This window comes from Nocardia albiluteola (assembly GCF_018860155.1).
GTDB lineage: Bacteria > Actinomycetota > Actinomycetes > Mycobacteriales > Mycobacteriaceae > Nocardia > Nocardia albiluteola.
In genome coordinates, this window is the sequence record NZ_JAHKNI010000008.1 from 1 (window position 1) to 57,671 (window position 57,671).

Genomic DNA, 57,671 nt, shown 5'->3' on the forward strand with positions numbered 1-57,671 from the left:
GTACGAGCCCGGTGGCTTCTGGGTCCAGGCTGCATATCAACTCGAGATCGTCTGAGTGGCTTGGGTTTGCCGTCGGTGAACTGCTTCGACGCTCAGGGCGGATGACGATCCGATTGCCGTGCAACGGCTCTCATCGCATGCAATTCATCCTACTTGACTGTCACAGTGAGATATTCAGCCCTTGCGCTACTCCCAGGTTGCCCCGCATCATCGACCCGTGAATGACCTTGTCGTCAGCCAACACTCACAAAACACCCGCAAGGAGTTCTGATACTGCCGGGCGGTCGAGACACTGAACTGACCTTCGGGTGTTGGTGCCGTGTTCTCGTATTCCCCCATGGTGGTCCTAACGCTAATCAACCCGAACCACCCCACAGCCGAAGGGCCGACGCCGGGTGGGCAATGCGTGGGCCCGCCACGGCCATGCCTGGCGCGACCATAGCGGCCACAACGACGGTGAACAAACGCCGCATGCGTGTCCTTAAACCTGTGAACTCTTGTGACCCACACCGAAGCATCGACCCTCAGCCGGGACTGGCTGATCATCGGCGACTGCGGTCGCATTCGGCTAGCGAACCCGCGGCGTATTCTGTGCTGAGCACCGGTGATGCAGTGCGAAGTGACTGTCGTTATGGATTCTGATTTCTTCAAAACTCAACGTGATCTAGGCATAGATCTGGTCACGGAGTTGCGTGCGGTCGGGTTTGTTGACGTTGCCGAGATCGGGCGGGGTGGTTTCGGTGTTGTGTATCGCTGCACCCAACCAGGGCTGGACCGCGTGGTGGCGGTGAAGGTCCTGACCTGCGAGCTGGAGGAGAATCGAGAGCGTTTCTTTCGTGAGCAGCGGGCGATGGGTCGATTGACCGGGCATCCGAACATCATGGAGGTGCTCGAGGTCGGCGAAACCGCCACCGGCCAACCGTACCTGGTCATGCCGTATCACTGCCAAGGTTCGTTGGACGCACGGATCCGCCGCGATGGCCCGCTGCCGCTGGAGGAGGTGCTGCATGTGGGGGTGAAGCTCGCGGGTGCGCTGGAAACGGCGCATCATGCAGACATCTTCCACCGTGACGTCAAACCGGCCAACATCCTGCTCACCGATTACGGCGAGCCGACGCTGAGCGACTTCGGCATCGCTCATCTGACCGGGGGTTTTCAGACATCCACTGGCACGGTGACCGGCTCCCCGGCGTTCACCGCACCCGAGGTCCTCCGCGGGGAGCCGACCAGCGGGGCGTCGGACGTCTACGGGCTCGGTGCGACGTTGTTTTGTGCGCTGACCGGTCACGCCGCCTTCGAGCGCCGCAGCGGCGAACAAGTCGTGGCCCAGTTTCTGCGCATCAGCGCCCAACCGGTACCCGACCTGCGCGAGCGTGGCATCCCGGAAGACGTCAGTGCCCTCATCGAGGCCGCGATGTGCCTGGACCCCCAGGACCGCCCCACGGCCGCGCTGTTCGGCGAGCAGTTACAGCTGCTCCAGCTCACGCACGGTTTCGCCGTCGACCAGATGGCACTGCACGTCGAACAAGGCAGCAGACTAGCGGTGGCGCCCGCCCAGGTGACCGGCATTCCCGCAGCCAGGGGCGTTGGGCGGCGGGAGGGAACAGGAAACCTGCCGCTGGAGCTGACCAGTTTCGTGGATCGGCGTAGCCAGGTGCTGGAGGCGAAGAACCTGCTGTCGAGGTCGTCTCTGGTGACGCTGACCGGGATCGGTGGGGTCGGCAAGTCACGGCTCGCGCTGCGGATCGCCCACAAACTGCAGCGAGATTATGCCGACGGCGTCTGGCTGATCGAGCTGGGTGAGTTGCGCGATCCGTCGTTGTTGGCCGATGTCGTAGCCGCCGCGTTCGGTGTGCGGCAGGTCGGCCGACCGATGCTCGAGGTCCTGATACAACACCTGTCCACCCGCGAGGTGCTGCTGGTGCTCGACAACTGTGAGCACATGATCGAAGCAGTCGCGAAACTGGTCGAATCGCTGTTGCGTGCGTGCCCGAAGACGCGGATCCTCACCACCAGCCGCGAGTCCCTGGGTCTGGGTGGGGAAGCCGTGCTTCCGGTGCCACCGCTGAGGTTTCCCGATCCGCGTAGCGGGTCGTCGGTGCGGGGTGCGGCTGGTTACGAGTCAGTGGCATTGTTCGCCGAGCGTGCCGCCGCGGCGGTGCCGGGCTTTCACCTGGACGAGGACAATCGCAACAGCGTGGCCAGGATCTGCGCCCGGCTCGATGGGTTGCCCTTGGCGATCGAACTGGCTGCGGCGCGGCTGCGTACCATGCCCCCTGAGCAGATCCTGACACGACTGACAGATCGGTTTGCCGTGCTGACGCGCGGGCGGCGGGATGCGCCGACCCGACAGCAAACGCTGGGCTGGTGCATCGGCTGGAGCTACGACCTGTGCACACCGACCGAACAGCGACTGTGGGGGCGGCTGTCGGTATTCGCAGGAAGCTTCGAACTCGACGCCGCCGAAGATGTCTGCGGCACCGACCTGACCGAGCCGCAATTCCTCGATGCGTTGTCGGCTCTGGTGGACAAGTCGATCCTGATTCGGGAAGAGTCCGGCGCTACGGTGCGCTTCAGGGTGCTCGAAACCGTGCAGGAATACGGGAGTCGGAAAATCATCGAGGCCGGCGAGTACACCGATCTTCGTCGCCACCACCGCGACTGGTACGAACGGCTAGCACTCGACGCGGAAGCCGACTGGGTCAGCCCCCGCCAACTGAATTGGATCATCCGGCTCGAGCGCGAGCTACCTAACTTGCGCAAAGCGCTGGAGTTCAGCATCGCAGACCGCGACGCAGCCGGCCTACGCACCGCTGCTGCGCTATTCAGCTTTTGGTTTTCGAGTGGGCGGCTCACTGAGGGAATCCGCTGGTGCGAGCGTGGACTGGCCAGTACACGCGGCGAAGCGACCGACCGCGCCAAAGCCCTGTTCACTATCAGCGCTTTCGCCGCGCAATTGGCAGACATTGCGGCCGCAACCAGTCGCGCAGCCGAGTTGCGCATCCTCGCCGAGCAGCAGCCAGCCGACCCCAGGATTGGCGCCCTGCTCGCCTACGCAGACGGTACCGCCGCGATCAGCAGTGGCGATCTGGCTCGCGCGGGCGTCCGGTTGAACGATGCCGTCGAAGGATTCAGTGCCCCCAATGACCTTGCATTCCACTTGAGGGCACTGGTACTACTGGGCTGGAGTCGCGTCCTACAGGGGGATATGCCCAGCGGCGTCGCCTGCCTGGAAAAGGTGCTGACTGTTCCGGATGCGCACCGCGACATCGAGATCCGGGCACGGGCACTGCGACCCATGGCGCTGGCGGCCTGGCAACAGGGTCAGCACGAACAGGCTGAGCGACACTTGGATGAGGCTCTTCGATTGGTGCGACCGGTGGTCGATCCGCTCGTCGCTTCGGTGTGTGTGGAGTTACTGGCATGGATGGCCGCCGAGAAGCCTGACGCCCGGCGGGCCGCCGTGCTGTTGGGTGCGGCCTACGGGCTCGGTCACGCGGTCGGTTCCAGCATCATGTTTCCCCATATGGCTGCCTACCATGAGCAGTGCGAGCAATGCGTGCGTGATGTTCTCGGCAGGCGGGGCTATGAGTCCGGCTATCGGGAGGGCGCTGCGATGAGTTTCCAGACAGCGGTCGACTTCGCGCTGCGGGAGCAGCCTCGAGCCATGGCACAGTCAGATCGTGGCTCGGCGAGCCTGACCAAGCGCGAGCGGCAAGTCGCCGACCTCATCGCGGAAGGACTGACCAACAAGGCGATCGCCGCCCGACTGGTGATCTCACAGCGCACAGCAGAAGGACACGTTGAGCACATCCTCACCAAACTGGGATTCACCTCACGAGCACAGATCGCCAGCTGGGCCGCAGAACTCGGTTTTGTAGAGGCCGTTGATCGTTTCGGCGAGCGCATTGTCGAAACTTGATCCCACAGCACCGACACTCGGCTGGATGCCGGCTTCGGCCAGACGCTCGGTAAGGGCGATCGAGGTACATTGAGATCCTCTATCAGTATGGTGGACAACATCTTTCACTTTCCAACTGGCTCGTTCACGAGTCCAGATGGCTTGCTCGATCGCGTCGAGGACCAAGCCCGCGGTCATCGACGTCGAGGTACGCCAGCCAAGGATGCGACGGGCGTAGGCGTCGATGACGAACGCGGCATACGCCCAGCCGGACCACGCTGGGTGTTCCGTCACGAACTCCCGCATCGATCAGCGCCTGGGCCTTCCACCGGAACAGTGTGGCCGGCGAAATGCCTGTCTCCGAGGCGAGCTGGGTGTATCAATCTCGCACATGCCCGGCCCCCGGTAGCCATGGCTGTTGCCAACTCCGATGGCCGCGCAGCAGCGAGTGCGCCGCCTCGGGCCCCCACGAGCCGGGCTCGTAGGGGTGAATCTCGCCGGGGCTGTCGAGTAGCGGCTGCACGATCCGCCACGTTTCTTCGATGCTGTCTTCTCGGGCGAAGAGCCGGCGATCGCCGATCAGCCCACCCTGCAACAGCCGCTCATAGGGCCGGATCGGTTCGCCGAGATCCTGTGCGAGCGAGGAATCCAGGTGTACGTCTCGCCAGCGGGCACCGCCTCGCGTATCGAGTGCGGCCAACTGCAACCGCATCCCCGGATCAGGGTCGATGCGCAGCACGATCTGGTTCGGCTCCACCGCCCCGCGGTTCGGCATGAAGGCCAACGCCGGCGTGCGCCGCAGAAACAGCCGGACCTCGGTCACCTTCTCGGGTAGCGCCTTGCCGGCCCGCAGGAAGATCGGCACCCCGGCCCAGCGCCAGTTCTCGATCTCCATGCGCAGCGCCACGAACGTCTCGGTTCGCGACCCCTTCGACACCCCGGGGATATCGGTGTAACCGCGATACTGACCACGTACGTAATGCGCCGGATCCAGTGCGGGCATCGCACGGAACACCTCGGCCTTCTTATCGTTGATGTCGTCGTCGCCCGGGCCGACCGGCGGCTCCATGGCGACCAGGGCCAGCACCTGAAGTAGGTGGTTCTGCACGACATCACGTAACGCGCCCACAGCGTCATAGAACTTGCCGCGGTCCTCGACCCCGAAGTCCTCGGCCATGGTGATGTGCAGCTCGGAGACGCTTCGGCGATTCCACAGTTCAGCGATCGCCAGGTTGGCGAACCGTAGGTACTCCAGCTCGACGACCGGTTGCTTGCCCAGGAAGTGATCCACTCGCAGGATCTGATCTTCTCGCAGCACCACGTGCAGCTGGGCGTTGAGTTCGCGCGCGGAGGCCAGGTCGTGGCCGAATGGCTTCTCCAGCGCGACGCGCGACCGCTCCAACAGGCCGGCCCGGCCCAGGTTCTCGACAATGGGCGCGAACAGCGACGGCGGCATCTCCAGGTAGAACAGGGGGTTTCGGTCGGTGCCGATGCGTTCGGCCAGCGACGCGTAGAGCGCACTGCCGGTGACGTCACCATGCAGGTAGGACAAACGGCCCGCCAGCCGGTCGAACACGGCGTCGTCGATTGATTCGCCCGACTCGCTGATCGCGTCACGGGCTCGGGCGATCAACGCCTCGAGCGTGATGTCGCGACCGGCCACACCCAGAATCGGGCAGTCCAACGCATTGCGGCGCTCCAGCCGGTACAGCGCGCGAAACGTCATCTTGCGGGCAAGATCGCCGGTAATTCCGAAGATCACCAGTAGATCTGACGGGCTACTATCACGGTTGTTCACTGCCTGACCTCCATAGAAGTCGCCCAACCAGGTCTACTGCTTCTCGGCGTGACCGCCGAATTCGCTGCGCATCCTTAGCCCTCGGGCCTTATGCAACAACAGAATCGACACGTCTATCTCCCTTCTCGGCGCGGTCCGAATCGGCCGTTCAGGTCACCGCGGACGTCTGCGCCTCGATTCGGCCCATCAGCTCGTGTCCTCGATTGCCAGCTCGAAAAACAGCTGCTCAGCCGAGAGTCCCTGGCCAGCCTTGGACCGGATGGCGTCGTCGTAGTAGCCCGATCCGATGGCCTTGTCGTAGATGGAGGGGTTGGAGGTCAGTCCGGTCACGGAGTAGGAGTCGATGTATCTCTGGATGGTGCCGTCGTCGAGCATGCCGCGGGTGATGTTGTCGAGCCAAAGGCTCTGTCCCCGCTCGTGCAGGATCTCGGTGGCTTTCATTTGGTTCTCCTTCCCCAGGTTCCACGTCGGCTCGCGACACGGTCGTCGCGGCTATGCCCGGCGGGCGGCGGCCACGCGATCGCGCGCGACGTCGGCGACCCGGTCCGGGGTGAAACCGAACTTCTCGAGCAGTTGCTTCAGCGGCGCCGACGCCCCGAAGGTGTGCATCCCTATCACCGCGCCGCCGTCACCGACATAACGGTCCCAGCCCAGCGTCGATGCCTGCTCCACCGCGACGCGTGCCTTCACCGATGGCGGGAGTACCTCGTCGCGGTACTGCTGGGACTGGCGGTCGAAAAGCTCCCAGCAGGGCATGCTCACAACCCGTGCCCCGACGCCATCAGCCTGTAGCTCCTGCCGGGCAGCCAGCGCCAAGTGCACCTCCGAGCCGGTCGCAAGCAGGATGACGTCCGGTGTCGCGGTGTCGGCTTCGGCCAACACGTAGCCGCCTTTGGCCACTCCCGTCGCGGGCGCGAAAACGCTCCGGTCCAGTGTGGGCAGCGCCTGGCGGGAGAGGATCAGCGCGGCGGGCTCGTGCCGCAGAGCGGTCACGATGCGCCACGTCTCGACGACCTCGTTCGCATCGGCCGGGCGGAACACCAGCAGGCCTGGTACGGCGCGCAGCGACACCAACTGCTCCACCGGCTGGTGCGTGGGTCCATCCTGTCCGACGCCGATCGAGTCGTGGGTCAGAATGTGCAGGACCGGGATCTCCATCAGCGCCGAGAGCCGAATGGCCCCGCGGGCATAGTCGGAGAAGATCAGAAAACCCGACCAGAACGGGCGCAGCTTAGTGAGCGCCATCCCGCTCGCGACCGCCGCGGCAGCGTGCTCGCGGACCCCGAAGTGCAGATTCCGGCCCTGCTGCCCGGGCTGGAAGTCACCCGCACCGTCGGTGAGCCTGGTCTTGGTGCTTGGCGACAAGTCCGCCGAACCGCCGATCAGCCAGGGCACTGCACGGGCCACAGCGTTCAGCACCCGCCCGGACGACTCACGGGTAGCGATCCCGGTGGCGTCGGGCGGGAACGTGGGCAGCGCCTTCTCCCACCCGTCGGGCAGATCACGCCGCTGGATGCGCTCAACCTCATCGGCCAGACCAGGAAACACCGTCCGGTAGCGCTCGAGCATGGCCTGCCATGCCTCCCGGGCCGCCCTCCCGCGCGCGCCGATTCCCGAGGAGAAGCAGTCATAGACACCATCTGGGATGTAGAAATCGGCATCCTCGGGCAGCCCGAGGAACCGCTTCGTGGCTCGGACACCCTCGACCCCGAACGGTTTGCCGTGCGCCGCGGGCGAGTCCTCGACCGGCGAGCCGTACCCGATGTGACTGTGCACGACGATCATGGTCGGCCGCTGTTCCTCGGCCTTGAACGTGTGCAATGCCCGTTCGATCGAATCGGTGTCGTTGGCATCGGCAACCGTGGTCACGTTCCAGCCGTAGGCCAGGAAGCGTTCCGCCACGTCCTCGGTGAACGTGATGTCGGTGTGGCCCTCGATCGTGACGCGGTTGGAGTCATAAATCCAACACAGGTTCGTAAGCTGCAGGTGACCAGCCAGGGAAGCGGCCTCAGCGCCGATGCCCTCCATCAGGTCGCCATCCCCGGCCAGGGCGTAGACGTCGAAGTCAAACAACGTCATCTCGTCGCGGTTGTACCGCCCGGCCAACCAGCGCCCGGCGACCGCCATGCCCACCGAGGTCGCCACCCCCTGACCCAACGGCCCGGTGGTCGTCTCCACACCGCTCGTCAAGTGGTACTCGGGATGGCCCGGGCAGTGGGAGCCGAGCTGCCGGAAAGTCTTCAGATCCTCGAGAGTGACCGCGGCCCGGCCGAGCACCTCGTAGTCGGGGTCCACCGCCTTGACACCGCTGAGGTGCAGCAACGACCACAACAGGGCCGAGGCATGACCCTCCGACAACACGAACCGGTCCCGGTTCGGCCAGATCGGATCGCCGGGGTCGAAACGCAGGAAGCGCTGCCACAGCGTGTAGGCGACCGGGGCGATGCCCATCGGCGTCCCCGGGTGGCCCGAGTTCGCGCGCTGGATCTCGTCCATGCACAACGCCCGGATTGTATTGATCGCGACGGTGTCCGCGTCGTATGTCGTCGTGGTGTTCACTTCAGCTCCGTTACCGCAATGTGGGGATGGGTTTGGATGAATACACCGTCTGCCCCTCGGCAGCGCCAACTACAGCAATTTAGTTGCGCGCGCACGGACTCCGCCGTCCAATTTTCGACCGCATCATGGTACGACTGCTGTAGCTTGCACCTTCACCAGCTCAGCTGCAATGCGGCCGGAGCGCCCGCACTGCCTTGATACGCCTACCGTCATATCGAGGCTGCGCCAGCCGGGCCGACCCATGCGATCATTATCCGCCACCAGCACGGACACAACAAGATGGCCACCGCCGTTCTCATGCAACACTTCCCTCGCTAAAATCCGGGTATCGCCTTCCGCATCCGTTTCGGACGCGTGGCAAAGATTCGTCGCACGAACCGCGTTCAAGTGGGTATCGAAGAACTCGCTGATCGGTAACGGGGTGGAATTGAATTTATCGTTTTCCAGGCTCATTATGACAAGAACATGCGAGTGATCTCACCACACCAATTCTTTACCTGTCCGATTGGGCGGGCAGCCATCGGCGGTCACCACCTGCCCGTCACCGCAGATCCCGGCCACATCCAGCTTCGCGAAGGCGTTGACCACCTCAGCGGAAGCTTTGTGGATCTTTCCATCATCGGCGGAGTGTGAACCGCACCCGTTATCGGGCATCTGGAGGGGGCTGTCCCGGCTGGCCAACGTGCAGGAGGTCCGTGATGGCAACACTGCTCTCGATCAACGTAGGCATGCCTGGAGACGTCCCCTGGCAGGGAAAGACCGTCCACACCGGAGCCTGGAAGGCCCCGGTCCAGGGCCCCCGCATGGTCCGGCGGCTGAACGTCGATGGAGACGGCCAAGGCGATCTGGCCGGGCACGGCGGGGAAATTCGAGCCGTCCTGGTCTACCAGTTGCAGTCCTATCGATACTGGCGAAAGCACCTCGGTCGCAACGACCTGACCTTCGGGATCTTCGGGGAAAACTTCACCGTCGACGGCCTGCCCGACGACGAAGTATGCATCGGCGACCGGTACCGCATCGGCGAAGCCGAATTCGAAGTCACCCAGCCACGCGTCACCTGCTACCGGGTCGGCATGCGCCTGGGCGAACCCACCATGGCCTCCCTGATGGTTGCCCACGGCCGGCCCGGCTTCTACCTACGCGTTCTCACCGAGGGACGCGTCGAAGCCGGCAGCGAGATCAGCCTCACCCGCAAAGGCGCCGAAGAACTGAGCGTTGCCGAGATCGACGCGCTGCTCTACCTTCCGGGCCGCGACCCCGCGAAGCTGCGCAAGGCACTGAACATCCCCGCCCTCAGCCCCGGCTGGCAACAGTCCTTCCGCGAACTCGCCGCCGCCCGGCAACCTGAACAAGAACCGGGATGGCCAGCCGAACGCACCAGCACCCAGCAGCCCAGACAAGGGCCGGGGTGGCCGGGCTTCAAAACCATGCGCGTCGCCCGCATCGCCCCCGAGACCTCCACCATTTCGTCGGTTTACCTCGTCGCCACCGACGGCACACTCCTTCCCGAAGCCCGCCCGGGCCAATACCTGTCCATCCGCCTCGCCGTCGGCGATGCTGCCCCCGCGGTGCGCAGCTACTCACTGTCCTGCGCGCCTGCAACCGACACCTACCGCATCAGCGTCAAACGTGAGCCCCACGGGAAAGTCAGCGGCTACATCCATACCACACTCCGTGCCGGGGACCTCGTGGACATCGCGAGCCCCCGCGGAACGTTTGTACTCAAAGAAAGCAGCCGCCCGATCGTCCTGGTCTCCGCGGGGATCGGTGCCACTCCCATGCTCGCCATGCTCTACCAACTCACCGCCGACAAAGCCCCACGTCCTGTCTGGTGGATCTATACCACCCGCGACCGTGCTCACCATGCTTTCGCGGACGAGGCCCACACCCTTCTGGCGCAACTCGCCAGCGCCCACGAGCACATCTACTACACTTCCGAAACCCCACATCCCGACGATTCCCACATCGCCCAGGGCCGCCCGACCGCCCAATCACTCACGGCCATGGGCATCCCCACCGACGCCGACGCCTACCTGTGCGGACCACCGGCTTTCATGAACGATCTGGGCGGCTTTCTGCGCGATCACGGCCTGCGCGCCGAGCAGATCCACACCGAACAGTTCAGCGCCCTGCCCGCCATCAACCCTGGCGTCACACCCACCGCAGCGATCCGGCCGCATGAGCCACCTGGTCCACCGGGTACCGGCCCGCTCATCACCTTCGCCCGCAGCGGCATCACGATCCCGTGGTCGCTCACACACGCGACACTCCTCGATCTCGCCGAAGCCTGCGGCATCCCCACCCGCTGGTCCTGCCGCACCGGTGTCTGCCATACCTGTGTCACCCATCTGGTGTCAGGCGAGGTCACCTACACCACCCCACCTCTCGAACTCCCCGAAGCCGGCACCATCCTCGTTTGCTGTAGCGCACCAACGACCGAACTCGTTCTCGACCTCTAGCCGCGTACCGACTGCAGCCGGCCGCTTCAGCGGCAGGAGTCGGAGACGTGAGTTTGTGAGCCCGGTTCGTCCTGCACCACTCGACGAGCCGGTCGAGCAGAGCGGTGCCGAGACCACGGTGCCGGTGATTAGCCGCAATCATCATGGTCAACTCGACAACCCCGGACGCAACAAATTGAACGGTCGCGGTCGCGACAACGCCGGCACCAGAGACATCGCCGACGAACACCGTCGCGTCCTTCGCTGTCATCAGGTTCTCCAACCCGGCGGCGGTGCGGACTTCGTCAACAGGCGGTTCCGAACCGATCCATCGTTGCTCCTGGGCGACGGCGACGCGGAGCTTGACAGCGGCGTTGATGTCCTCGAGGCGGGCACGGCGGATCGCGACATCGGTGGTGTTCGTGGTGCGGACCGGGATTGGCTGCAGCAGGGTGGTGAGGATGTTCTTGTCCAGCAGCGTGTTCTCGATGCTGCGCAGGATCAGCTCGGTGCCGATGGGGGACAGGTGGATTCCGTCGGCGACCCACGGACCTGACGCGCTGGCGATGCTGTGTTCGCGTAGAAGAGCCGCGGTACCGACGAACGTGCCCCAGCAGTCGACGAACACCGCCCCGGCGTCACGGGCGACGGCTCGGGCAGCGAGGTGGACCCGCCCCTGCCATGGTTGTGGATCGTGACCGGGACATCGGGGCGCAGCGCGGCCAGCCTGACTTCCAGGCGTTGCAGGAACCCGCCGTGCGCGTGACCGTCCACGGCGACCGTGGCGCCGACCTCGGGCAGGTTAGCCGGATCGGTCAGTCGGGAGGCGGTGGCGATCGGATGTTCGGTGTGGCTGGCGCCCCAACTCCGGACCACGATCGGGGTACCTGGTGCGGGGTGTAGCCGCGGCCGTGCACTGGTGTCGCCGGTCATGTAGGTGGTGTTGTGGCGGTGGGGGATGGGGAGTCGCCGGTGATGTCCGTGTGAATGGCCTCGACGATGTCGGTGATGCCGAGAGTGGCGTCCAGGCGAATATTGCCTCGACCTGTGCAAACGTATCGATCCTGGTCGCCTACCGGGCCGCCAGCCCCGGCCGGCGATGCCGGGCCCGCAACTGGAACCCGAACCAGGACACCACGATCGCGATCATCACCAAAGCCCGCACCAACTCCAGATCACTGCGCGGGTAAAGCACTCCGGTGATGTAGTAGTCGATGAATCCGCTCGGCGGCAGCCCGGCCTCCCCGGCCCGTAGCCGCGCCCAGTTCTCCAGATGCGTGAGCGGACAGGACAATCCGAAGATTATCGTGCTGAACCCCCACCCGAACGCCGCCAGATGCGTCCAGATCGTCCATCGCCACCGCCACGCGATGAAGCCGCCCGCCACCACGTAGGCGACGAAGAGAAAATGAACCCCTGCGGTGATATCCGCCAGCAGTCGGTACATCATTCCTCCAGGGTAGGCGTCGATCTTGCCCACCCCGGCCAGGCGTGATCGTTTCGATGCGATCCGAGGCTCACGCACCCGGCCTCGGCGGCAGTGCGGCCGAGAGAGTACCGGTTTGGAAGATACCGGTATGAAAATATGCGAATTGTGGCATGTTGGTCTGTTGCGGCTCCAGCCGACAAGACGGAGCCGCGCGGGCTACCAGTTCGAGGACTCGTAGTCCTTGAGGAAGCAGCCGTGCAGGTCCTCGCCGTTCTCGCCGCGCACGATCGGGTCGTAGACGCGCGCCGCGCCGTCGACGAGGTCGAGGGGAGCGTGGAAGCCCTCCTCGGCCAGGCGGAGCTTGGTGTAGTGGGGCCGCTCGTCGGTGATCCAGCCGGTGTCGACGGCCGTCATCAGGATGCGGTCGGCCTCGAACATTTCCGCGGCGCTGGTGCGGGTCAGCATGTTCAGCGCGGCCTTGGCCATGTTGGTGTGGGGATGGCCGGGCCCCTTGTACCCGCGGGCGAAGACGCCCTCCATCGCCGAGACGTTCACGACGTACTTGCGGCGGGCGGGGGCGGCGGCCATGGCGGGCCGCAGACGGGAGATGAGAATGAACGGGGCCACCGAGTTGCACAGCTGCACCTCGAGCAGTTCGGTGGCGTCGACCTCGGCGACGGTCTGCACCCAGCTGTTGGTGTGCGCGAGATCGGGCACGAGGCCGCCCGCGTCGATGGCCAGCCCCTGCGAAATGCGTTCGGGCGTGGCCGATCCCGCGACGAGCGCCAGCTCGGTGACCTCGGCCGCGGAGAGCGCGGGGGCGAGGGAGGCGGTCAGCGCGGTGGGGTGCGCCTGCATTGTCTTGCCGAAGGTGACGGTGTCGGGCAGCTCGCCCACGGGCAGCGGACCGGATTCGGCCTCCACCAGCGCCCCGTAGGCGCCGGCTGAGCGGCGCACCGTCTGCGCCGCGTTGTTGATCAGGATGTCCAGCGGGCCCTGCGCCGCGACGTCCCCGGTGAGCGCGACGACCTGGGCGGGATCGCGCAGGTCGATGCCGACGATGCGGAGCCGGTGAATCCAGTCGGCGCTGTCCGGCTGTGCGGTGAAGCGCCGGATGGCGTCGTTGGGGAAGCGGGTGGTGATCGTGGTGTGCGCGCCGTCGCGCAGCAGCCGCAGGGCGATGTACATGCCGATCTTGGCGCGCCCGCCGGTGAGCAGGGCGCGGCGGCCACGCAGGTCGGTGCGGGCGTCGCGCTTGGCGTGGCTGCGGGCGGCGCAGTCGGGGCACAGCTGGTGGTAGAAGGCGTCGACGCGGGTGTAGCGCTGCTTGCAGATGTAGCAGGGGCGGGCCTTGAGCAGGGTTCCGGCGCTGGCCCCGGAGGCGTTGGAGGACAACGGAATTCCGGCGGTCTCGTCGTCGATGCGGCTGGGCGAGCCGGTAGCGGTGGCGTGGACGACCGCGCGATCGTTCTCGGCGACGGCCTCGCGCGCGGCGATGCGGCGGCGGCGCTTGAGCATCTTGAACATGTGGCCGACCGCCCGCTGCACGCGCACCGAGTCGGGATCCTCCTTGTCCAGCTCGCCGACCTGGTCCAGGACCTTCAGGCAGATCGCCAGATCGTCGGGATCGATGCCGGGAGCCGCGGTGCCGGGGGTGTCGACGCTGGGCGAAGCGGTGGCGGTATCGGTCGTCGTCTCGTGCTCGGCCATCGTGATGCGGGGACGTTCCTTCGTGCGTGCGGATTATGGGCGCACACATTGTCGCATCAGTGCGGATGTGCCCCCGCACACGGCGGAGGCGGACCCCGCGCGCGAGGTTGTTGACATTGCGCCAATAGTGCGACACGCTGGTGCGCAGGATCGGCCCACGCCGGTCCGGCACGAGCGGAAGCGGATGCTGAGCGGCTGCCCGTCGGTCCCGCACGAGTCGTCCGAGGATGCGATGGCAGTGCGCCCCGGGGATGCGGCCGTGGTCCGCTCGCGCCCGATGAGCACAGCACGAGAGGTGAGCCCGATGGCGCGCGCGGCATGGAGCGACGACGAAGTGGAGGCCGTGCGGGAGCTGGCGAGGGACTTCTTCGCCAAGGAGGTCGTGCCGCACGAGGAGAAGTTCGTCGCGCAGGGCCATCCCGACCGCGAGCTCTACAATCGTGCGGGTGGGCTCGGCCTGATGTGCGCGGCCATCCCGGCCGAATATGGCGGTGGCGGAGGCACTTTCGCGCACGAGGCGGCGATCATCGAGGAGCAGGCGTTCATGGGGGACGGTGCGCTGGGCATGCCCGTGCACTCCTCGATCATCGCGCCCTACATCGCCCACTTCGGCACCGAGGAGCTCAAGCGGCGGGTGCTGCCGCGCGCGGCGAGCGGGGAGATGGTGCTGGCGATCGGCATGACCGAACCCGGCACCGGCTCGGACCTGCAGGCCATCAAGACCCGCGCGGTGCGCGACGGCGACGAATACGTCATCACCGGCTCGAAGATCTTCATCTCCAACGGCTGGCTGTGCGACGGCATCATCCTCGCGGTCAAGACGGACCCGACCAAGGGCGCCGCGGGGGTCTCGCTGATCTTCGCGGAGGTCGGCGACGACACCCCCGGGTTCACGCGGGGCCGGATCCTGTCCAAGATCGGCGGGAAGGGCCAGGACACCGCGGAACTGTTCTTCGACGGGCTGCGGGTGCCGGTGTCGAATCTGCTGGGCGAGGCCGAGGGCCAGGGCTTCTATCAGATGATGCAGCTGCTGGCCCAGGAGCGGCTGGTGACCGCGATCATGGCGGTGGCGATGATGGAGAAGGCCGTCGAGCTGACCGTGGAATACACCAAGGGCCGCGAGGCGTTCGGCAGGCCGCTGTTCGCGATGCAGAACACGAAATTCGAGCTGGCCGAGTGCACGACGATCGCGCGGGTGAGCCGCACCTTCCTGGACGATGCGATCGGCAAGCATCTGTGCGGCGAACTCGACATTCCCACCGCCGCGATGGCGAAATACTGGCTGACCGAGCAGTTGGGTATTGTGGTGGACCGTTGTCTGCAACTGTTCGGTGGCTATGGATATATGACGGAGTACCCGATTTCCCAGCTCTACACGGGCGCCCGGATCCTGCGTATCCTGGCCGGTTCGAACGAGGTGATGAAGGATCTCATTGCCCGGTCACTCTGATTCCCGGCTCCTGAGCGTGGCCGAGGCCGATACCGCCGTCTCGATGGGCGGGCCCTCCGTGGTGGCGCGAGCGCCCGGCGCCGACGCTGGCGGCGCGGTGCGGCGGCGCCTGGATCCCGACGAACGCCGCGCGCAGATTCTGGCCTGCGCGATCGACATGTTCGGCGAGCGCCCGTATGCGGCGGTCTCGACGGCCGAGCTCGCGCAGCGGGCCGGCGTGGCGCGCGGCCTGATCAACCACTACTTCGGTAACAAGCGCGACCTGTATCTGGCCGTGGTGCGCCGGATGGTCACCCTGCCGCGGCCCGGAAAGATGGTGATGCCGACCGGCACGGCCCGCGAGCGCGTGGACGCGACCGTGGCCTGGCTTCTGGACGTCATCGGCGAGCACGGCAGCACCTGGGTCAAGGTGATCGGCCACGAGGGCATCGGGGACGATCCGGAGGTGCAGCGCCTGCTCGACGAGGCCGACGATGCGGCGGCCGAGCGGCTGCTGGACATGGTGGGCCTGCGTGAGTCCCGGCATTGCGCCGAGCTGCTCGCGTTCGTGCGTTCCTACGGCGGGATGGTGAAAGTCGCTGGGCGCGAATGGATCGTCCGCGGCACCCTCACCCGGGAGCAGGTCCACGCGCTGTTGTCGGACATGCTGTACACCCTGGTCGCAACCTCGTTCCCGAAGATGGACGAGGCGGACTGACGCGTCGAACGCAAAAGATCGTTGAAATCGGCTCTGCGCCAGTGGATTCCCGCCGACAGGATATCGGAGCCCGTGGATGCCGATTCGGGGGCGCCGAGGCGGCGGCCGAGCCGGACCGCCTCGGCGGGGCGGCTTACTCCTTGCGGGCCTTGCTGGGCTGCACGCGCGGTGGCTCGTCGGGCATCTTCGGGTAGACCGGGGGCCAGGGGGCGTCCATGAGGCCCTCGGCGAGGTCGCGAGCCGACATGTCCAGCAGTGGTGTGAGGTCCTGTGGGGTGCGATCGGCCCAGGGATCACCGAGCTCGGCGACGCGGGCGGGGACCGTGCTGAGCGTGAGTTCCTCCGGGACAATGGAATCGAGCTCGCTCCAGGCCAGCGGCGTGGAGACCTGGCCGCCGACCTTGGGGCGCACGCACCAGGCGCCGAATACCGTGCGGTGCGGGGCATTCTGGTTGTAGTCGACGAAGACGCGGGACCCGCGCTCCTCCTTCCACCAGGACGCGGTGATCTCCTCGGGGTGGCGGCGCTCGAGGGCGCGGGCCAGCGCCACCGCGGCCGCGCGCACCTGGTAGCCGTCCCATTTCGGCTCGAGCAGTGCGTACAGGTGCAGCCCGCGCGAGCCGGATGTCTTGACGCGCACGTCGATTCCGAGCTCGGCGCACAGCTCCCGCGTGTGCACCGCGGCGCGGCGCAGGTCGTCGAAGCCGATGCCGGGGGAGGGGTCCAGATCCACCCGCAGCTCGTCGGTCACCCCGGTGGGTGGCAGCACCGCGCCCGCGGCATCGTGCACGGGCGGGGCGGTGCTGACCTCGGCGGCGCCGGCATGGGTGGGCCAGACGTGAAAACCCAAGCAGCCCAGGTTGACCGCCCACAGGATGTGCGCCATATCGGCGGCGACCAGGGCGTCGCTGGTGGTGCCGTTGGGGGTGGACACCACGGTGGTCTGCAGCCAGTCGGGTACCGATTTCGGCACCCGCTTCTGGAACCAGGACTTGCCGCCCGCCCCCTCGGGGTAGCGCTCGAGCAGGACGGGGCGGTCGCGAGTGGTGCGCAGCAGCGGCTCGGCCACGGCGAGGTAGTAGTCGACCAGGTCCTTCTTGGTCTCGCCGTGCTTGCTGAAGTAGACCTTGTCCGGATTGGAGATCGGCACCACGTGGCCGTCGATCTCGACTTCGATTGTGGCGTTCACGATTCCACCTCGCTGGCGCTCGGCTCCATCGTGCGCGCCGCGCGCTGGCTCTTTGGTTCACTCTGCTTCGCTGCGTTCACTTTTTCGCCGCCCGCGCGAAGATGCCGGCGAGTTCGGCGGGTGCGACCTCGTCGAGCTGGGCATAGGTGCATGACTGCGGCGTGCGGTCGTCCCGGAAGCGCACCAGGCGCCCGCCGTGCCGCAGTCGGCCGGCCATGACGTGCTCGTACCGGACCTCGGCCACCAGTTCGGGGCGCAGTGCCTCCCAGGACAGATCCTTGGTGCCGGTCCAGCGGCTGACCCCGCCGGGCATCTTTCCCTCGGCCTTGGCCTGGGCGGCGGCATCGGCCCACATCCTCCAGGGGTGGCCGGTGAGCGCGTCCTTGCGCAGCGACTCGAGCTCGGTGACCAGGGAGGCGCGGCGGGCGGCGGTGAAGCTGCTGGCCACGCCGACGTGATGCAGGGTGCCCTCCTCGTCGTACAGGCCCAGCAGCAACGATCCGACGCCCTGGCCGTCCTTGTGCCAGCGGAATCCGGCGACCACGCAGTCGGCGGTGCGCTCGTGCTTGACCTTGACCATCACCCGCTTGTCCTGCAGGTACGCCAGATCGCCCGCCTTGACCATCACCCCGTCGAATCCGGCGCCCTCGAATCGGGTGAACCAATCCTGGGCTACCTCCGGGTCGGTGGTGATGGGCGTCAGATGCGCGTGTGGGATGGAATTGTCGATGATGGTCTCGAGGATCCGGCGGCGCTCGGTGAATGGTTTGCCGGTCAGATCCTCGTCACCGACGGCGAGCAGATCGAAGGCCACGAAACTGGCCGGAGTCTCCACCGCGAGTTTGTTCACCCGGGACGCGGCCGGGTGCAGCCGATTCTGCAGGGTGTCGAAATCCAGGCCGTTCTCGGTGACCACGACGACCTCGCCGTCCACGACGCACCGCTGCGGGAGTACCCGTTTCAGCAATGTCACCAATTCCGGGAAATATCGGGTCAGAGGGCGATCGTTACGGGAGCCGAGCTCGATCTCGTCGCCATCGCGGAACACAATGCAGCGGAATCCGTCCCATTTGGGTTCGTAGAACAACTCCGGATCGTGTGGCAATGCGGAAGCAGATTTGGCCAGCATCGGTTTGACGGGTGGCATGACCGGTAAGTCCACGCGATCCTCCTCGAGTTCCGACTTCTCGATCGGTAGACGGGACGGGCGAAGTCAATTCATCGCCCGGACCCGTCGTTCGTGAAGATCGTATGTGGTGGCACCGACAGAGTCGGGCAACCAGCTAGTTCTCCAGCCACCCGTGCTGCTCGGCGAAGGCTGCCAGGCGCTCGCGGATGGTGATGATCTCCCCGGCGGTCAGCGCCGGGCTCGCATCCAGCAGCAGCTCGGTGATGAGCCGCTTGTGCTCGGCGGGGGTGAGCGCGCCGGAAGTGCGTTCGCGATTGCGGTGGCGGGGCGCGGCGGGCGGCTGACCGCCCACCAGGGTCAGATTGACCGCCTTGGGCCCGCGGTCACCCTCGGTCACCTCGAATTCGAATACCCGCCCCTGACGTAGTTCGTCCTCGTCGAGCCCGATGTCGTTCACATGAACGAACACATCGGGGCCGCCGTCTTCCGGGCGGATGAAACCGAACCCTCGCGAACTGTCGAAGGACACCAATTTCCCTATCGACACCTACACCCGCTCCTCGTTGCCGTCACTGTGCCGTCACTCTAACCGTCGTGATGCTTGTTGTCGGGGGATTCACCACTGCTGGAGAGCGCCTTCTGTAGCGAATTGAACACGGTCAGGCCCTGGCCGACCATGCCGTTGATCAGCTCGCCGACGCCGTCCGGTCCGTTCAGCACCGTGAGATTGGCATTGGACAGGCCCGTCGCGGCCTGTTTCACGATTTCCGGGAGCTGCTCGATGAGCAACTGGTCCAGCGCGATGCGATTGTTGGACGCGGCGGCCTCGGCTTGAATGCGGGTGCGGTCGGCCTCGGCCTGCGCGAGTACCCGCACGCGCTCGGCCTCGGCCTGGGCGGGCTTGACGACCTCGGTCTGCAGCTGTTGTTCGCGCAGGTTGGCCTCCTTGCGGGCGCGCTCGGCCTGCGCGGTGAGCACCTCCTGCAGCGCGATCGCCTCCGCGAGCGGCCCGGCCTGGGCGGCCTCGGCCTTTGCCCTGTCGATATCGCGCTGGTATTCGGCCTGCAGCACGGAGGTCTGGCGCTGGTATTCGGCCTGCTTGCGGCGCGAGGCCTGTTCGGCCTCGGCGGCGGCCTGCGCGGCGGCGGCCTGGGCGATTTGCGCGTCGCGCTGCACCGCGGCATTGTGCGGGGCCGCCAGGGCCGCGATGTAGCCCAGGTTGCCGTCGTCGATGGACTGGATCTGCAGCGAGTCGACCCACAGGCCGATATTGCTCATCTCGACCTTGGAGGCGACCAGCACCTCGTCGGCGAGCTTCTGGCGCTCGCGGATGATCTCCTCCACGGTCATCGAGCCGATGATCGAGCGCAGGTGCCCGGAGAAGATGCGCCCGGTGAGCACCGACATCTCACGCTCCTGTTCGGACAGGAAGCGTTGCGCGGCATTGACGATGGACCCGGTGTCGTTGGCGACCTTGAACGCGATCACCGCGCGCACGTCTAGCTGGATGGCCTGCTTGCTGACGCAGCGCTCCTGGATCTCGGCCTCGTACATGGCCAGCGACAGGTAGCGGACCTTGCGGAAGAACGGCATGACCCAGGCGCCGTGCCCGGTGATCACCTTGAACGGCGCACCGTCTCTGCCCTTCCCGCCGCTGACCAGCATCGCCTCGTCCGGATCGGGCACGTGGTACCCCAGCACTGTTCTCTCCCTTGGCTATGTGATTATTTCTCCGGGCCCGAGGTCGAGCGGAATCCACGGAACGACATCGACGATGCGGCCCGGATGCGCCTCGACGACCAGGACGGTGGCGCCCCGGTCGATGGGCTCGGTAGACCGCGCGATGTAGCTCTCTGTCCCCCCTCGGATCGCGACCAGGACCTCCCCGAGCGTGCCTGCGCCCCGGATCGGCGATGTGAGCGTACCGGTCAAACCCTGCACCGGGTCGGTCATCGCATCGAACTCCTTGGCAGGCAACGGTCTACCGGGTTCACCGGTAAATTGAGCCTACCGCCGCCCGGTCTCGGCGTAGCACCGAATCGTAGCCTTGCGCGTCGGGTTTGTCGCGCCCATATGTTTCGGGTCCCGCAATTCCGGCAACCCCTCACAGTTGGGGAAAATTGCCCCTGGTGATTCCGGCGTGGCCGTGCAACGCTTAAGCGGTGAACCCACCTCCGGATATGCGGGCCGCGGAGCCGGTCCCGGCGTCCGACAAAATCGATATCGCCGTGTTGAAGGTCGCCGGCGTGGTGGTGCTCGGCGCCATCATGTCGATCCTGGACATCACCGTCGTCACCATTGCCATTCCGACGTTCCAGAGCACCTTCCACACCGCCTACACCAGCGCCGCCTGGTCGATGACCGGCTACACGCTGGCGCTGGCCACCGTGATCCCGTTGACCGGCTGGGCCGCGGACCGCTTCGGCACCAAACGCCTCTACATGATGGCGCTGAGCTTCTTCGTGATCGGCTCGGTGCTGTGCTCGACGGCATGGAACATCGAGTCGCTCATCGGATTTCGCGTAATCCAGGGCCTGGGCGGCGGCATGCTGATGCCGCTGGGCATGACGATCATGACCAAGGCGGCCGGGCCCGAGCGCATCGGCCGGGTGATGGCCGTGCTGGGCGTGCCCATGCTGCTGGGGCCGATCCTCGGGCCGATCGTGGGCGGCTGGCTGATCGGGGTGCACTGGTTCGGGATGGCCGGCTGGCACTGGATCTTCCTGATCAACCTGCCGATCGGCATCGTCGCGCTGATCCTGGCGTACGTGGTGTTCGCCGCGGACCGGCCCGAACCCACCCAGTCCTTCGACTTCGTCGGCATGCTGCTGGCCTCGCCCGGCCTGGCGCTGTTCCTGTACGGGGTGTCCTCGATTCCGCAGAAGCACACCGTCTTCGCGGCCGGGGTGCTGATTCCCGCGCTGATCGGGCTGGCGCTGCTGGTGGCGTTCGTGCCGCATGCGCTGCGTGCGGAGCATCCGCTGATCGATCTGCATCTGTTCCGCAACCGGGCGCTGACCTTCGCGGTACTGACGATGGTGTTCTTCGCCGTGGCCTTCTTCGGGTCCGGGCTGCTGCTGCCCAGTTATCTGCAGCAGGTGCGCGGGCTGTCCGCGCTGCATTCCGGATTGATGCTCGCCCCACAGGGTTTGGGCGCGATGCTGACGATTCCGATCGCGGGCCGGCTGGTCGACAAGATCGGTCCCGGCAAGATCGTGATGACGGGCATCGTGGTCATCGCGATCGGCACCGCGTTCCTGACCCAGCTGCACGCGGACACCTCGTATGTGGCGCTGATCGCCGCGCTGTTCGTCATGGGCCTGGGCATGGGTTGCACGATGATGCCGGTGATGTCCGCGGCGATTCAGACGCTGACCCAGGCGCAGGTGGCGCGGGGCTCGACGCTGATGAACATCGTCAACCAGACCGCCGGTTCCATCGGCACCGCGACGATGTCGGTGATCCTGACGAACCTGTTGAACGGGAAGCCCTTTGCCCAGCCCGCGATCGCCTCGCACTTCAATCCGGAGATCGCGGCCAAGCTCCCGCCCGCCGCGATCCACGAGGGCCTGCGGCAGGCCGCCTGGGCGTTCTCACACACCTACATCGTGGCGGTGGTACTCATCGTGATCACCCTGATCCCGGCGTTCTTCCTGCCGCGGGTCAAGGCGCCGGCGTCCACGGAGCAGGTCGATGCCCCGATAGTCATGGGGCACTGAGTATTTCGGGGTGAACCGGGCCGGCATGTTCGCGACGAACATGCCGGCCCGGTTCGTTTCGGGGCCCATGACGGCGGCAAGGAGGCCATCACGCGCCCCGGTGGGTCACTCCGGCGCTGCTGCGGCGTCGGCGGGGGCGCCGGCCGGTACGGGCTTGCGGGCGCGCAGCAGGAGCAGGCCCAGCAGCGCGGCCGCGAGGCTGAACCCGGCGCTGATCCACGCGCCGGAGTGCATCGCGGCGGCGAAGGCCGTCTTCGCCGGGCCCTCGAAGCCCAATTGGAATGCCGCGCCGATGGATTCGCGCGCGGCATGCGGTGCGCTCGCGGGCATGTGCGAGGTGAACATGCTCGCCAGCACGCTGCCCAGCACCGCGATGCTGACCGCGTTGCCGACCTGCAGGATGGTGTCGTTCATGGCCGAGCCGACACCGGCGTGCTCGAGCGGGACCGCACTCAGGATCGAGGCGTAAGCCGCCGGGCCGGCCAGACCGCCGCCGACGCCCATGATCATCATGCTGGCCAGCACCCACGCATAGCTGTCGGCATTGGCCAGCACCACGAAGGCGCCGCCCATGACGAGCAGTCCCGCGACGATGAGCGTCTTGTTGCTCAGCTTCTTGCCCAGGGTGGCGCCCAGGCCGTTGAACACCGCGGCGGCCACCGCATAGGGCAGCAGCGCCCAGCCCGCCTTCATCGGCCCGTAACCCAGCACGAACTGCACGTACTGGGTCAGCATCAGCAGCACCGCACCCATTCCGAAGACCATCAGCAGCAGCGTGAGACATGTGCCGGAGAAGTCGCGGCTGGTGAACACCTTCAGCGGCAGCATCGGGTGCGCGGAGCGATGCTCCCAGTAGGCGAACCCCGCCCCCGCCACGACGGCCAGCGCGATCACCGGAATGTTCCATTCGCGCTGAATGATCACGTACACCGTCGAGGACAGCGCGACGATCGAGAGCACGACGCCGACCAGGTCGATCGGGCGCTGTTGGCCGTACGTCTCGGGCATGAGCGTCACCGCGGCGATGATCGCGATGACGGCGACCGGGATGTTCAGCACGAACACCGAACCCCACCAGAAGTGCTGCAGCAGAAACCCGCCCAGCGTCGGGCCCAGCACGATGCCGACCATTGAGACCGTCGACCACGCGGCCATGGCCTTGCGGCGCTCCTGCTCGTCGAAGGTGGTCATCAGGATGGACAGTGTCGAGGGCATCAGCAGTGATCCGCCGACGCCCATCGCGATCCGCGCCGCGATCAGCTGCCAGGGCGCGGTGGCGAAGACCGCCAGCAGCGAGGCCGCACCGAACAGGGCCAGGCCCGTGATCAGCATGCGGCGCCGGCCGAAGCGGTCCGAGAGGCTGCCCGCCGTCAGCAGCAGCCCGGCGAAGACCAGGACGTAGGCGTCGAGGATCCACTGCACGTCCGACGGCGTGGCGTGCAGTTCGCGGATCAGCGGCGGGATGGCGATATTCAGGACGGTGCCGTCGACCATCAGCACCAGCAGGGACAGGCAGAGTGCGACCAGCACCCACCAGCGCCGCGGGTCGCGCTGCGGCGACTCGGTCGGCTCTGTGCTTACCCACCCCGCCGACTCCGCAAGCTCCGTCGGCTCTCCATCCCCGGGAAGGACGTCATTCGATTTCACTCGCACAGCGTACGATAAACTCGAACGGTGTACCAGTGAATTAAGGTGGACCAGTGACCAAGCCTTTTACCTCGGTATGGACCCGTGAACCGCGGCAACCGAAGAGTTCCGGCTTACGTCGCGAGCAGATCGTCGCGGCCGCGCTCGAACTGCTCGACGCCGAGGGACTGGACGCGCTGAGCATGCGCAAGCTCGGCGCGAAACTGGGGGCGGGGGCCACGAGCCTGTACTGGTACGTGGCGAACAAGGACGAACTGCTGGAACTGACCATGGACCAGATCTGGGCCCTGGTCGAGGTCCCCGATCCGGACCGGGCGTCCTGGCGCGAGGCATTCACCACCTTCGCCTACAGCTTCCGCGCCACCCTGCTCGAGCATCCCTGGGCGGCGCAGCTGGTGGGCCAGCTGCCCAATGTCGGCCCGAATTCCTTCGCCCTGACCGAACGCCTGCGCCGCGCCTCGACCGAGGCCGGGTTCACCGGCATCGACATCTACCTGGCCACCAGCACTGTGATGAGTTTCATTCTGGGCCAGGTGCTTCCGGTGCTCAGCTACCAGAAGTCCAGGCACGGAAGGGAATACAGCGCCGAGAGCCTGATGGCCGCGGTCGTCGAACTCGCGGCCGACTACCCGCAGCTACGCGCCGATTATGCCGAGATGCCCTCGGACCCGGAGGTCGCCCGCGCCATCGCGTTCGACTTCGGCCTGCTGAGCGTCCTGGACGGGCTGGAGGCGCGCCTGATCGCGGCGAGGACCGATGCGACCGCGGCGCAGGGGCACCGGACGCAGGGATAGCGTCCGCCGGCCGGTCAGCCCCGGCCGAGCTGGATCGCCTTGACCAGCAGCAGGATCGCCCCGACGATCAGATAGGCGCGCAGCGCGAGCATGCCCAGTTTCGTTCCGGCCGACCAGGTCACGGGCTCGAGCAGGGTCAGCGGCGGCATGCGCCAATGATCCTTCTCGGCCGGGTCGATGACGGGCACGGGCTTGGCGGGCGCGGGGGAGCGGCGTTGCATCCAGCGCAGCACGACCGCGGCGAGCAAAGCCAGCACCACCAGCACGACGGCCAGATAACCCGCGGTCGCGGTCACGTTCAGATGCGGGAACAGCGTGGTGGCCATCAGGATTCCCGACAACAGCAGCAGCACCCCGACGATGAACACCGCGACGACATTGAGCCAGGCCTTGTTCACCCACGGCCCGAGCACCTGCGGGTCGTTGCACAGCAGCAGCAGGAACACGCTCGCGCTGGGCAGCAGCAGACCGGCCAGGGCCTGTACGGCGGTGGTGATCAGACCCAGTGGCGCGCCGGGGATCAGCACGATCACCGCGGCGAGCACGACCATCGCGATGTAGGAGACATAGAACTGCTTCGCGTCGCGGAATCCGCGGTGCAGCGAATGCTTGATGCCGAACACGTCGCCGAAGGCGTAGCTGGTCGCCAGGGTCACCGCGGCCGCGCCGATGATCGAGGCATCCAGCAGCACGATCGCGAAGAACGAGCCCAGCGTGGAGTCGATGCGGCCCAGCAGATGCGCGATATCGCCCGCGTCGATGAACTTGCCGACCGCGTTGTTCGTGCGCGCGGCGTAGTCGGCCGTTATCATCAGTGCCGCCGCCCCGATCACCACGACGAACGCGCCCAGCGTGGTGTCGGCGCGCTCGTAGCCGATGAACCGCGGCGTGATGCGCTTGTCGACGATATTGGACTGCTGGAAGAACAGCTGCCACGGCGCCACGGTGGTGCCGACGATCGCGATGATCAGCAGCACCCCATCCGAGCTGAATCCGCCCTGCACCCCGGGCACGACGAAATCCCGTGCGGCATGGACCCAATGGGGGTGCGACATCAGCAGCATCGGGATCTGCAGCAGGGTGATCGCGATGAAGACGAACATCGCCCGCTCCCAGCGGCGGAAGCTGCCGGAGGCCATGATGACCACCAGCGCGATCGCCGCGATCGGCACGACGATGTACTTCGACACCCCGAAATACTCCGAGGCCAGCGAGATTCCGATGAATTCGGTGACGATGGTCAGGAAGTTCAAGACGAACAGATCACCGACGGAGAACCAGCCCCAGCCGCGGCCGAACCGCTCGTTGATCAGCCGGGCGTGGCCGATGCCGGTCACCGCGCCCAGGCGCACCACCATCTCCTGGTTCACGATAAGCACCGGGATCAGCAACAGCAGCACCCACAGCAGGCTGTAGCCGTAGTTCTGCCCGGCCTGGGCGTAGGTGGCCATGCCGCCCGCGTCGTTGTCGCCGACCATGACGATCAGACCCGGGCCGACGATCGCCAGCAGGGTCAGGGCCCGGGTGCGCAGGGTGCGTGGATGCTCGGTGTCGGTGACACTGATCTTGCCGAACGCGCCCTCGATGTCGCCCAGGTGCGCGGAGTCGAGCACGGCCGTGCGGCGGGCCGCGGGGGCGGCGGGCGCTATGGGCGCTTGCGCCGGATGCGGCGGTGGCGGCGTGTCCGAACGCGGCGGTGCGAGCGCGTCCGGTGCATCCGAGGCCGCCGCGGGTGCTGGCGATCCAGCGGGCGCGGTCGCCGGACCGGGCGCAGTGGTGTCGGATTCGCTTGACGTGGAACGTGTTTCGCCGGTACCGCTCATTACTGCCCCGTGCCCTCGAGTGCCGCGGCGTCGGTGCCCCGGGTCGATCCGGACATTGTCTCGGCCTCCCGGACGGGGCGGGGCGCGGGTTCGCGCCGGCGCCAGTCCTCGGGAATGGTGGCCTCGAGAATGTCGTCGACGGTGACGACACCCAGCACCCGATCGCCGTCGTCGACGACCGGAATGGTGTAGAGGTTGAAATCGGCCATCAGCAGCGCGATATCGGTCATGTCGGCATCGGGCGCGACCCGCACCGGATCGGAGTCCATCAGCTCGCTCACCGGCGTGCCCGGATCGGACTGCAGCAGCCCGATGATCGAGACGACCCCGGCCAGCCGCCCGGCCTCGAGCACATGCACCTTCAGCAGTGCCTCGGATTGCAGGCCCTTCGCCGCACCCACCACCGAAAGCGCCTGCGCCGCAGTGGTATCCGGGGCACACGAGGCGAAGTCCACGTTCATCAGCCCGCCCGCGCTCTCGGGATTGAAGCCCAGCAGCGTGATCACCTTGGTGCGCTGGCCCGCGGGCATCAGGTCCAGCACCTTGCGACGGCGCGACTGGCGCAGATCGGCGACCGCGTCCGCGGCGTCGTCGGCGCGCATGCGGCCCAGCAGCGCAGCGACCTCGGTATCGGACATGTCATCGAGCAGGCGGCTGGCCTCGTCGGGATCCAGCTCCTCGAACACGTCGGCCTCGAGCTCCGGGTCGCCGTGCACCGTATCGAGGAGCTCGCCGCGTTCACGCTTGTCCGCATCCTCGAGCAGGTCGGCGATCTGAGCCGGCTTCAGCGCTCGTACCCGGCCGCTGACCCGGCGCGTCGTCATCGACTGGCTGTGCCCGATGAGCGGTTCGAACGCCTTCCAGTCCCGCGCGGCGTGCCCGTCACCGGCCTTGATGAGCCCGAAAAACCGTGCGGGACGGCGGGTGTCCAGGCGCGCGAGCACCCAGCCGTGGCCGGTGTCGTCCAGTTCGACGTCGTAGGCGCGGACCAGCTCGGCCGCGGCCACATCGATCAGCCGGTGCCCGAGGATGTCCGCGCGCAGCAGCACCTCGCCCTCGCGGCGCTCGAACCCGCGCAGGTCGACCTTGTTGCGGGACAGCACGAGCCGGTCCGCACCGAACTCGTGGATGTGGTCGGAGGAGACGAACACCTCGCGCCCGCCCATCCCGACGACCGCGCCGGTGACGGGGGGATAGGCGTCTCCGCCGGGCAGTCGCACGATCAGGTCGTCGACGCGGCCGATGTCGTCACCGGATTTGGAGATCACCGGCGACTTGAGCAGCTCCGAGAGCTGGATGGTGCGTTGTTGCGGGGATGCGGGCTCGGTCATAGGACGGTTCTCCTGATCGGTGTCCCCGGATGCCGGTGATCAACCGGGGATGGTGAGTCGGCGGAGCTTGCGGAGCCGGCGGGGTGGGTGGGCATGTAACCATGCCCTGTGGCCAGCACTGTTGTACGACAGATTAACCAATGACGGGTGGCCGCAGTCCGAACAGCGGACTCAATCCCAGCCGTCGCGGACCGCGGCGAACTCGTCCGCGGCGCGGTCGGCGGTGATCTCGTCGTCGTCGGCGTCGTAGTCGTACAACTCCGCGTAGCGGCCCCAGTCGATGGCCAGATCGAGCTGGCGGCGCGCGTCCTCGGCGGAGAAACCGCGGCGCAGCAGATCCAGGAAGAAGCCCGCCCGCAGCTTGCCGTCCTGGCTCCCGGCCAGGCCCTTGCAGATGGTGCGCACCAGCGGCGCGCGGTGGCGGGCCTGCTCGGCGAAGATCTTCTTGCTCTCCTGGATGTCGGCGGTGGTGTAGCGGATGCCGATGTCGGTGAGGGTGATGTCGCCGGACTCCACGGTCACGAAACCGAGCATCGCCGCGGCGTCGACCAGGGGCAGTAGGTCGTCGATCTCGAAGTTCAGGGTGTCGGCGATCTCGGGCAGGTCCGCGCGGCGGCCGTTGGCGTACACCAGCTCCACCAGACCGGCCAGCCCGCCCACGGTGGCGTCGGGCAGCGGCTGCGCGGTCGGGGTCGCCTTCTCGGGCTCGGGCTGAGGCTTGGTGGTGTCGCGGCCGGTCAGCAGGCCGTAGATCTGGTCGACCAGCGCCTCGAAGCCGGCGGTGCGGCGGTCGCGCGGGCGCGGGGTCGTGACCGGTATGTCGGCGATGATCCGGCCCGGATTCGAGCCCAGCACCACCACCCGGTCCGCCAGCAGCACTGCCTCCTCGATGTTGTGGGTGACGATGCAGACCGATTTGGTGGGGAATCCGTCGGTCTCCCACAGGTTCACCAGTTCGGTGCGCAGATTCTCCGCGGTCAGCACGTCGAGGGCGGAGAACGGTTCGTCCATCAGCAGCAGATCCGGCTCGAGCACCAGGGCGCGGGCGAATCCCACGCGCTGGCGCATGCCGCCGGACAGCTCCTTGGGGTAGGCGCTCTCGAAGCCGTCCAGGCCGATCATGTCGATGGCCTCGAGCGCACGCTTGGCGCGGTCGGCGGGCTTGACCCCGCGCGCGGCCAGGCCGAGCTCGACGTTGTCCTGCACGGTCAGCCACGGCATCAGCGCGAACGACTGGAAGACCAGCGCCGCACCGGGATTCGCGCCCTGGAGTTCCTTGCCGCGATAGCGGACGTGGCCGGTGGTCGGCGCGATGAGCCCGGCGATGGTGCGCAGCAGCGTGGACTTGCCCGAGCCCGAACGACCCAGCAGCGCAACGAATTCGCCGTCGCGCAGCGTGAGAATTATGTTGTCGAGCACCTGCAGCTTGTCCCCGGCCGCGCCCGTGAACGACTTGCCGACGCCGTCGATCTCGAGCAGCACCTCGCCCGCAGCGGTGGTTGTCATCAATGCACTCCTGTCACAACGAGTATCGGCGTTCGGCCAGCGCGTACAGCCGGCGCCAGAACAGTCGGTTGATGCCGACCACGTAGACGGCCATCACCACGACGCCGACCCAGATGCGCGGCCAGTCACCCGATCCGGTGGCCTGCGCGATGTACGAGCCCAGGCCCGCGGCCATGAGCGTGTGGCCGTGATAGGTGACGATCTCGGCGACGATGGCGGCGTTCCACGCCCCGCCCGCTGCGGTGATCGCGCCGGTCACATAGCTGGGGAAGATCGCGGGCAGGATCAGCCGGCGCCACCACAGCCCGCGCGTGAGCCGCAGATTGGCCGCGGCCTCGCGCAGATCGTTCGGCACGGCGGTCGCCCCGGCGATGACGTTGAACAGGATGTACCACTGCGAGCCCAGCGCCATCAGCAGCGTGCCCGCCCAGTTCAGGCTCGCGCCGGTGGCCACCAGCACGGCGGTCACCAACGGGAACAGGAAGTTCGCCGGGAAGCTGGCCAGTACCTGCACCACCGGCTGCGCGAACCGCGACACCCGCGGATTCAACCCGATCCACACCCCGATCGGCACCCAGATCGCGCTGCACAGGATCAGCAGCACGATCACCCGGATCAGCGTCAGCGCGCCGAGCCCGAACGCGTGCGCGACCTCGCCGAATCCGCAACTGTGCTGGATGTAGGTGACGATCTCGTAGCAGCCCCACACCACCAGCGCCAGCATCACCGTCGAGAACACCACGTCTCCCGCGCGCCGCCGCCCGGACGTGACCAGCAGCGGATACTCTGCCAGGCCGAATACGGCCATCGCCCGGTCCAGCGGGTAGACGATCGGCCCGATGATCCGGCCCAGCAGGTCCGAGACTTGCGAGCGTCGCAGCAGATCCAGGGTGATGCTGCGCGGCGCCTCGGCGGCCTCGGACTCCTCGAACCGGAAGCGCTCGGCGAATGCGGTCAGCGGCCGCCAAAACAGGATGTTCACGCCGATGACCAGCATGATCATCACCCCGATCGCGATCAGTACCTTGCCGGTCGCGCCCTGCTCGGTGGCCGCGGCGACGTACGAGCCGATGCCGGGCAGCGTGTAGGAGTGGTTGTTGACGCTGATCGCCTCCGAGGCGGTCAGGAAGAACCAGCCGCCGCCGAAACTCATCATCGCGTTCCACATCAGCGGCACCATCCCGCTGGGCAGGTCCACCCGCCAGAACCGCTGCCACCGCGACAGCCGCAGATTGCGGGCGGCCTCGTCCAGATCGCGGGGCTGGGAGACCAGCGAATGGTAGAAGGCGAAGGTCATGTTCCAGGCCTGCGAGGTGAAGATCGCGAAGATCGAGGCGCACTCCAGGCCCAGGGACGATCCGGGGAACAGCGCGATGAACGCGGTCACCGTCACCGACAGGAAGCCCAGGATCGGCACCGACTGCAGGATGTCCAGGATCGGCAGCATCACCAGCCGGGCGCGGCGCAGCCGGGCCGCGGCGATGGCGAAGACGAAGGTGAACAGCGTGGAGAAGATCAGCGCGATGAACATCCGCAGCAGCGAACGCGCCGCGTAGTACGGCAGCTCGGACGGGTTCGTCGAGACCGGCGGGCTCTGGACGTTCTTGTCGAACGGCACATTGAGGCCCTGGGAGATGTGCACGATGATCCAGATCAGCACCGCCGCGCCCGCGAACACCGCGACGTCGGCCAGGCGGGAACGGGGCCGCTCCAGCGCGCCGCGAGATGGATAGGAACGCGCGGTGGTCATCGATACTCCTGTGCGAGCGGGTGATTCACGGCGGGCATCAGTGCTCCACCTCCGGGGTGGCAGTGTGCGGGATGCTCCAGCCGACGCTGGTGACCGAGGGCTCGAGGCTCAGCGCGCTCACCGCCGACTCCATCTGCCGGTCGTCGCGTTCGTCGCCGATCAGCTCGGCGGTCACCCCGACCTGCCCGGCGCCGGCGTTCTTGCTAGAGATCGAGACGAGCCGGAAGCCGGTGCGGCTCAACGCCTGCACCAGCAGCGCCCGCACATGCGCCTCGTTGGCGTCGTCGGTGACCGCGGCGAACTGATACTGCGCGAGCTGCTCCGTGCCCGCGGTCGGCTGGCGGTCGACCGCGCGCCCGATGTACCGCATCACGGTATTGACCGCGACCACCACGATCGTTCCGGCCAGCGCCGTGCCGTACATGCCCGAGCCCGACAGCGCGCCGACCGCGGCCGAACACCACAGGGTGGCAGCGGTATTGAGGCCGCGCACGCTCAGGCCCTCGCGCATGATGACACCAGCGCCCAGGAAGCCGATGCCCGAAACGATCTGTGCGGCAACGCGTGTGGGGTCGGCGGAGGTGCCGTGGAAGCCGTGCGCGGACAGCAGGACGAAGAGTGTGGAGCCCGCGGCGACCAGGGCGTTGGTCCGCAGACCGGCCATCCGGGCGCGGTATTGGCGCTCGACGCCGATGACCGCGCCGAGGCCGACACCGGCGCCCAGGCGGAGCAGCATTTCCACCGTCGTCATGTCGTACTCCCGATGCTTCGATGCGCACACTTCCGTGCCGCAGGCTACCGGGTGGTCAGGCGGGCGGCAGGATGTGGAAGTGGTCGCGGGGTGAATAGTTGGCAAATGAGTCCGGACTATCACCATCGGGCATGTCGACCACCTCCTCAGGCTCTCTCGATCTTCGCGTCCCGCTACGCTGCGGTTCGGCTCGGTCGCTCAGCTACGGTACATGGTCCGGTAGGCGGTGATCGTTTCGACCACGTGATCGGCCAACTGGTCCCGGGTCGCCCGCAGGGTGCCGTTGAGCCACGCCGACAGCATTCCGGCGTTGCCCGCCGCCATCGTCAGCGCGGCGAGCCGCCGTTGCGCGGGATCCTCGATGTGGATGAACAGGTGATCCTGGATCAGCCGGGTGAACGCGGGCATCACGGCGATCGTGGTCTGCCCGGGCCCGGTCGTGGAGTACGGCTCCACGAAGAACAGCCGCGACTTGCGGGGATCCTCGAGCACCGCGTCCACCAGCGCCTCGGCCAGGGCCCGGATGCGGACGGGGGTGTCGGCGCCGGCGAAGGCGGTCATGGGCCCGAGGAATTCGGTGGCCACCTCCCGGTAGAGCACGTCGAGCAGGTCGTCCCGGGTGGCGAAGCTCTCGTAGAAGTAGCGGTCGGTCAGGCCCGCGCGGCGGCACACCGCCCGCATGGTGACCGCCCCGGCCCCACCCTCGCCGATGAGATCCAGCGCGGCCTCGAGCAAGGCGGTGCGGCGGGACTCGCGGCGTTCGGTCAGGGTGGTGCCGCCCCAGATGCGGGGTCCGCCGACCGCCTCGCCGGGTGTGTTCGCGCCGGAGTCCTGACCTGTGTGCACGTGCCCCAGATTATCGGGCGCGCGCACCGGGCATCGCCACAGTGGACCGGTCGGGTGCCACCGATCGCCGGGTGGGGTACGGCGCGACGGGTCAGCCGAGCAGTTCGTCGACGTAGCACCAGCGCCATTTCTCGCCGGGCTCCACGCTGCGCATCACCGGATGCCCGGTCGCGGCGAAATGGCGGGTGGCGTGGTTGCCGACGGACGAGTCGCAGCACGCAACGTGCCCGCAGGACAGGCACATCCGCAGATGCACCCAGGTCAGACCCTCCTCGAGGCATTCGCCGCACGCCTCGGGCACATCCGGCACCCGCACGTGCGGAGCCTGCCGCAGATGCTCGCAGCCCGCGGCCTGCGGGCCGCGTAGCGGATCCTCGGGCTGATCCTGCGCCTCGGTGACCCGATCGATGGTGGATTCCTCGATATCGAGTGTGGCCATGACGTGTTCGAGCACCTCGTGATCGAGGGTGCCCGAATCGCGCACGCGCAGTACGGCTTCGCGCTCGGCCGCGAGCATCGCCAGGCGCAGGCGGCGGTATTCGCCGCTGGGCGTGATACGCACCGATTCCGCGCGGCCCAGCTGCTCCCAGGCGGCGTTGGCCCGGCGGGCCACCCGATCGCGCAGCGCGGCAACGATTTCCGGCGGCGTCTCCGGCGCGATCTGCTCCTCGAGGGCGACCAGGCCCGCGGCGGTGGCCTGCTGCAGCAGATTGGCCTGCTGCAGCGCGTCCTCAGCCCAGCTGGGCCCGCGCAGCCGCAGCAGCCGCACCAGCGCGGGCAGCGAGATGCCCTGCACCAGCAGGGTTCCGCCGACGACCACCAGCGCGAGCAGCTTGAGCGTGGCCAATTGCGGTGTGTCCGAGGGCAACAGCAGCGCACCGGCCAGGGTGACCACGCCGCGCATCCCGGCCCAGGACACCACGGTCGGACTCGTCCACGGCGGCCGGGGCTTACCCTGAGGGCGCCCCTCGACCAGCCAGATGAGGTAGGTGAACGGATAGACCCACAGCGGCCGCGCGACCACCACGGTCACCAGCACTGCCACGCAGGTCAGCAGCAGCGTGCGGTGGTCCAGGCCGCTGGACCACGCCTGTTCGAGGATGTGCCGCACCTGCAGGCCCATCAAGAGGAAGACCGCGTTCTCCAGAATGAATTGGATGGTGCGCCAATTGGTCCGCTCCGCCACCCGGGAAGCAGCGGTCTGCCACACCGGCGCGCCCTGTCCCAGGATCAGCCCGCACACCACCGTCGCGATGACACCGGACGCGTGCGCGGCCTCGGCGGGCAGATAGGCCGCGAACGGCGCGATCAGCGAGAGGCTGGTGTCGAACACCGGATCGGTGATGCGCCGCCGGATCAGGGCCAGCACCATCGCGGCGACCGCGCCGATCGCGGTGCCGCCGACGGTCGCCAGCAGGAACGAGCCCCCGGCCTGCCACATGCTGAACGCCCCGGCCATCGCCGCCAGCGCCGTGCGCAGCGCGACCAGCGCGGTCGCGTCGTTGAACAGCGCCTCGCCCTCGAGCAGCGTCACGATGCGCCGCGGCATCCCCACCCGGCGCGCGATCGCGGTCGCGGCCACCGAATCGGGCGGGGACACGATGGCGCCGATCGCCACCGCCACCGCGAACGGCACCCCCAACAGCGCATGCACGACGGCCGCGACGGCGAACGCGGTGAACAGCACCAGCCCCACCGACAGGCTCACGATCGAGAGCTTCTTGGGCCGGAACTCGATGAGCGAGGTGCTGATCGACGCGGTGTACACCAGCGGCGGCAGCAGACCCAGCAGCACGATCTCCGGATTCACCGAGACCTCGGGCACGAACGGCAGATACGAGGCACCGATGCCGACGACGGTCAGCAGCAGCGGCTCGGCCATACCCATCCGCCGCGCCAGCGCCGCCATGCCGACTGTGACGGCGACCAGCGTCACCAACCCGAATGCGATATGCACACTCGTATCGTGCCAGGACTGAAACGTGCGGATGTAAGAGGTTCGCGCTGAGCGGATGCGCGCGGCGCCGGAGGATCGGGGCCGGGCCGCACGCGACAGTCGTGGGGTCGCGCTGCGTGAGCGGTTGGCGGGCGCGGGATGAGGGTGTCGTCGGCACCGGGAATGCGCGGGGGCGCCGAGGAGAGTGTCGTCGGTGTCGGAACGGTGGCCGGGTACGGATGGGGGTGTCCCGTTCGATCGGGCGCGCGCCGCAGTTGCGCCGATGGCATTTCTGCGCTGTGCGCGGGTGCGTAGCGTGTCGCCGTCACGGACCGAAATCGTGGACCCGCCATACTGGTATGCGTGAGTGAGCTCGAGAGCGAAGCATCGACATCGTGCGTGGTGTGGGCGGCGGGGCCGAGCGCCGGTGAGGTGCGCCGTTGAACGGGTCCGTGTGCGGTGTGGGCGACGTCGCGGGACGGCCGGCGCGGCTCGGTGAGGTGCGGCGGTGACCCCGGGGCGTGAGGCCGTGCCCTCCGGGCCGATCGTGACGGTGTCGGGCCCGATGAGCCGCCGCAATCCGCGGCGTTCGGAGCTGGTGCTGTGTCTGGCGGCGGTCGCGATCGTCGTGGTGGCGGCCGTGGCAATGGCGTCCGCGACCGGCGGCGGCCTGGGGTCGCTGCGCTGGTCGCTGGTGGTGTTCGCGGGGCTCGCGCTGCTGGCACACCTGGCGGTGCGGGTGTTCGCGCCGCAGGCCGATCCGGTGCTGCTGCCGTGCGTGGTGCTGCTCAACGGTCTGGGTCTGGTGCTCATCGACCGGCTGGACCGGGCCGCGGCCGCGCTGGCGGCCTCGCAGGGCGATCCCGTGCCGTCCTCGGACGCGGCGCGCCAATTGATCTGGACCGCAGCGGGTATCGCGCTGTTCGCGCTGATCCTGGTGCTGGTGAAGAACCATGCCCAGCCCGCCAAGTACGCCTACACCTGCGGCCTGGTCGGCCTGGTGGCGCTGCTGATGCCCGCGGTGCTGCCGTCCTCGATCAGCGAGGTCAACGGCGGCAAGAGCTGGATCAGGTTCCACGGCTTCTCGATTCAGCCCGGTGAGTTCGCCAAGGTGCTGCTGCTGATCTTCACCGCCGGATTCCTGGTCGCGAACCGGGATCTGTTCAGCACCGCGGGCAAGAAGATGCTGTGGTTCACCGTGCCGCGGCTGCGGGATCTGGGGCCGCTGCTGCTGGTGACGTTCGTGTCGGTGATCGTGCTGGTCTACGAGAAGAACCTGGGCTTCTCGCTGCTGGTGTTCGGGACCGTGCTGGCCATGGTGTACATCGCCACCCAACGCGCGTCGTGGCTGGTGATCGGCATCGGGATGTTCGCCGTCGGCGCGGTCATCGCCTACAACCTGTTCGCCCACGTCCGGGTGCGGGTGCAGGTGTGGGAGGATCCGTTCGCCAGCTACTACACCAACGGATTCCAGATCGCGCAAGGCCTGTTCGGGCTGGGTACCGGCGGGCTGTGGGGGGCGGGCCTGGGCGGGGGGCGTCCGCAGGAGGTGCCGTTCGCGAACACCGACTTCATCATCTCGACCATCGGCGAGGAGCTGGGCCTGTTCGGCCTGACCGCGGTCATCGTGCTGTTCACCATCATCACGCTGCGTGGCTTCAGCGCGGCGATGACCACCCGCGATTCGTTCGGCAAGCTGCTGGGCGGCGGGCTGGCGTTCTCGATCGGCTGGCAGCTGTTCGTGGTGGTCGGCGGCGTCACCAAGCTCATCCCGCTGACGGGTCTGACCACGCCGTTCATGTCGTACGGCGGATCCTCGCTGCTGGCCAACTACGTCATCATCGCGCTGCTCATCCGGATCTCCCACGACGCCCGCAGCGCACCCGCCCCCGCGCCGCCCCCGGTGGCGCCGATCGCCGAGGCGATGACCGAGCACATAGCCCGTCCGCCGAGCTGACGGGAGTTGCGGCCTGATGGGCGCTGTCGGCGAAGCCGTCTGAAGACCGCGCACGGCCGGAGCGAATGCGGAGGTACGCCTGATGGGCGCTGTCGGCGAAGCCGTCCGAAGACCGCGCACGGCCGGAGCGAACGCGGAGGTACGCCTACTCCGCCCGCGGCGCGCCCTCCAGTGCCTTGCCCGCATCCCGCCAAGCGACGATGCCGCCGTCCAGGCTGCTCGCGTCGTATCCGGCGCGGCGGGCCACGGCCGCGAACCGCCGCGACACTTCGCCGACCGGGCAGACGAAGACCAGTGGCCGTGACGGGGAGAACGGAATGCCCTGGGCCAGCATGTCGTCGAGCTGGTCGTCCCGGATGTTCAGCGCGCCCGGCACGTGCCCGATCCGGTAGGCCATCGCGCCCCGGGTATCGACGATGATCGGATGCGTTGCGGCGGTGAGGCGTTCGAGCTCGTCGGGGGAGACCGACGGCACGGCGGCGAGCTCCTGCGCGTCCGGCGCGGGTGGGCGGGTGTCGTTGCGGCCGAACAGGTCCGGCCGGCGCTTGCGCATGTACGACACGTAGGGCTCGAGCCGGTCGCAGACGATGATCACCGCCACCACCGGGCGGTCGGTCGTGATCGTCGAATAGTCCAGCGCCCCCAGCAATTCCAGCGCCGCGGCATAGGTTGCCCCGCTGGTGGGACCGGCCAGAACGCCGTAGCCGGTGGCCAGCTCCAGGCATCCCTCGATCGCCGCGGCGGAGGTCACGGTCATGACGCGGTCGTAGAAGTCGGGCTGGAACAGTCCCACCTCCCACATCTCGGTCTCGAACCGGATGCCGGGAATGAAGTCGCTGCGCTCGGACACCACCGCGATGGTGCGCAGTTCCGGATGGTGCTTGCGCAGATAGCTCGCCGTGCCGCGGGTGGACCCGGTGGTGCCCAGACCGCCGATGAGGTAGTCGATTCCGGAGCCGTCGGTGCCGCCGAGGTCCTCGTGGATCTCGCGGCCGGTGCCCTGATAGTGGGCCTCGATATTCTTCTCGTTGGTGTACTGCGACGGGTAGAAGTAGGTCCCCGGATGCCGGGCCATCGTCGATTCGATTTCGGAGTACACATTGTTGGGCGTGGTGGGGTCGGGGCATTCGGACAGCCCCGGCAGCTCCTCGATCTCGGTGCCGAACATTTCCAGCAGCTCGCGCACGTCGTTGATCTTGATGCGGTTGGTGACCGCGCGCAGCCCGACGCCGCGCATGGCGCCGAGAATGCGCAGCGCCTTGGCGGTATTGCCGCTGGAGGCTTCGATGAGTGTCTGCCCGCGCGCGGCGATGTCGTCGTAGTCGTCGCGGATCATCCCCCATGCCACCCGATCCTTGACCGAGCCGAACGGGTTGGCGGACTCCAGCTTTGCGTAGAGCTCGACATTGGCCAGCCCGTGCACGGCAGGGTCCAGGCGCAGCAGCGGGGTGTTACCGATGAGTTCGGTGATGTGGTCGTAGCGCATCAGGCGTTCCCGTCGATGGTGTCAATGGGGTCGGGCTCGTAGTCGAGGTCCCGGCAGATCTGGAAGGCGCCGGACCGATACGCGACAGCGAGTTTGGGCGCGGGCGGGTGCATCGAGGCCGTCGCCGCCGACAGATCCATGTGGTAGGCGGCCGTATTGGGGAACACGACCAGATCGCCGGGCCGCGGGCGGGCATCGAGCCAGACCTTGTGGTTGGTGATCAGATCGCGTTCGAGGCAGAGTCTTCCGGCGAAATACACACCGACGGGACTCTCCTGGTCGGCAACCGGCCGCAGGGTGGGCAGGGTGTCGCCGCTCGCGCGCCTGCCGCCGCTGTGTGCCGCGGTGTACAGGGGCTGGGCGGCCTCGCGATGCGCGTCGCTGGGCAGCACCAGCGGATCCACCATCACCTCCTGATCGGCGGGGGTGACGGTGTCGCGGGCCAGATCGAGATTGACCAGGACGCTGCCGTCGGCGGCCTCCTTGACGAATTCCACCCGGGCCACGGTGATTCCGGCGTGGTCGACCAGCGCCTTGCCGGGCTCGAGCCAGATCTCCAGCAGATTCTCCGTGGCGAGCTGGACCAGGTTGCGCCCGTCGTGCGCGTCCAGCGGCGCGGTCAGCAGCTCGGCGAGCATGCGGGTGGCGGGCTCGGTATTGGCGTACTTGTGGAAGATCGGGATGCCGTGCACCCCGGTGTCGTCCACGTGGTAGCCGAAGGTGTTGCGGCCCCAGACCATCTTCTCGCCCCGGTCCAGCAGCGATTCGCGCAGCGCGGCCACGTAACCGTCGAACCGCTCGACGTCGGCGGTGAACACCTGCCGCAAGCCGCCGCCGATGTCGAGCACCGTGGGTGTCAGGCCGTGCGAGTAGGCGAGTTCGATCAGTTCCAGGCAGGCCTGCACCGCGCGCAACCGCTCCGGGATCTCGCCCGAGTCGAGGTGGAATGCGATGCCGCGCAGGGTGAGCCGTCCGCGATGCGCCGAAAGTACCTGCAGCGCCTCGTCAGCCTCGCGCAGTGGGATGCCGAACCGGCTCACCGCGCTGCCCGCAAACCCCGAGACCCGCAGCAGCACGGGCACCTTCGCGCGGTCGCCCGCCAGCTCGGCGATGCGCCGCAATTCCCAGAGGTTGTCGACATTGACGGTGACACCGGAATCGATGAGTTCGCGCAGGAACGACTCGCCCTTCGGGCCGGTCACCTCGATCCGCATCGGGCCGAATCCGGCGTCGACGGCGGCGGCCAGTTCCTGTGCCGAGGCAACGTCGATGGCGATTCCCGCGTGTTCGGCGGTGCGCAGCAGCGCGCGCGACCGGTTGACCTTGTGCGCATAGCAGATTCGGTACCGCGGCGGATGCCGGTCCAGCACCGCGCGCAGACGGCTCAGATTCTCCGCGTACACCTGCGGAAACAGCAGATGGGCCGGGGAACCGAAGCGGATCAGCGCATCCTCGGCCGCACCCGGGGTGTCCAGGAACGCGCGCACCAGGGGATGGAGCTTCGCGGGTAGGGCGGGGGCGCTCACGGGGCCGTCCCGCGGAGCTGCTCGGGTGCGGCATCACCGACGGCGCCGTTCGGCCCCGGCGCGGCCCGCGTCGGGTTGTAACCGCTGTCGCGCAGGGCCTCGAAGGCGCGGTGGAGGTTGCGGGGGCTGCGGAAATCGGCCCGCACCCGCTTGCTGATCAGGTCGATGTCCTCGATCTCGATGCGCATCGATTCCAGCACCCCGGTGATGGTGCGCACGCAGTGTTTGCAGTTCATGTCCGGGACGTAGAACACCCGGTTCTCGGCCTCGGAATCGTCGTCGTCCGATTCTGCCCGGCGCACCTCGGTGAGGGTGATCCGGGCGACCGCGGCGGTGAACTCCTCGACGAAGCGGTCCACCACGACCGGCAGCAGGCTGTAGTGCTCGCTCTCGAGCTGATGCGGCATCGCGGCCAGGCAGGCCGGGCGGGTGCCCGGGGGCAGCAGGGCGTACTGGCGCGAGATGAGATCCAGTTCGTCGTGGTATTTCTCGATCGCCGCCGCGACGGACATGCCCTCCAGCGTGGTGGCACGGCGCATGACAGCGTGCGCGTCGGCGATCGTCGCGTCCTTCATCGCCCGCAGCGTGGCCACGGTCTCGGCGGTGTAGCGCACGGTGCCGTCGTGCTGGGTCACGAACATCACCGGGACCATCCCGCGCCGATAGGTCGAGGCCTGCAGCTCCCAGTACCAGCGGGTGGCCACGGCGCCGAAGATGCCCGATTCGCGCATGCCGTGGGCGAATTCGGCCGGCGTGCGGTACGGCGTGAAGCGCGCCAGCAGCGCGTGCTGCGCGAGCGCTCTGCCGGTCGCCTCGATGCCCACGCGGAAGATATCGATCGGATCGTGGTCGGTGGTGGTGCCCTCGAGCGCGGCGCGGTCGCGCGGTGAGAGCGCCGAAATATGGCCGGCCAGCGCGGAATCGGCCTCGATCGCATGCCACAGCACCAGCACCGCCTCGCGCATGGCGATCGGCACGATCGGGCCCAGCCCCCGGGCCTGGTAGTGCCCGGTGTTGGGAATGCCGTCGCTGTCGGTCCAGGCGACGCGATGGGTGGCCGTGCCGACCTGGTCGGGGCGGCACGGCCGCATGAACCGCTCCAGGTACATACGCTGGGACAGCGTCAGGTGGCTGTTGGGTTCGGAACGCATTGCCGCGCAGGTGTAGTCGATCCGCAGCGGAGCCGAGGGGGAGCGCGCGCCGCCGAACAGCCCCGGGCGGGCCAGGTCCGCCAGCACGCGCGAGGCGGCACGCCGGTCGTACCGGGGTTGCGGCAGGCTGCTGGTCATGTTCCGACCTCCATCGCGATGGTGCCGACACACCGGACGAATCGGTCGATCTCGTCCTCGGTGTTGTAAATGTGGGTGCTGACTCGCACCGAATCCTCCTCGGCGGCATCGGTTTCACCGGCCGGCACGCAGTGCGCGCCGGTGCGCACCAGAAATCCGTCCTGGGCCAGCACGAATCCCAGGTCCGTGGAGCCGATGCCGTCGAGGGTGAACGATACTGTGCCGTAACCGATCTCGCCGGGAGCATAGGCCGGGCCGGGGGTGAACTCGAGCCCGGGCAGCGGGCGCAGGCCGTCGATGAGCCGGCGGGTCAGTAGGCGGTTGTGTGCGGCGATGGCATCGAGCCCGATCTCGTCGAGCACGTCCAGGGCCGCGCCGAGGGCCAGGATACCGGGGATGTTGTGCGTGCCGCCCTCGAGCCGCTCGGGCATCGCGCGCGGGGCGAGCGCAGATCCGCCCGGCGCCACACCGGAATTGCCGCCGGGCAGAAACGGGGTGAGCCGATCGTGCACGCGGCGAGCGCAATACAGCACGCCGGTGCCCGGGGCGCCGAACATCTTGTGCGCGGACAGGACCGCGAAATCGGCGCGCAGCGCGGCCACATCGATCGGGAGATGCCCGCCGCTCTGGCTGCAGTCGAAGCACAGCAGCACCCGCGGATCGAGGCGTCCGCGCAGCTGCTCGAGGGTGTTGCGAGCACCGAAGACGTGGTGCAGGTGGCTTACCGTGAGGAGCCGGGTGCGTGGCGACACCTTGGCGGCGATGTCGTCGGTGTCGGCGTCGCCCAGTTCGGTGGTGCGGTAAGGGATCAGGCGCAGCGCCCGCCCGAACCGGGCCAGGGTGTCGCGCAGGTGCAGCCAGGGATACACGTTGGAGGCGTGATCGCGTGGGCTGTAGAGGATTTCGTCCCCGTCCTCGAGATTTGCCAGGCCCCACGACAGCGCCACGGCGTTCAGTCCCGCGGTGGCGCCGGGGGTGAAGACGATTTCGTCGGGGGCTGCGCCCACCAGCGCGGCGGCCTGCGCGCGCACCTGCTCGATCGCGCGGGTCAGGCCGGTGGCCCACGGATAGGTGCCGCGCCCGGCGTTCGCCGTGTGTGTCCCCAGATAGTTCGTGACGGCCGCGATCACGGATGCGGGTTTCTGCGTGGTCGAGGCGCTGTCCAGGTACACCTCGGGCGCCGCGGCGAGGGACGGAAACATCGAGCGCACGGTCTCCGGGGAGATCGGACGGGTGCGTGGCACCGACCTGGCGTGCGGGGCAGCGGTGGCCTCGGACGGGCGCGGCGCGGGTTGCGTACCTCCGGCCGGGCGTGCCACCGGCGCGGGCTCGTGCCGGTCCGCAGGGGCTACCCGAACCTCAGGCGGAGCGGGGGAAGACCTCGACGCAGGTGACCACAAACGTGACGCTCCCTTCGGCTCGTACGCTCCGACCCAATCCACGATACGCACATTCGGCCGGGTGTTCGAAGGTTCTCGCCGACAACGTTTTTCGCCGGGGCTCGGGACCGCTGCACCGACTCTGCAAGAGGGCGAGGGATTTTCGGGCTATTTGCCGGGAAGATCCGGACCGCCCGGGTTACACAGCGCCTTCACGGTTGCGTCATATCCCACTGCGGGGCGCCAGGGTTCCAGATTCCAGTCCGGCTTGTCCGGGGCGACCAGCCGGGCCCACTGCCAATGGCACTTGAACTGGTCGTACATGCCGGGGGTGTTCGCGTCGGGGGCATCGGTGAGCACCTCGCCCCAGGCCCGGTCCAGCGCGGGCGGATACGAGTCCTTGCGGCCCGCCGGGGTCGGATAGACATGGAGCCGGCGCCCGTCCGAATCGGTGGTCCACCGAGTGTGGTCGATGAGCTTCGACGAGGCATAGGCGTCGGTGGTCGGGATGGCCGGGCCCGACGTCGTGGCGGCGGCCTGCGGGGCGGACGGCGGTGCGACGGTGGAGCCGACGTGGCCGATCGCCACGGGCGCGGACTCGTCGGGCGCCCCGCAACCACCGACCACGAACACGGCGGCAAGGAGTGCGGCCGCGACGGGCGTCGCCGCGCCCGCTCGTCCGATTCCGTACCTCATGCTCGATCCCCGATCCGTGATGCCTCGCGTTTGCTACCGTACCCGGGCGTCTGTCGCGTGCCCGCCGGGGCCGCCCCGGTGTGCCCGTCCTGCCCGGAATGTCGGTGCGTTGCACGTAGAGTGGATGCGTGGCCGCGCAGCTGACCAAGGGACAAATCGACCAGCTGACCGTCGACGACCTCACCGTGTCGGTCCGGCACGCGGAGGCGATCGATGTCTCGGCGCTGTTACTGAATGGGGCGGGGAGGGTGCGCGGGGAGAACGATCTGGTCTTCTACAACCAGCCCGCCGGCCCCGGCGTGCGGCTGGCGTCCGGGCAGCCGGGGATGTCGATCGCCCTGCGCGCGCTGCCGCCGGACATCGATCATGTCCGGGTGGTGCTGACCCTCGAGGATCCGCAGGCCCATTTCGGCGACTATCCGGCGCCCTGGGTCCGGATCGAGGGCGCCGGCGGGCGGATGGTGTACGAGTACGAGATCGACGAGCTGGACCAGGAGTCCACGGTGATCGCGTTCGACCTGGACCGGGTCGGCGCGAGCTGGCAGCTGCGGGTGCTCGGGCACGGCTATCCCGCCGGGTTCGCTGCCCTGGTGATGGGGCACGGCGTGCACATCGGCCCGGCCGGCGGCCAGGACGACGGCGCCTATCGCGGTCCAGCGGTGCTGGAGGCCGGCCAGGAGGTGGCCCTGCACGAGATCCGCAAGGGCGAGCTCGCCATGGTGAAGATGGCGCTGGGCTGGGATCCGGTACGGGTGCACGGCGCGCGCGGCATGCGCAAGGTCGAGATCGATCTGGACGCCTCCGCGCTGCTGTTCGTCGGGCACAACCTCGTCGACGCCGCGTTCTTTCAACAGCTTTCGGCGCGCAACGGCACCGTGCGGCACTCCGGTGACAATCTCACCGGCGAGGGGGAGGGCGACAACGAGGTCATCACCGTGGACCTGGCGCGGTTGCCGCAGCAGGTGACCGCGGTGGTGTTCGTGGTGACCTCCTACGCCGGGCACACGTTCGAGCGGGTCCGCAATGCCTTCTGGCGCATGATCGACGGCACCTCCGGCGCCGAGCTGGCCCGCGGCAATCTGCGCTCGGGCGGCCAGCACACGGGCATGGTGGTGGCGAAGGTCTACCGCGACGACGGCATCTGGCGCCTGGGCGCGATCGGCGCACCCATCGAGGCGGGCCACCCGGTCGAGGCCGTCCCGCAGGTCACGCCCTACCTGTAAAGGCATTCGATGCGCACCTGCATGGCGTGCGTGAACGCACGCCATGCAAAGTTGCATCGACTGCCGAAAATGGCCGCTTTTTCGAGCGGCACTCAGGCGCTGTCGCGGTTGGTGATCTCCACGATGGGCAGGACCAGGGCGGCGGGGGCCGAGGCCGGGACGACCGGTGTGTTCGGTGCGACGGGGGAAATCCGCTCGTAGGCCGCGCCCTGGGCGGGCCGGGTGTCCTGCTCGCCCTTGTTCGGCCACATCGCCGCGGCGCGCTCGGCCTGGGCGGTGATGGTGAGCGAGGGGTTCACGCCGAGGTTGGCCGAGACCGCCGCGCCGTCGACCACGCTCAGGGTCGGGTAGCCGTAGACCCGGTGATACGGGTCGATCACGCCGTGCTCCGGATCGGCGCCGATCGGCGCGCCGCCGAGGAAGTGCGCGGTGAGCGGGATGTTGAACACCTCGCCCCAGCTCCCGCCCGCGACGCCCCCGATCTTCTCCGCCACGCGCCGGGTCACGTCGTTGCCCGCCGGGATCCAGGTCGGATTCGGTTGGCCGTGGCCCTGTTTCGAGGTCATCCTGCGCCCGCCGAGCAGCCCGCGCTTGGTGTAGGTGGTGATGGAGTTGTCGAGATTCTGCATGACCAGCGAGATGATGGTGCGCTCACTCCAGTGCCGGACGTTGGCCATGGTGAGCAACTGCGCCGGATTGCACAGCACCACCCAGAGGAAGCGTAGCCAGCGCGGGATGCGCCCGCCGCCGTCGACCATCAGCGTCTGCAACAGGCCCATCGCATTGGAGCCCCGGCCGTAGCGCACCGGCTCGATGTGGGTGTCGGGGGTGGGGTGGATCGAGGAGGTGATCGCCACGCCCCGGGTGAAATCGACGTCCGGATCGACCGTGCGGGTGGCCGCGCCGACGATCGATTCGGAGTTGGTGCGGGTCAGCTCACCCAGCCGCGGCGAGAGACCGGACAGAATTCCCCTGTCCCGCATGGCGAACAGCAGCTGCTGCGTGCCCCGGGTGCCCGCGGCGAGCACAACGTGCGAGGCGGTGAACGACCTGGGAGACTTGCGGATCCAGGCCCCGGTGCGCTCGGTGTCGATCCGCCACGTGCCCGCGGCCGACGGGTGCACCGCGGTGACCGTGGTGAGCGGGAAGACCTGTGCCCCGGCCTTTTCCGCGAGATACAGGTAGTTCTTGACCAGGGTGTTCTTGGCGCCGTGACGGCAGCCGGTCATGCATTCGCCGCATTCGATGCAGCCGGTGCGTTCCGGGCCCGCGCCGCCGAAATACGGGTCCGGGACGGTCTTCCCGGCCTCGCCGAAGTACACCCCGACCGGTGTCTGCACGAAGGTGCCCCCGACGCCCATGTCGTCGGCGACCTGTTTGAAGACCTCGTCGGCGGGGGTCATGTGCGGATTGCGCACCACGCCGAGCATCTTGGTGGCCTGCTCGTAGTAGGGCGCGAGCTCGGCATGCCAGTCGGTGATGTCGCGCCACTGTGGATCGGCGAAGAACGGCGCCGGCGGAACGTAGAGGGTGTTGGCGTAGTTGAGCGAGCCGCCGCCCACGCCCGCGCCGCCCAGGATCAGCACGTCGCGCAGCAGATGGATGCGCTGGATGCCGAAGCAGCCGAGCTTGGGGGCCCAGATGAACTTGCGGAGATCCCAGCTGGTCTCGGGCAGCTCGTCGTCGGCGAAACGGCGCCCGGCCTCGAGGATGCCGACCCGATACCCCTTCTCGACAAGTCGCAGCGCGGTGACGCTGCCGCCGAATCCGGAGCCGACGACTAGCACGTCGAAATCGGTATCCCGCTGGGTCATGTTCTCGCTCCTCGAGGGGGTTTGTCGGCGATGACCGGGGTAACGCTACTACCAAGTAGCCTTCGGTTGCTGCAGTAGACATGCAATAAACCGAACGGAAGGAAGCACTGATAATATTTGCGTGCACCGCTCTCTGTATGGCACAGTGGAGAGCATGACCGCCACTACGCCCCGTGCGCGGGCCCGCGCACGCACCATGGAGGACATTGTCCGGATCGGCCGCGAACACCTCGCGATCCACGGCGCCGCGGCGCTGTCGTTACGGGCGGTCGCCCGCGACCTGGGGGTGGTGTCGTCGGCGGTGTACCGGTACGTGCGCAGCCGGGACGAACTGCTGACCCTGCTGGTCGTCGACGGCTACTCCGAACTCGCCGACGCGGTCGACGCCGCGCTGGCCGCCGCACCGGACGATCCGCTACGGCGCTTCCGGGCCGTGGCCCGCGCGCTGCGCGAGTGGGCGGTCGCCGAACCGGCCCGCTACGGATTGCTGTACGGCACACCGGTTCCCGGATACGAGGCGCCCGCCGAGCAGACCGTCGCGCCGGGCGTGCGCGTGGTGGGCACCATGCTGCAGATCGCCGAGGCGGCTTACCGCACGGGCGCCCTGACCGCACCGGATCCGGAGCCGCCGGTGGCGGAGGCGCTGTCCGGCGACCTCGGCCGTATTCGCGACGAGATGGGCATTGCGACGCCGGACTGGGTGCTGACCCGGGCGATCTCGGTGTGGAGCGGGCTGATCGGCGCGGTGAGCGCGGAGGTCTTCGAGATGTTCGGCGGCGACAGCTTCACCGACCCGGCGGACGTTTTTGAGCATCAGATCGGCAACCTGGCCGCCATGCTGGGATTTTCCGCACCTTTTGACTGATTTTCCGCGCGGCTGGCAATCCTGCAGCAGCCGGAGTGTGAGATCGTAGGACGCGATGAAAGACGACACCCAGCCGAACCCGGCCGTCGACTCTCCGTCCGAAGACCGCGACGGGGCTGAGGCGTCACGGGACGAGGCGCACGCGGAGCGGTCGTACGTGGCGCCGACACCCGCCGAGCGCGCCCGTCGGTGGGCGTCGCCGCCCGTCGAGCCCGCGGACGGCCCCGGCCCGGCCGAGGGCGCCCCCGCCGAAAGTGCCGCGCGCACGGAGAGTTCCGTGCCCGCCGGTAGCCCGGTGCTCGCCGACATCGCGGGCGACACCGGAAACGCTCCCATCTCGGCCCTCGCCGTGGTGCGCTCGGGCCGCCGCGCCGGTCGCCGAACCCCCCGTCCGCGTGGTACTTCCGCGCCCCGTGCCGCGAAACGGTGGGGGGCCTTGAAGATCGCGGGCCGGTCCCTGGCCGCGCTCAGCGCCGTCGCGGTCATGGCGGGCACCGGCGCCCTGTATTACGCCGAGCGCAGCGTGAATCAGGGCTTCACCCGTTCCTTCGCGATCAGCAAGCAGGACGCCGCGGCCCTCGACGGCGACCTGAACATCCTGCTCATCGGCCTGGACACCCGCAAGGACCAGAACGGCCGGGACCTGCCGAAGAACGTGCTGGACCAGCTGCACGCCGGAGACGGCCAGGAGGGCGGCTACAACGCCAATTCGCTTATCCTGGTGCACATTCCGAAGGATCTGAAGTCGATCACCGCCTTCTCCATCCCGCGCGACGACTACGTGCCCGTGTCCGGAATACCCGGCTACAACCACGCCAAGATCAAGGAGGCGTACGGGCTGAAGAAGGCCGCGGTGGAGGACAAGCTGATCGATCAGGGCGTGAAGGATCCGGTCGAGCTGGAACAGAAGGGCCGCGAGGCCGGACGCGAATCGATCGTCGCGAATGTCAAGGCGCTGACCGGCGTTCCGATCAATCGATTCGCCGAGATCTCGCTCGTGGGCTTCTACGATCTGGCCAACATCCTGGGCGGGGTCGACGTCTGCCTGAACCACGCGGTCGACGACACGTACTATTCCGGGTCGGTGTTCCCGGCCGGTCGCCAGCATCTGGACGCGGCGAACGCGCTGTCGTTCGTGCGTCAGCGGCATGGCCTGGACAACGGCGACCTCGATCGCACCCACCGCCAGCAGGCGTTCCTGACCTCGGTGGCCAAGCAGTTGAAGGATTCCGGGACGCTCACCGATCTCGGCAAGCTGCAGGCCCTGGTCGACACCGCACAGAACGATATCGTGCTCTCGCAGGGCTGGAATCTGCTGGATTTCGCGCAGACGATGGGCAAGACGGGTTCGATGCCGATTCAGTTCCGCACGCTCCCGATCAAGGGCTACGACGTCATCGACGATCAGGACGTCAATATCGTGGACATCCCATCGATCCGCAAGACGGTGCGCGCGGCGTTCGGGGTGCGGGCCCCGCAGTCGACGACCCCGAAGGCGATGCCCACCGGCATCGTGGACGTCCTCAACGCAGGCGCGGGCACCGGGGTGGCCGGGAAGGTGTCGGCCGCGTTGGCGGCCAAGGGATTTCACACGGGCCACGTCGGCAACGCGAACTACTCCGACGGCTCGACCTCGGTGGTCTACTTCGGCTCGGGCGCGGACACCGCCGCCGAGCAGGCCGCGGACATGCTGGGCGGCCTGCCCACCGCGGCCTCCTCCGGCGTCCCGGACGGGCACGTGCGGATCGTGATCGGCAGCGACTTCACGATGCCGGACGGGCTGACGGCCGCGGATTCCGCCACCGGCAGCGATTCCGCCGCGAGCACCGATTCTTCGTCGAGCGCCGCCGACAGCGAAACATCGTCGTCGAGCTCGACCTCGGTCAGCACCTCCGCCAACCCGAATGCCGACTCCGGCAAGCCGGTGACCACCACGATCGGATCCGACATTCCCTGCGTGAATTGAGCAGCCGGGCGCTTCCCTCGCAGTGACGGCGTTTAGGATTCCGGCGTGACCGGATTCGACGACGATGCCTTCGAGCACCTCGACACCTCGACGTTGCCGCCGCGGCAGCAGCGGATTCTGGTGGCCATCCGGGATTCGGTGGTGCGGCACGGGTATCCGCCCAGCACGCGGGAGATCGGGCAGGCGGTGGGGCTGCGGTCGGCCTCGACCGTGTCGCGGCATCTGAAGGCGCTGGAGGACAAGGGTTTTCTGCGCCGCAGCGACAGTGTCAGCCGGCCCATCGACGTGCGATTGTTTCTGCGGGGTACGGCCGCGCCGGAGCGGGACGGCGACTCGGTGGACGTGCCGGTGGTCGGCGATATCGCGGCCGGTACGCCGATCCTCGCGCAGGAGCACGCCGAGGACGTCATGACGCTGTCCCGTCAGCTGGTGGGGCGCGGCACGGTCTTCGGGCTGCGCGTGCGCGGCGATTCGATGATCGACGCGGCGATCTGCGACGGCGATATCGTCGTGGTGCGCCGCCAGCAGGAGGCCCAGTCGGGGGAGATCGTGGCCGCGATGATCGACGGCGAGGCGACGGTGAAGGTATTCCGCCGCCGCAACGGGCACGTATATCTCGAGCCCCGAAATCCCGCGTACCAGGTCATCGACGGTGATTCCGCGATGGTGCTGGGAAAGGTCGTTTCGGTGATGCGCCGAATGTGAGATATGGGCGAATTCACTCGGGGCCGCGAATCGCATTGTTGTGTGAAACATGGCCGGTTCGCTGAACGATTATCGGTGAACTAGAGTTCCGGTCGAGAGTTCGGCTGGTAAAGGCAGGGTCGGGACAACGGAGGTTTACGTGGGACGTCGGATTCGGATCGCAACGGCTGCTGTCGCAGCCCTGTTCGCGGGGTTATCGACGGTGGTGGCGGCGGGACCGGCGGCGGCCGCGACCGATCCGCTGATCGCCTCGGGCCACCCGGCGGCCAGCCCGGTCGCGCCGGATGGCTCCAAACTCTTCGACTTCGCCGTGGTCGACGGCCAGCATCTGAAGCTGAGCGTGTTCTCCGCCGCGATGAACAAGCCGGTCAGCGTCGAGGTGCAGCGCCCCAAGGACGCGTCGGTGCCGCGCCCGACGCTGTATCTGCTCAACGGCGCCGGCGGCGGCGTGGACAACGCCAGCTGGGACGCGCAGGCCCCCGAGGCGCTGAAGTTCATGTCGGACAAGAACGTGAACGTGGTGCAGCCCATCGGCGGCGCCTGGAGCTACTACGCGGACTGGCGCGCGAGCGACCCCAACCTCGGGGTGAACAAGTGGCAGACGTTCTTCACCCAGGAGCTGCCGCCGATCGTCAACGGCGTGCTGAACACCAACGGCGTCAACGCGATCGCGGGCCTGTCCACCTCGGGCACCTCGGTGCTGGAGCTGGCCATCGCCAAGCCGGGCCTGTACAAGTCGGTCGCCGCGTACAGCGGGTGCGCGCAGATCAGCGACCCGATCGGCTACCGGTTCGTGAACCTGGCCGTGAACGTCTGGGGCGGCGGCAACACCGTCAACATGTACGGCCCCGAGCACGACCCGATGTGGGCCGCGCACGACCCGTATGTGCACGCCGACCAGCTGCGCGGCCTGAACCTGTTCGTCTCGAGCGGCTCCGGCCTGCCGGGCAAGTGGGACACCCTCAACGGCCAGTACGCGCTGCCGGGCGTCGGCGGCCTGGCCAACCAGCTCATCATCGGCGGCGTGATCGAGGCCGCGGTCAACGGCTGCAGCCACAACCTGCAGGCCAAGCTGAACCAGCTGGGCATCCCGGCGACGTACGACTTCACCCCGACCGGCACCCACTCGTGGGGTTACTGGCACGACGACCTGATCAAGTCGTGGCCGGTGCTGGCGAAGGGCCTGGGCCTGCCCGCGTAAGGGTTGCGTCTCACCCCTGAAGTACTGCACAGCGATGCCCGGCGCCGACTGATCGGCGCCGGGCATCGTGCTGTGCGGGCGGCTACGCCGCAGGATGAACGCCCCAGGTGGACAGCGGAACCGGATGGTCGCAGCTGCTCGGCGGGTCCACCTTCGAGCAGGCGACCGGTGCCCTGGTCGGGCGGTATCCGGCGGGTACGCCGCCGTTGCGGGTGAGTGCCGCGTATGCCTCGACCGCGTCGGTCGGCGTGCGGGTCAGGCCCGAATCGGTGGTGACATTCACGGTGTACAGGCCGAAACGCGGTGTGTAGCTGCCCCATTCGTAGTTGTCGGTGAGGCTCCAGTAGTTGTAGCCGATCAGGTTCATGCCGTCGGCCTTGGCGCGCTGCAGCCAGTAGACGGTGTCGCGCAGATGGTCCGCGCGGGTGTAGCCGTCCGGGCGGGGCTTGCCGTTCTCGGTCGGCATGCCGTTCTCCACCACGTACAGCGGCTTGCTCGGAAACAGCTTGGCGTAGTGGTTGAGTGCGTAGTAGATGCCCTCGGTCTGCAGCGGCAACTGCCACATGCCGGGCGCCCCGGCCGAGCTGCCCGCGGCGGTGGTGCCCGGGTCCGGGCCGAAATAGTAATCCACGCCCAGGAAGTCGAGCTTGGCGGCGACCCTGTCGACGAACGGCTGGTTCACCTGGGCCTCGGCGCCGGGGACGAAGCCGAGATTGCTGGTCACCATGGCGTTGGGCTGATTCTGGTGGATGAAGTCGTAGATCTCGTTGTGCGCCTGCGCGAGGCGGTCCCGCATCGCGGGGGCGTCGTCCTGTTTCAGGGCGCCGATGCGCAGCTCGGTGCCGATGTAGGCCGAGGGCTCGTTGATCGTGACCCAGATCGGATTGCGGGATGCGTAGCGGCCCACCACCTTCCGGGCGTTGTCCAGCCAGTCCTGCACCATGCCCGGATTGCGCCAGGCGCCGCGATCCGCGGCCCAGGCCGGATAAACCCAGTGGTCCAGGGTGAGCATCGGGCGCATGCCCGCGCTCACGATGGCATCGACGATGCGGTCGTATCCGGCGAACGCGGAGTCGTCCCAGGCGCCCGGGTGTGGTTGCACGCGTGCCCATTCGATGCTGATGCGGTATACCTTCACGCCCAGCTGTGCGGCATGCGTGACGTCGTCGGAGTAGTAGTCCAGGAACCGCACCGCGTCCAGATAGGGATCGGCCTTGCCGGTGGCGATGTATCGGGTCCAATTGCTTTCGGGCGCATGGCCTTCGGTCTGAAAGCCGGACGAAGCCACGCCCCAGAGGAATTCGTCGCCGAGCGCGGGCAGTTCGCCGCGCGGGGCGGGCGGTGCGGCCGCCGCGCGGACGGACGCCAGTAGCGCCGCGGCCGCGGCCGTGCCCGCGGCCAAGAACTGCCGACGGTTCAACTGTCGCATACAGCTAAGCGTAGCTGCGTAATTGCTGAAAACTCGGTCGGGCGACCCCGTGTCGCCTGACGGCTGAATCGCGAGCGCGGGTGCTCCCACGGTGCGCCGGCCCGCGTCGGCGGCGGGCCGGTCGGTGGAGGGCAGCGCTGCCGACGAGTGCGGCAGCGCTGCCGGTGCGAGCGTGTGCAACGGCGAGGGTGCCGATCCCCGCGGCCGTCCGGCCGGGATCGACGCAGCTCAGCCGCGGTAGCGCAGCGCGACGAAAGTGTCGGCGTGCGCCGGGGTCTGCGTGGAGCCGGCGACGACGATGGAGCCGTCGTGCTGGATAACCACCGCATTGCCATGATCGGCCTTGGTACCCAGGTCCGTGGCGACCTCGCCGCCCTGTCCGAAGCCGGTGTCGAGCTTGCCGTCCGTGGTGTAGCGGGCCAGGGCGATGTTGTCGCCGGTGGCGGTGCCGTGGCTGGTGCCCACCGCCACGATGTCACCGCTGGGCTCGATCCCGACCGCGGTCGCGTCGTCGGCCTTGCCGCCGAAGTCGGTGGTCACCGTGCCGCCCGTACCGAAGGCGGTGTCCTGCTTGCCGTCGGCCAGGTAGCGCACGAGCGCGAAGTTCTCGCCCTGTGCGGGATCGGGATTCACGGTGGATCCGGCGACCACGATCTTGCCGTCCGATTGCAGCGCAACGGCATTGGCGTGGTCGGCCTTGGTGCCCAGGTCGGTGGAGACCTTGCCGCCCTGTCCGAAGCCGGTGTCGAGCTTGCCGTCGGTGGTGTAGCGGGCCAGGGCGATGTTGTCGCCGGTGGCGGTGCCGTGGCTGGTGCCGACCGCGATGATCTTGCCGTCGGGTTCGATGGCCAGTGCCTGCGCGTCGTCGGCCTTGCCGCCGAAGTCGGTGGAGACCTTGCCGCCCTGTCCGAAGCTCGGATCGAGCTTGCCGTCGGCGGTGTACCGGACAAGCACGAAGTTCTCGCCCTGCGCGGGGTCGGGGTCCAGGGTGGATCCGGCCACGACGATCTTGCCGTCCGATTGCAGCGCAACGGCATTGGCGTGGTCGGCCTTGGTGCCCAGGTCGGTGGAGACCTTGCCGCCCTGGCCGAAGCCGGTGTCCGGCTTGCCCGCCGGGGTGTAGCGCGCGACGGCGATGTTGTCGCCGGTGGCGGTGCCGTGGCTGGTGCCCGCCGCGACGATGTCGCCATTGGGTTGCACGGCGACGGCATTCGCGTCGTCGGCTTTACCGCCGAAATCGGTGGATATCCTGCCGCCGTCGCCGAAGCCGGTGTCCGGTTTGCCGTCCGCGGAATAGCGGATCAACCCGAGGTTGTCGCCCTGTGCCGGGTCGTGGACGACACCGGCCAGCACGATCTTGCCGTCGGACTGCACCGCCGCGGCGTGGGCCTGCGCGGCCTGGGAGCCGAAGTCGGCCACCGCCTTGCCGTCGGAGCCGAAGCCGTAGTCGAGTGTCCCCGTGGCCGGGGTGGAGCCGCTGGAGCTCGAACACGACGCCACCGACAGGGCGAGCACCGCGCCGAAGCACAAGCGGCTCAAGTCCTTTCGGGTGGAGTGTTCTAGTACTGCACGCAACATCTGAGCTACCTCGTTTCAGTGATGAATGGGGGTAGGGCGTCGTGCGGTAGAACCTCGAAAGCCCGGACAGTATGGCTGCCGCCCGGGTGTCTGTGGTGCGGTATGAACACGTTGCAGGGGGTGACGGCGGCGGAAGTGTGCTGGCTCCCAGCCCGACACGGCATGTCGGGGGCGTGTCGGTAATTCGGCGGGCTAGCTTGCCGCGACCGATATGCGCGCGATGACCTGATCGATGTAACCGCGGAACAGTCCGGGCATGTCGACCCCGGTGGGATCGAGCAGCCACTGCAATTGCAGCCCGTCCATCATCGCGAACACCTGCCGCGCGATGGCCGCGGCATCGATCCCGGGGGCGAGGGTGCGGTCGGCGACACCGGCCTCGAGCGCGCTCACCAGGTACCCCTCGAGGGCGCGGTAGCGCCGCACGGCCCAGTCGTGCGCGGGATGCCCCTCGGTGACGGCCTCGCCGGTGACGACGGTGAACAGCCGGACCAGCCCGGGCAACTGCGCGTTGTACTCCACCAGCGTGGCCAGGCGTTCCAGGGCCGCCGCGCCGCGGAGTTCCTCGCCGAAACCCAGGCGTTCGGCATCGAGCCGGTCGCGGTGGTCGAGCACGGCGGCCAGCAGCGCGGCCTTGGTGGGGAAGTGATGCAGCAGACCGGGCTGGGACAGTCCGCACCGCTCGGCGATCTCGGCGATGGAGGCGCCGCGAAATCCGTTCTCGGCGAACGTCTTCAGGGCGACGTCGAGAATGCGCTCCTTACGCGCGTCGCCGTGCGGGCGGCCGGATGTGGACATGGCTGAACCCTAGCACGGCCCACCGATGTAACCGACCGGTCACTCTGTTAGTGGGTCGGCGCGGGGGCGCACACCGCGGTGCAAGTGCACCTGCGAGAACGAATGAGCCAGGGCCGCAAGAGATTCGGGACTATTCGCTCGCGTTCTGGCAGGATGTGGAGGTTGGCAGCGTCGCGGCCGAGGGTGTCCGTGCGCTCGTGGCTCGCGCGCGGAGGCGTGGAACGAGTGGGCCGGGCTGGCGTGCGATAGGGCGGAAGTGTCGCGCTGCAGTGCTCGTGCCCGAAGGAGAACGCATGAGTACTGTTGTCGAAACCGTCGCCGGCACGGTTCGGGGGGTCGCGGAGCCGGTGGGCGCGTACGCCTTTCGAGGGATCCCGTACGCGGCATCCCCGGTCGGTGAGCGCAGGTTCGCGCCGCCGCAACCGCATCCGGGCTGGGCGGGTATTCGCGATGCGGCCGCCGCGGGCCCCGCGGTGCCACAGTGGCCGTCCCGGCTCGAGCAGGTGATGGGCCCCCGGATTCAGGACTGGGACGAGCAGGGCTGCCTCACGGTGAACGTCTGGGTGCCGCAGGAGGTTTCGCCGACCCCGCGCCCGGTGCTGCTGTGGTTCCACGGCGGGGGATTCACCAGCGGCAGCGGCGGCTGGGACTGGTACGACGGGGCCCGGCTGGCCGCGCTGGGCGGCATCGTCGTGGTGACGGCGAACTACCGGCTCGGCCCCCTGGGTTTTCTCCGGCTGCCGGAGGCGGACAATCTCGGCTGCCGCGATCAGATCGAGGCGCTGCGCTGGGTGGCCGCCAATATCGCGGCGTTCGGCGGAGATCCGGAGCTGATCACCGTCGGCGGGCAGTCCGCGGGCGCGTTCTCGGCGCTGGCGCTGGCGTTGGACCCCGCGACGCAGAGGCTGGTGCGCCGGGTCATCGGGCAGTCGGGCCCATTGGGACTGCCGCCGCAGGATCCGGACGAGGCGGCGGAGACGACCGAGAGATACCTGGCCCTGCTGGGTATTCCGGCGGGCGGTGATCCGCTGCCGCGACTGCGCGAGGCTCCGGTGCTGGAGCTGCTGTACGCGTATGCGCGGCTGATGCTGGAGACCGGGGCGCCGGGCCGGATCGCGCCGCCGCTGTACCCGGTGCTCGGCGGGGCGGGGCAGCCCGGAGACTGGCGCGAGCTGGTGCCCGACGGGGGCCTGGCGGGCAAGGACGTGCTGCTCGGCACGACCGCCGACGAGACGACGGCGTTTTTCGCGCTGAACCCGATGATCCAGACGCTCACCGCCGAGGCGGCGCGGGAGCTGCTGGGCGCGCTGGACCCGGAGTCCGGCGCGGCCCGGTACCGCCGCTTCGCCGCCGAACATCCCGGTGCCCGTCCGGCGCAGGTGCTGACCGCCGCGGTGGGGGAGGTGACCTTCGGTGACGACCTGCTGACCCTCGGGGTCGAGCTTGCCGCACAGGGCAATCCGGCCTACATCTACCGGTTCACCCGCCGCCCCGAGCCCGATCGCTTCGGCCTCGGCGCGGCGCACTGCGCGGATCTGCCGTTCCTGTTCGGCAATTTCGAGAGATTTCCGAATTCGCCAATGCTGGGCGCGGTATCGGACCGGGACCGCGCCCTGGCGGCCCGATTCGGCGGTGCGCTGGCGGCATTCGTGGCCACGGGATCGCCGAACGGTCCCGGGCTCGAGCCGTGGAAGCCGTGGCTGCCCGGCGCCGCACCCGAAATTCGGGTGTTCTGAGCAGCATTCGCCTGAGACAGCAACAGGCCGGAACCGCCCCCGGGCAACTCCGGCCTGTTGCGTAGCGGCTCAGTGTGACGGCGCCATCAGGTTGTAGGCGACCAGCCCGTCCATCTTCTGACCGGTGTAGTGCTGCGAGACCCAGTTGTAGATGTCGACGTTCCCCACCGGATGCCAGACCCCGGCGTCCGGATCCTGCTGCGGCGCGTGCTGTTTCGTCGCGGTGGGGGTCTGTGTGTCCTTGCCGTCCGGCTTCTTCTTCCACGAATCGGGCAGCTTGACCTCGGGCGCAAGGTAATACGTGACCTGGTGGGTGCGGACCATGTCCTGGAACTGGGCCAGCGTGGGCACCGGATCCTCGGAGGTGAACCCGCCCATCGCGATCACCGAGGTGCGCGTGGACAATTCCAGGCCCGAGGCCGGCCCGGAGCGGTCGATCGCGGCGGACCACCTGGTGTGGGTGTGCTCGAGCATCGAGAGCAGCTGCGGTGGGTAGTCGCCGCCGCCCATGAACATGCCGAACACGTGCCGCATCTGGGAGAACGCGGCGGGCATATCGTCCTTCTGCGCCGGGCCGACCGAGGGGCCGCCGCCGGTGTGCGACTGCGGCAGCGTGACCGCGGCGTAGGCGGTGGATCCGGCCAGCGCCGCGACCGTTCCGGCCGCGACCAGCACCGCCGTGGCCCGTCCCCGCGCCCGGCGCGAGAGCGCGGGAATCGCGGTGAGGATCAGCCCGGCCGCCGCGATCACGGTGACCGCGAGGACCATCCAGCGCAGCCACGGCTGCCAGCCCGAATTGCGGTGCAGCAGGACGAATCCCCACACGCCACCGGCGAGAATCAGTGCGGCCGAACCCAACCGGCCCAGCATGCCGTCGCGGCGCCGCCACATCTCGTGCACGCCCAGCGCGAGGGTGCCCGCGATCGCGGGCGCGATCGCCAGGGTGTAGTAGGCGTGCATGCCGCCCTTCATGCCCGCGAACGCGGCGCCGTCGATGAGCAGCCACAGCCCGAAGGTCAGCGCCGCGCCACGCACCATGTCCGTGCGCGGGGCCCGGCCCCGCGAGATCAGCACCAGTACCAGGGCGAGGATCGCGGCGGGCAGCAGCCAGGAGATCTCGAATCCGATCTCGCCCGTGAAGAGGCGGGCGGGGCCGCCGGCCCCGCCCCACGGCCCACCGTGCCCGCCGCCGAAGCGCGGGAATTCGTAGCCCGCCGGCATCGTCGCGAACATCTTGCCCGCGCCCATGTGGTTCTGACCGAGGTAGCGGGCGAAACCGTTGTAGCCCAGGACCAGATCCATGAACGTGTTGTTCGTCGACCCGGCCAGATACGGGCGCGAGTCCGCCGGCCACAGGATGGTCAGCAGCACATACCATCCGGAGGAGATGACCAGCGCCGCCGCCGCGGCCAGCAGGTGCGCCAGGCGCTTGCCCAGCGAGGTCGGCGCGACGATCAGATAGGCCAGCGCGAGCGCGGGCATCACCATCAGCCCCTCGAGCATCTTGGCCAGGAACGCGAAACCCAGTGCGATACCGGCGAAGACGATCCAGCGCAGGCTCGCCGCGCGCAGCGACCGGATCGTGCAGTACGCACCCGCGGTCATCAGCAGCACCATTAC

43 protein-coding genes and 1 pseudogene (1 of these 44 running past the window's edge) are annotated in these 57,671 nt (G+C 68.1%); 13 read left to right on the plus strand and 31 right to left on the minus strand.

Going from position 1 to position 57,671, the window contains the following annotated elements; genetic code table 11:
* The first annotated feature begins 631 nt into the window (after positions 1–631).
* Entirely contained in the window at positions 632–3,922 is a 3,291-nt protein-coding gene (locus KO481_RS23315; RefSeq protein WP_215919699.1) for a protein kinase domain-containing protein, read from the plus strand.
* Here the strand turns inward: KO481_RS23315 and KO481_RS23320 are convergent.
* The 5 genes and pseudogenes from KO481_RS23320 to KO481_RS23340 form a co-directional block, all read right to left on the minus strand.
* A pseudogene (locus KO481_RS23320) lies at positions 3,869–4,177 on the minus strand (DDE-type integrase/transposase/recombinase); the annotation flags it as partial. The gene KO481_RS23315 and the pseudogene KO481_RS23320 sit on opposite strands and share 54 nt — an antisense overlap.
* Positions 4,178–4,280: 103 nt before the next feature.
* Positions 4,281–5,699 carry a glucose-6-phosphate dehydrogenase gene (locus KO481_RS23325; protein WP_215919700.1) on the minus strand — a complete coding sequence of 473 codons (1,419 nt, stop codon included), beginning with the start codon at positions 5,697–5,699 and terminating at the stop codon, positions 4,281–4,283.
* A 186-nt stretch (positions 5,700–5,885) separates the two neighbouring features.
* The gene (locus tag KO481_RS23330; RefSeq protein WP_215919701.1) at positions 5,886–6,140 is read right to left on the minus strand and encodes a transaldolase family protein; all 255 of its coding nucleotides are present in this window, start codon (positions 6,138–6,140) and stop codon (positions 5,886–5,888) included.
* A 51-nt stretch (positions 6,141–6,191) separates the two neighbouring features.
* Entirely contained in the window at positions 6,192–8,258 is a 2,067-nt protein-coding gene (gene tkt / locus KO481_RS23335) for a transketolase (protein ID WP_308166751.1), read from the minus strand.
* 123 nt (positions 8,259–8,381) lie between these two features.
* Complete coding sequence (locus KO481_RS23340) at positions 8,382–8,711, minus strand: hypothetical protein (protein WP_215919702.1); 330 nt, start codon at positions 8,709–8,711, stop codon at positions 8,382–8,384.
* 245 nt (positions 8,712–8,956) lie between these two features.
* Here KO481_RS23340 and KO481_RS23345 point away from each other — a divergent pair, with 245 nt between their 5' ends.
* Positions 8,957–10,717, plus strand: coding sequence for an MOSC domain-containing protein (locus KO481_RS23345; protein WP_215919703.1), 1,761 nt, complete (start codon positions 8,957–8,959; stop codon positions 10,715–10,717).
* Here KO481_RS23345 and KO481_RS44855 read toward each other — a convergent pair.
* The 3 genes from KO481_RS44855 to KO481_RS23360 form a co-directional block, all read right to left on the minus strand.
* Positions 10,623–10,967, minus strand: a complete 345-nt coding sequence (locus KO481_RS44855) for a GNAT family N-acetyltransferase (protein ID WP_372452124.1) — start codon at positions 10,965–10,967, stop codon at positions 10,623–10,625. The genes KO481_RS23345 and KO481_RS44855 overlap by 95 nt on opposite strands.
* Positions 10,968–11,768: 801 nt before the next feature.
* On the minus strand, positions 11,769–12,146 hold the full coding sequence (locus tag KO481_RS23355; RefSeq protein WP_215919705.1) for a DUF2784 domain-containing protein: 378 nt from the start codon (positions 12,144–12,146) through the stop codon (positions 11,769–11,771).
* Between the two features lie 195 nt (positions 12,147–12,341).
* Entirely contained in the window at positions 12,342–13,835 is a 1,494-nt protein-coding gene (locus KO481_RS23360; RefSeq protein WP_215919707.1) for an SDR family NAD(P)-dependent oxidoreductase, read from the minus strand.
* A gap of 304 nt (positions 13,836–14,139) precedes the next feature.
* On the opposite strand from KO481_RS23360, the gene KO481_RS23365 reads away from it, so the two are divergent.
* Both KO481_RS23365 and KO481_RS23370 read left to right on the plus strand, forming a co-directional pair.
* Positions 14,140–15,285 carry an acyl-CoA dehydrogenase family protein gene (locus KO481_RS23365; RefSeq protein WP_215920350.1) on the plus strand — a complete coding sequence of 382 codons (1,146 nt, stop codon included), beginning with the start codon at positions 14,140–14,142 and terminating at the stop codon, positions 15,283–15,285.
* Between the two features lie 43 nt (positions 15,286–15,328).
* The gene (locus KO481_RS23370; RefSeq protein ID WP_215920353.1) at positions 15,329–15,982 is read left to right on the plus strand and encodes a TetR/AcrR family transcriptional regulator; all 654 of its coding nucleotides are present in this window, start codon (positions 15,329–15,331) and stop codon (positions 15,980–15,982) included.
* 133 nt (positions 15,983–16,115) lie between these two features.
* Here KO481_RS23370 and KO481_RS23375 read toward each other — a convergent pair whose 3' ends face one another.
* From KO481_RS23375 to KO481_RS23395, 5 genes are all read right to left on the minus strand, one after another.
* Positions 16,116–17,174, minus strand: coding sequence for a DNA polymerase domain-containing protein (locus KO481_RS23375; RefSeq protein ID WP_215920355.1), 1,059 nt, complete (start codon positions 17,172–17,174; stop codon positions 16,116–16,118).
* A 73-nt stretch (positions 17,175–17,247) separates the two neighbouring features.
* Positions 17,248–18,333 carry an ATP-dependent DNA ligase gene (locus tag KO481_RS23380; RefSeq protein WP_215919709.1) on the minus strand — a complete coding sequence of 362 codons (1,086 nt, stop codon included), beginning with the start codon at positions 18,331–18,333 and terminating at the stop codon, positions 17,248–17,250.
* A gap of 121 nt (positions 18,334–18,454) precedes the next feature.
* Positions 18,455–18,847, minus strand: a complete 393-nt coding sequence (locus KO481_RS23385; RefSeq protein WP_308166753.1) for a cold-shock protein — start codon at positions 18,845–18,847, stop codon at positions 18,455–18,457.
* A gap of 38 nt (positions 18,848–18,885) precedes the next feature.
* Positions 18,886–20,001 (minus strand): SPFH domain-containing protein, encoded by a 1,116-nt coding sequence (locus tag KO481_RS23390; RefSeq protein ID WP_215919711.1) that lies wholly within the window; start codon positions 19,999–20,001, stop codon positions 18,886–18,888.
* Positions 20,002–20,016: 15 nt separating this feature from the next.
* Complete coding sequence (locus KO481_RS23395) at positions 20,017–20,253, minus strand: NfeD C-terminal domain-containing protein (protein ID WP_215919713.1); 237 nt, start codon at positions 20,251–20,253, stop codon at positions 20,017–20,019.
* A 227-nt stretch (positions 20,254–20,480) separates the two neighbouring features.
* Between KO481_RS23395 and KO481_RS23400 the strand changes: the two genes are divergently transcribed.
* A complete protein-coding gene (locus tag KO481_RS23400; RefSeq protein ID WP_215920357.1) occupies positions 20,481–22,019 on the plus strand; it encodes a DHA2 family efflux MFS transporter permease subunit in 1,539 nt (512 codons plus the stop codon).
* Between the two features lie 105 nt (positions 22,020–22,124).
* Here KO481_RS23400 and KO481_RS23405 read toward each other — a convergent pair whose 3' ends face one another.
* Complete coding sequence (locus tag KO481_RS23405) at positions 22,125–23,666, minus strand: MFS transporter (RefSeq protein WP_308166754.1); 1,542 nt, start codon at positions 23,664–23,666, stop codon at positions 22,125–22,127.
* A gap of 53 nt (positions 23,667–23,719) precedes the next feature.
* On the opposite strand from KO481_RS23405, the gene KO481_RS23410 reads away from it, so the two are divergent.
* Positions 23,720–24,460: a TetR/AcrR family transcriptional regulator C-terminal domain-containing protein gene (locus KO481_RS23410; protein WP_215919715.1), complete on the plus strand. Its 741-nt coding sequence runs from the start codon at positions 23,720–23,722 to the stop codon at positions 24,458–24,460.
* A gap of 14 nt (positions 24,461–24,474) precedes the next feature.
* On the opposite strand, the gene KO481_RS23415 is transcribed toward KO481_RS23410, so the two are convergent.
* From KO481_RS23415 to KO481_RS23445, 7 genes are all read right to left on the minus strand, one after another.
* The gene (locus KO481_RS23415) at positions 24,475–26,073 is read right to left on the minus strand and encodes an NRAMP family divalent metal transporter (protein WP_215920359.1); all 1,599 of its coding nucleotides are present in this window, start codon (positions 26,071–26,073) and stop codon (positions 24,475–24,477) included.
* 209 nt (positions 26,074–26,282) lie between these two features.
* The gene (locus KO481_RS23420; protein WP_215919717.1) at positions 26,283–27,614 is read right to left on the minus strand and encodes a magnesium transporter MgtE N-terminal domain-containing protein; all 1,332 of its coding nucleotides are present in this window, start codon (positions 27,612–27,614) and stop codon (positions 26,283–26,285) included.
* Between the two features lie 171 nt (positions 27,615–27,785).
* A complete protein-coding gene (locus KO481_RS23425; RefSeq protein WP_215919719.1) occupies positions 27,786–29,120 on the minus strand; it encodes an ABC transporter ATP-binding protein in 1,335 nt (444 codons plus the stop codon).
* 13 nt (positions 29,121–29,133) lie between these two features.
* Positions 29,134–30,870 (minus strand): ABC transporter permease, encoded by a 1,737-nt coding sequence (locus tag KO481_RS23430; RefSeq protein ID WP_215919721.1) that lies wholly within the window; start codon positions 30,868–30,870, stop codon positions 29,134–29,136.
* 37 nt (positions 30,871–30,907) lie between these two features.
* On the minus strand, positions 30,908–31,621 hold the full coding sequence (locus KO481_RS23435) for an MgtC/SapB family protein (protein ID WP_215919723.1): 714 nt from the start codon (positions 31,619–31,621) through the stop codon (positions 30,908–30,910).
* A 198-nt stretch (positions 31,622–31,819) separates the two neighbouring features.
* Positions 31,820–32,467: a TetR/AcrR family transcriptional regulator gene (locus KO481_RS23440; protein WP_215919725.1), complete on the minus strand. Its 648-nt coding sequence runs from the start codon at positions 32,465–32,467 to the stop codon at positions 31,820–31,822.
* 91 nt (positions 32,468–32,558) lie between these two features.
* A complete protein-coding gene (locus KO481_RS23445; RefSeq protein WP_215919727.1) occupies positions 32,559–34,424 on the minus strand; it encodes a Na+/H+ antiporter in 1,866 nt (621 codons plus the stop codon).
* Positions 34,425–34,968: 544 nt separating this feature from the next.
* On the opposite strand from KO481_RS23445, the gene KO481_RS23450 reads away from it, so the two are divergent.
* On the plus strand, positions 34,969–36,360 hold the full coding sequence (locus KO481_RS23450; RefSeq protein ID WP_215920360.1) for an FtsW/RodA/SpoVE family cell cycle protein: 1,392 nt from the start codon (positions 34,969–34,971) through the stop codon (positions 36,358–36,360).
* A gap of 145 nt (positions 36,361–36,505) precedes the next feature.
* Here the strand turns inward: KO481_RS23450 and KO481_RS23455 are convergent, their stop codons facing one another.
* From KO481_RS23455 to KO481_RS23475, 5 genes are all read right to left on the minus strand, one after another.
* On the minus strand, positions 36,506–37,846 hold the full coding sequence (locus KO481_RS23455) for a pyridoxal-phosphate dependent enzyme (protein WP_215919729.1): 1,341 nt from the start codon (positions 37,844–37,846) through the stop codon (positions 36,506–36,508).
* A complete protein-coding gene (locus KO481_RS23460; RefSeq protein ID WP_215919730.1) occupies positions 37,846–39,372 on the minus strand; it encodes an alanine racemase in 1,527 nt (508 codons plus the stop codon). The genes KO481_RS23455 and KO481_RS23460 overlap by 1 nt, the downstream gene beginning before the upstream one ends.
* On the minus strand, positions 39,369–40,661 hold the full coding sequence (locus KO481_RS23465; protein ID WP_215919731.1) for a heavy-metal-associated domain-containing protein: 1,293 nt from the start codon (positions 40,659–40,661) through the stop codon (positions 39,369–39,371). Before KO481_RS23465 ends, KO481_RS23460 begins: the two co-directional genes overlap by 4 nt.
* On the minus strand, positions 40,658–41,905 hold the full coding sequence (locus KO481_RS23470; RefSeq protein WP_308166756.1) for an aminotransferase class V-fold PLP-dependent enzyme: 1,248 nt from the start codon (positions 41,903–41,905) through the stop codon (positions 40,658–40,660). The genes KO481_RS23465 and KO481_RS23470 overlap by 4 nt, the downstream gene beginning before the upstream one ends.
* Positions 41,906–42,208: 303 nt before the next feature.
* Entirely contained in the window at positions 42,209–42,736 is a 528-nt protein-coding gene (locus tag KO481_RS23475) for a DUF2599 domain-containing protein (RefSeq protein WP_215919732.1), read from the minus strand.
* Between the two features lie 128 nt (positions 42,737–42,864).
* Here KO481_RS23475 and KO481_RS23480 point away from each other — a divergent pair, with 128 nt between their 5' ends.
* On the plus strand, positions 42,865–43,959 hold the full coding sequence (locus KO481_RS23480; RefSeq protein ID WP_215919733.1) for a TerD family protein: 1,095 nt from the start codon (positions 42,865–42,867) through the stop codon (positions 43,957–43,959).
* Positions 43,960–44,051: 92 nt separating this feature from the next.
* Here the strand turns inward: KO481_RS23480 and KO481_RS23485 are convergent, their stop codons facing one another.
* Positions 44,052–45,773 (minus strand): GMC oxidoreductase, encoded by a 1,722-nt coding sequence (locus tag KO481_RS23485; RefSeq protein WP_215919734.1) that lies wholly within the window; start codon positions 45,771–45,773, stop codon positions 44,052–44,054.
* A 154-nt stretch (positions 45,774–45,927) separates the two neighbouring features.
* On the opposite strand from KO481_RS23485, the gene KO481_RS23490 reads away from it, so the two are divergent.
* The 4 genes from KO481_RS23490 (at position 45,928) to KO481_RS23505 (ending at position 50,510) form a co-directional block, all read left to right on the plus strand.
* Entirely contained in the window at positions 45,928–46,638 is a 711-nt protein-coding gene (locus KO481_RS23490) for a TetR/AcrR family transcriptional regulator (protein ID WP_215919735.1), read from the plus strand.
* A gap of 55 nt (positions 46,639–46,693) precedes the next feature.
* A complete protein-coding gene (locus tag KO481_RS23495) occupies positions 46,694–48,604 on the plus strand; it encodes an LCP family protein (RefSeq protein WP_215919736.1) in 1,911 nt (636 codons plus the stop codon).
* Between the two features lie 45 nt (positions 48,605–48,649).
* Complete coding sequence (gene lexA / locus KO481_RS23500; protein WP_215919737.1) at positions 48,650–49,309, plus strand: transcriptional repressor LexA; 660 nt, start codon at positions 48,650–48,652, stop codon at positions 49,307–49,309.
* Positions 49,310–49,448: 139 nt separating this feature from the next.
* Entirely contained in the window at positions 49,449–50,510 is a 1,062-nt protein-coding gene (locus KO481_RS23505; protein WP_308166757.1) for an alpha/beta hydrolase, read from the plus strand.
* A gap of 82 nt (positions 50,511–50,592) precedes the next feature.
* On the opposite strand, the gene KO481_RS23510 is transcribed toward KO481_RS23505, so the two are convergent.
* From KO481_RS23510 to KO481_RS23520, 3 genes are all read right to left on the minus strand, one after another.
* Positions 50,593–51,939 (minus strand): family 1 glycosylhydrolase, encoded by a 1,347-nt coding sequence (locus KO481_RS23510; RefSeq protein ID WP_215919739.1) that lies wholly within the window; start codon positions 51,937–51,939, stop codon positions 50,593–50,595.
* Positions 51,940–52,167: 228 nt separating this feature from the next.
* Positions 52,168–53,478, minus strand: coding sequence for an NHL repeat-containing protein (locus KO481_RS23515; RefSeq protein WP_245401408.1), 1,311 nt, complete (start codon positions 53,476–53,478; stop codon positions 52,168–52,170).
* 231 nt (positions 53,479–53,709) lie between these two features.
* Positions 53,710–54,315, minus strand: coding sequence for a TetR/AcrR family transcriptional regulator (locus tag KO481_RS23520; RefSeq protein WP_215919743.1), 606 nt, complete (start codon positions 54,313–54,315; stop codon positions 53,710–53,712).
* 293 nt (positions 54,316–54,608) lie between these two features.
* On the opposite strand from KO481_RS23520, the gene KO481_RS23525 reads away from it, so the two are divergent.
* Entirely contained in the window at positions 54,609–56,051 is a 1,443-nt protein-coding gene (locus KO481_RS23525; protein ID WP_215919744.1) for a carboxylesterase/lipase family protein, read from the plus strand.
* 69 nt (positions 56,052–56,120) lie between these two features.
* On the opposite strand, the gene KO481_RS23530 is transcribed toward KO481_RS23525, so the two are convergent.
* Positions 56,121–57,671: the 3' portion of an ArnT family glycosyltransferase gene (locus tag KO481_RS23530; protein ID WP_308166758.1), read on the minus strand. It continues 498 nt past the right edge of the window; 1,551 of the gene's 2,049 nt are visible here — the last part of the coding sequence; its start codon lies beyond the right edge, outside the window; it ends in the stop codon at positions 56,121–56,123.

What these genes read in the sequence shown, in the direction of transcription:
- KO481_RS23365 (WP_215920350.1), top strand. Translation starts at nt 14,140, where the DNA reads ATGGCGCGCGCGGCATGGAGCGACGACGAAGTGGAGGCCGTGCGGGAG.
- KO481_RS23360 (WP_215919707.1), bottom strand. Translation starts at nt 13,835, where the DNA reads ATGGCCGAGCACGAGACGACGACCGATACCGCCACCGCTTCGCCCAGC.
- KO481_RS23370 (WP_215920353.1), top strand. Translation starts at nt 15,329, where the DNA reads ATGGGCGGGCCCTCCGTGGTGGCGCGAGCGCCCGGCGCCGACGCTGGC.
- KO481_RS23330 (WP_215919701.1), bottom strand. Translation starts at nt 6,140, where the DNA reads ATGAAAGCCACCGAGATCCTGCACGAGCGGGGACAGAGCCTTTGGCTC.
- KO481_RS23395 (WP_215919713.1), bottom strand. Translation starts at nt 20,253, where the DNA reads ATGACCGACCCGGTGCAGGGTTTGACCGGTACGCTCACATCGCCGATC.
- KO481_RS44855 (WP_372452124.1), bottom strand. Translation starts at nt 10,967, where the DNA reads ATGACAGCGAAGGACGCGACGGTGTTCGTCGGCGATGTCTCTGGTGCC.
- KO481_RS23420 (WP_215919717.1), bottom strand. Translation starts at nt 27,614, where the DNA reads ATGACCGAGCCCGCATCCCCGCAACAACGCACCATCCAGCTCTCGGAG.
- KO481_RS23315 (WP_215919699.1), top strand. Translation starts at nt 632, where the DNA reads ATGGATTCTGATTTCTTCAAAACTCAACGTGATCTAGGCATAGATCTG.
- KO481_RS23450 (WP_215920360.1), top strand. Translation starts at nt 34,969, where the DNA reads ATGAGCCGCCGCAATCCGCGGCGTTCGGAGCTGGTGCTGTGTCTGGCG.
- KO481_RS23510 (WP_215919739.1), bottom strand. Translation starts at nt 51,939, where the DNA reads ATGCGACAGTTGAACCGTCGGCAGTTCTTGGCCGCGGGCACGGCCGCG.
- KO481_RS23425 (WP_215919719.1), bottom strand. Translation starts at nt 29,120, where the DNA reads ATGACAACCACCGCTGCGGGCGAGGTGCTGCTCGAGATCGACGGCGTC.
- KO481_RS23430 (WP_215919721.1), bottom strand. Translation starts at nt 30,870, where the DNA reads ATGACCACCGCGCGTTCCTATCCATCTCGCGGCGCGCTGGAGCGGCCC.
- KO481_RS23355 (WP_215919705.1), bottom strand. Translation starts at nt 12,146, where the DNA reads ATGATGTACCGACTGCTGGCGGATATCACCGCAGGGGTTCATTTTCTC.
- KO481_RS23485 (WP_215919734.1), bottom strand. Translation starts at nt 45,773, where the DNA reads ATGACCCAGCGGGATACCGATTTCGACGTGCTAGTCGTCGGCTCCGGA.
- KO481_RS23340 (WP_215919702.1), bottom strand. Translation starts at nt 8,711, where the DNA reads ATGAGCCTGGAAAACGATAAATTCAATTCCACCCCGTTACCGATCAGC.
- KO481_RS23400 (WP_215920357.1), top strand. Translation starts at nt 20,481, where the DNA reads ATGCGGGCCGCGGAGCCGGTCCCGGCGTCCGACAAAATCGATATCGCC.
- KO481_RS23455 (WP_215919729.1), bottom strand. Translation starts at nt 37,846, where the DNA reads ATGCGCTACGACCACATCACCGAACTCATCGGTAACACCCCGCTGCTG.
- KO481_RS23465 (WP_215919731.1), bottom strand. Translation starts at nt 40,661, where the DNA reads ATGACCAGCAGCCTGCCGCAACCCCGGTACGACCGGCGTGCCGCCTCG.
- KO481_RS23495 (WP_215919736.1), top strand. Translation starts at nt 46,694, where the DNA reads ATGAAAGACGACACCCAGCCGAACCCGGCCGTCGACTCTCCGTCCGAA.
- KO481_RS23435 (WP_215919723.1), bottom strand. Translation starts at nt 31,621, where the DNA reads ATGACGACGGTGGAAATGCTGCTCCGCCTGGGCGCCGGTGTCGGCCTC.
- KO481_RS23520 (WP_215919743.1), bottom strand. Translation starts at nt 54,315, where the DNA reads ATGTCCACATCCGGCCGCCCGCACGGCGACGCGCGTAAGGAGCGCATT.
- KO481_RS23525 (WP_215919744.1), top strand. Translation starts at nt 54,609, where the DNA reads ATGAGTACTGTTGTCGAAACCGTCGCCGGCACGGTTCGGGGGGTCGCG.
- KO481_RS23475 (WP_215919732.1), bottom strand. Translation starts at nt 42,736, where the DNA reads ATGAGGTACGGAATCGGACGAGCGGGCGCGGCGACGCCCGTCGCGGCC.
- KO481_RS23345 (WP_215919703.1), top strand. Translation starts at nt 8,957, where the DNA reads ATGGCAACACTGCTCTCGATCAACGTAGGCATGCCTGGAGACGTCCCC.
- KO481_RS23490 (WP_215919735.1), top strand. Translation starts at nt 45,928, where the DNA reads ATGACCGCCACTACGCCCCGTGCGCGGGCCCGCGCACGCACCATGGAG.